The following is a 57,371-nucleotide window of genomic DNA, read 5'->3' on the forward strand; positions in this document are numbered from 1 at the left end:
AGGTGTATAAGAGACWSGCGCAGTAGGGCGCTGAACTCATCCGCGCCTGCCTTGTCGCCGGACACGATTGCGTGGGTAAAGCTGCCATAAAATGCCGGGCCGTTGGCAACGGAATAGTCGTTTTGCCGTGCGGCCAGTTTGCGCACCTCATCAAAGGCATCCCGCACGGGTTGGGCTGTAAAGCCAAGCGTTTGCATGCGGATCGACCCAAGCGCGGTATGGCAAGCGATTTCAAGCGCGCGCACATCGACGTCTTTAGGGGCTTCCGCGCAGAGAGTGATCGCTGCAAGGATGTGCGCCTCGGCGTCTTCCATGGCACCCTGGAACAGGGCCCATTGACTGACGGCAAGATAGTTTTGAATAGCCGGAATATGCTGCTGGGCCAACCGCAGGTGGTCGGTCAGAAGTGCTGGGTTCCGGTGTACCGCGTCTGCGTGATGCTCTTGCAGATGCGCGGCCAGCTGACTGTGATAGTCGATGCGCGTGCTGCGCAGCATGCCTTGATAGGCGGCCTGATGCAAAAGCGCGTGTGCAAAGCTCCAACTTGCCTGGTCATCCTTTTGCAGTACGCCCTGCGCGCGGGCCTTTTCCAGATGCGGTTCAAGCGGGCCCGCGTCCCCTGCAATGGCATCAAGCATCTCCGCGTCAAACTTACGTCCGATGACAGCTGCGCATTGCAGTACAGGTTTTGAGGGGCCTGTCGCGTCGATCTGGTCGGCAAGCAAATCCATCAATGAGCCGGGAATGGTCGACGATTGGTCCGCTGCCGTTGGTTTGCGCTTTGACAATTGTTCAAGAAACAGAGGAACACCGGCTGCTTTGGCAATCAACTCGGCCCGCTCGTCTGCGTCGGCCTCGTCTATTGATAACGCGTCCAGCATGACCCGCGCCTCTGCATTGTTCAACGCGTCCAGCGGGATCATCGTGATCGGCAAGGCCCCAAGGTATTTGCCGATTTTTGTGTCCTCGCGGCTGGTCATGAGGATCTGGTAGGCTTTTGAGGCATCGCTTTGCAGGATATGGACCAGCACGCCAAAACTCGCGTTATCAAGCCAGTGCAGGTCTTCGAAGATCATCAACCCTTGCGGCAGCACAGATTGAATAGCCTGCCACAGGCTGTCCTCGATCAGTGATTTCAGCGCGACATTGGACTTTTCCGTCAGCAGACGTTGCCCTTCGGGCAGGCCAAGTGCGAGAGCAAGGGCTTGTATCGTTTCACTTGAAAGAGACCCAAAGCACCGCTCCAGATCGCTGTATTCAGGCAAGGCCGTCCCGGTTTTCTGCATGAGCCATTGGGTGAACGGTTGATAACTGGCGCGGATATGCACGCCGTCAGCCGCGAATTGCGCCTGATCTTTTTCGCCGCGTCCGATATGCCGCACAAGTGCGGATTTTCCGATACCCGCCTGACCGATCAGCAGACAGGGATCATCGCTGGCAGCGATTCGGTCCTGTTCGGCCTGACGTCCGACAAAGATACCGGATTGGTTTTGATTGGCAGCGGGTGTTGCGGGCAATGGCCGAAAGAGTGTTTGCGCCTCGGCAAAACCTTTGAGCATCTCACCAGAGAATTCTTCCAAAGCTATGCCGCCACGCAACAGATTGCGCGTGCTTTCCGCGATCATCACGGTGCCGGGTGTGGCTTTCTCCTGAATGCGCTGGGCAAGGGTTGTGACCATCCCGGTTGCCCGCGGCAGGTTGTCTCTGCCGGTTTCGGCGCGCACGGCAACCTCACCTGTGGCCACGCCGATGCGCAGCTTGATTTTGCTGTCTGGGTTGGCGCTGGCGTCGATTTTTGCAATTGCGTCAAGGGCGGCCGTAACCGCCTTGGAGGCAGATAGCTCATCCGCGCGGGAAAGCCCGAAAAGGGCGACAACACCGTCGCCCAGATATTCGGTCACTTCGCCGTCATGGTCACGAATGACGGCATCACATTGCGCATAAAAGTCCTCCAGCCAAAACTGGAGATCTTCTGCATCTGCGGTACTGGCCATGTCGCTAAAACCCACGACGTCCAGAAAAACAGCCGTAATCTGCTTGCGCTCGCCCCGGCCTTTTGTGGCGGTGGCGCCTGCTGGCTCACTCATTTACTTCCCCTAACACTTCCCGAAAGCCACTATATGCGTGTTTTCTCAGCTTCCAAGCGTGCAATGCGACCGCTATCGAAAGGGTTGGAGAGTGTCCAGCTTGTCCAGATGCGGAAAGCGCCGGGTAATTCGTGCCCTTCCGAGGCCGCCGGGTTGTTCAATCGAAGTGGCTGCGCGACCATTTTGCCAGCTGGTAAATCGGCCAACGTGGCGTCTTCGACGTCGATTTGTGCATGAATACCAGCGCCATGTGCAGCCGTCAGACCGAAATCAAGGTTGGAGAATTGCCATCTGCCAAACTTGTTTTTGGTCACGACAACTTGATTGGCCAGTCGGTCCACCGCGCCTAGCGTCGCATAGTCTGTCATGGGTCGCGCCATATCACGCTGTGCATAGGTGCCGGACCAGATCGGCGAACCGGAGGGTGATTTCACCGAATAATGCCGGTTGCCCATGCTCAGTTGGCCCATCCGTTTGTTGTAGCCATAGCCCCAAATGCCGGCGAGTTGCGGCAGTTTGCTGTTGAGATAAAGGTTCGGCAGATAGGCGTAGGCCCCGTCATGGCCTTCGACCTGCACATAGTTAATGGCGACAATCGCTTCGTAATAATTCCGGAACCCGAACAGCTTTGGCATGATGGTCGGGCGCACGCCCATCTGTTGGTTAGCCAGAATAGAGACCGGGTGTTTGCCATCCTTTGTGATCGCCTGTGGGTGCAGGGTCATGCCTTCGGGTAGGCATTTTTCAAGCTCCTTCGCGTCAACCGCGTGGAAGCTAAAGAAGCCGTCCAGCTCACCCACGCCAAAGAACGGCGTCAGCGGCCAGTTGGCATTCTGCGCGTAAGGGCTTTGCAGTTTGGCGGCATCCGTTGGGCCTGCGTCGGGGGCGATGTCACCTTCGCCGACGATTTCGATATCGGCCCCGGTCAAACCACGTGCCGCGGAAAGGCCCGAGATTGTTGCCGCCTCAACGCAGCCTGCGTTGATGCCGCAGCGTGTCCAGTCACCGGCGATATAGAGGTTTTCAAACCCTGTGCCATCAGCAGGCAGACGGTATTTGACCGATCCCGGAACTGACAGGACATAGCGCTCGGAGCCATAGAAATTTTCGCGGAAATACTGTGCTTTGAATTTCTCGGGTCCAGTTTTAGCGCCTTGGGCGTGTAGCAGGGACATATCGAATTTGCCTGCCTTCTTGGCTCCCGGCCACATCTTGACCAGATCATTGTTAGCCCAATCCTTAACCTGATCCACGAAGGGGACAGTGTCGACGCCTGCGTCATGCGCAGGGCTACAGAAATAGGCGATGGATTTGGGGCCGGGATCGGCCCAGTCTTCGCGCACGATCAGGTCAGACATATCTGCCCAAGTATCAAGTGGCTCGACAAAACCGGTGATCACGGTTTTCAGATCGGCAGGAATATCGCCGATGTTGTGCTTAGCCACCAGATCGTTCCAGCCCATTTCGGCGGCGGTCTTGTCCACCCAGAACTGTGCGGCATGGGTCGCTACGGTGCCGACCTTTTCCATCATCATCTTCCAGCGGTTGCTTGCGGCGACCAACTCACTGGCCATATAAGGCATTGAGCCGAGAGAGGCACCAAGGATGACTTCGTCGAAATCCTCACCTTTCTTCAATGCGTATTTACGCCCCTTGGGGGCCTCTTTTTCACATTCAAAATCAACGCCATCTTTTTCCAACTTCTTGCCGTCGATCAATTGGTCCCAATGCGGTTCTGACGGCCAGCAGGGCAGGTCTTTGACGGTGACGAAGGGGTGATACTCTTCGTGCTCTTTTTTCAGCGCGGCCTGTTCGACCATATCGATGCGGTCGATGTAGGTTTTGGTTTCGTCCAGCGCCAAATGGGTGGCTGCGTTGAAGAATTTGAACTTCACGCCACGGTGCTTGAGCATCTGATAGTAGGGCCCAAAGATGGTGTCGCCCATGCCCGCCATCATCTTGAAAAACAGCGACCCCTTGTAGGTGAATGCAAGGCGCAGCAGCCCGCGAATGGCCGTGCCCGCGCCGACGCTGCGGTGATCTGTGACGCCAGCAGGATAGCCGAAGACATAGTCATAGCAGCCACGGAACACGGCAGAGTAAACCGCTTCCTGGCTGGCACCATAGTGCAGCAACCATTCGCTGATCTCCCAATCGTCAATCGCGTCAAAGCCATCGCGGAACAATCCGTTGTCGATGGTGCCTTTGAAGAAAGCCATTGAGAGGCTGACAAGGTATTTCAACCGCCGTGCTTCGTCGGACAACATACCTTCGGGGAAGGCTTCTTCGTTGAACCAGTTCTGCGCGTGCCCGGTCAGCGCAGCAAGGGTTTGGGTTTGGCTGTCTGTATGGTCGAATGCGTTGTCAGACAGTGATTTTGCGTAGTCGCGAAGGTGGTGCAGCGGAGACGCCTTCTTCAGGTCGAGCTTTGCCGCTCGCATTGGGCCAGCGAATTTCGGCGGCAACGTGTGCGGAACGTCCTTGCCTAGCTCTTCGAGTATCTTCTCGATGAAGTTAGCGATGGTTTCGACCGCCATCTGGAAATAGGCAAATGGCGTGGGCAGCACTCCGCCCGTGCCGGGTTTATTGTCATTGGGCTCGAACTCCAGGAACCACGGATGAATTTCCTTCACCCCATCCTTTTCAACCTCTTCGGCGAGCAGAAAGCGGTTCAACCCGGTAAAGGCTTTGTCCAAAGTGCCCAGCGGTGCATCAGGACTACGCAGGCCCGTGGCGTTCAACTGGTCATAGCAGTCGCGCATCAGCCGGAAGCCGTTTTCATAGAAGCCCGCCCAGATGTGCAGACCATGTTCTTCGATCCGGCCGGCGTGCTTCATGTTGCGCCCGCTGGCCCCCTTGCCACCTAGGCGCCAGCCTAGTTGATAAAGAGTGATCTCATACTCGTCCTGCCAGTTTGGCTGCTGTGTGATGGCATAGGCCGCAGTAATTGCACCAACACCGCCGCCAATGACGGCAATTTTCTTCTTTCCAGACAATTCACTTCTCCCGATCGCTCTTGCAACAATTGAAATATTATACTCGACGAGACTCTGAGTATAAAAATTGTCAAAAATTGTTCACGAATGAGGCTGTGATAAGGAACTGAAAAGATTGTTGAAATTATATCGGAGAAAGTGGACAGGCCCAAGGGGCTGCAACACCGACTGACAACAATGGTATGTCGTTGCCAAGTGCCTGTAGGCCGATATCGCCGTGGTGCATTTGCCCGTTGGGCGCCGGCCAGAGCATATCTGCCAAGCCACGATATGCCGCTAAGTGATCGCCTGCATAGTCGCGCACGATAGGCCCGATGATGCCATCGGTTGCAAAGATATCTTTGGAGGACAGCTGCAATGACAGCAGCGGCGCTGTGCCGTCGTCCTGCATTGTGAAGCTAAAGCCAAGCTTGCCCAGCCTTGGTGAACCAACTTCCCGCATCTGGTTGATGGTGCTCAACAGTGGCGTGGCGGATACGCCAGCGACGTCCGCCAGTTTTGGCACGACCGCATGTGGATCAAGCGTGGTTTCGCAAAACAGTGTGATCTGACGGGTGCTGGCGTTGAACGACAGCATTTGGATGGTCGCATCGGTGCCAAGTTCCCTAAGGCAGGCATTGACCTTAGGCGAGGACACAAGCCCAGTCAGGTCTGCTGCCGTGCCAGGGAATTCCGCATAAAGCGTTGCAGATTCGTGTTCATCGCATTTGTCCAGGCCAAGCCATGCGCCAAAGCGCAGATCAGCATCCCCCTGTGCCGCGCCAATCACCTCGCGCAGGGCGGCAGGTGGTGGCGTGTGGCCCAGCGTCTTGATGAAATCGCAGACCTTGGCCACGCGCCCGTGTGGATCGCTTGCCGGATCGTCCACTTCTGTGCGCAGTGACAAACATGTGCCATGGGCGGAAAAGATCATTTCAACCGGGGAACCAGTGTCGGTCATGGTGCTGTTGCGCCACTGCGCCCAGCCCCCCGGCTGCATGACGCCAATATCATGGAGAGTTCTTTCCAGTGCCTCACCGATCCGGCCTTGCTTGCGCAAATACCAGCACCAGTCCAGGTCACTACGGGATGGGATGATTGTCTCAAATTTCGACATTGGTTCGCCTCGGGAGAAGGATTGGCGCATCAGCGCCACGAGCAACATTAGCTGCGCGCGATCCCGCGCAATGTGTGTTTGGACACAGATGCCGTAACTTTTCAGATTCTGTTAACCGCGGGCCGGGAACGCACCCTGCACAGCAATGATGTAGTTGATGCAGAGCGATGGCTGCATGTTCTCATGCGGAGCGCTGCCGCCGGTCAGACCAACGGTCTTGCTGTTAAGCGGTGTTGTTGGTTCGCTTTTTTGCACATGGGTGCCGCTGGCGGCATTCACATAGATATTGGCCTTGCCCAGCGCTGCGCGCTCCGGTTCTGTGCCGTCGGGCTCGGCCTCTGATACCAAAAGCTCGTGGCGGTGTTCAGGAAGCTGTTTCGCAGACAGGGCCACATTTTCCGCACCCAGTTTCTGCCCCAAACCGCGAGGTGACAAATCAGGCGCATGGCCAGCGTGCATCGGCACACGCCCCCTCAGATCAGGCAAGCAGAATGTCGTGCGCCCATCGCCGCCATATGTTGTGCCCAATATCGCATAAAGCGCCTCGTGATCGGCAATGGCCAAAGCCTGCCCATCACAAAAGGCCCAGCCCCGAGGGGCAAAGTTCCCGCCGAACATGATGATCTGACCGATCAACGATTCCATATCCAGTGTGCCTTTGGCTGATTGAGTGGTCATTCCACTACGCGCCATTCCGAAGACCAAGTCAGTGCCATAACGCACAGACTTCGGTTTTCGGCCGCTGGTTTGCGTTCTCCGCCACACCAGTTTGCGCTGTTCAGGGTGCTGGTGGCGACCCCATCCTATGCTGCCTAAAGAACGGTTTCATTGCTCATCCGGGGCTTCGTTCTCGGCACGGGCGCGCAGGTTTGCGCGGATGATCTTGCTCGTTGTCGTCATCGGCATATCTTTGATGAAACGCACAACGCGCGGGAATTCATAAGCGGCAAGTCGTGTCTTGACGTGCGCTGCGATGTCATTGGCAAGCCTGTCGCTTGGCGCATGTCCTGCGGCGAGTTGAATATAGGCAGCGACGATTGTGCCCCGGACAGGATCGGGTTTGCCCACGACACCGGCCAGTTGCACGGCTGGATGTGTTAGCAGGCAATCCTCGATCTCAGCCGGGCCAATGCGATAGCCACCAGAGCTGATGATGTCATCATCGCGTCCGATAAAGCGGATACGCCCGCTTGGCGTCTTGCAGCCTTTGTCGCCGGTCAGCAGCCAGTCATGACCATCGACCGTGACGAACTTTTCCTGTGTGGCCTCGGGGTTGTTCCAATAGCCCAGAAACATCACAGGGTCCGGTGCGCGCACAGCGATGCTGCCTTCCTCATCAACGGTACAGAACGCACGGTTGTCATCATCAATGACCTCGACCACATGCCCAGGGACGCCAAACCCCATCACGCCCGGCTCTGCCGGTGCGAGGGCCGCACAGGACGATACGATCATGTTGCATTCCGTTTGCCCGTAGAATTCGTTGATTGTCGTGCCGAAAACGTCATGGCCCCAGGCGATGAGTTCCTTGCCAAGCGTTTCGCCGCCACTGGCGACCGATCGCATCGGGACAGGGTTGGTGGGCGTATCAAGCCGCATCAGCTTTAACGCGGTGGGCGGCAGGAAGGCGTTGCGGATGCCGCATTTGCGGATCAGATCGAAGGCTGCCTTGGCCGTGAATTTAGTAAACCGACAGGCCACCACCGGAACACCATGATGCAGTGCAGGCATCAGCACATCGAGCAACCCGCCGATCCACGCCCAATCTGCGGGCGTCCATATCTTGTCACCGGGTTGAGGAAAGAAATCATGGCTCATCTCCACACCCGGCAGATGCCCCAACAGCACGCGGTGCGCATGCAACGCCCCTTTGGGAGCGCCGGTAGTGCCGGAAGTGTAGATCAGAACCGCCGGATCATCGGCATCGGTTTGTGCCGGATTGAAGGTGGTCGGTTGGGTTGCACAGAGGTTGCGATAGTCAACGGCACCATGCTGCGCACCGTCAATGCAGAGGACTTGGTTAAGTGCAGGGAGGGTCAGATTTAGCGCTGCCAGCACTTTCGCCCCATCTGCATTTGTGATGACCACCCGCGCACCGGCGTCTTTCAACCGATGATGCAGCGCATCAGGGCCGAAAAGTGTGAACAGTGGCAGCGCGATGCAGCCCATCTTAGTGATCGCGATATGGGCCACAGCCGTTTCAACACACTGCGGAAGCAGGACCGCGATCCTGTCACCCCTATCGCAAATTTGCGTCAGCGCATTGGCCAGCTGATTGGACATGTCACGCAAAGCGCCAAAGCTGTAGTCCACCGATTGGCCATCGGCCGCGACATCGATGATGGCAAGTTTCTGAGGTGTACTGTCCGCATGCTTGTCACAGATATCGACGCCGATATTGTACGCCTGCGGAACGTCCCATCCGAAACGGGATCGGGTTTCAGCAAATGTGGGATATTTGACGAGCATGACAGCAAAAGACTGGGCAAGGGCCGCCAGACTGTCAATGAACGCAACTAGTCAAAACGATTCGTTTCGGTATTTCGCCATCAGTTTTTCACATCCTCTTTGGTTTTTTGGTTTAATGACGTCAGGTAACTTCATGTTATTATTATTCTTTTGGAGTTTTCTTTGCGAACGGCAAAGACATTAAGCTGTTGAAATTAACTGCAAAATATTCACCCATATAGGCCGCTCCCGATTTTTTGTGGATCAAGTGAACTGAAAATTAACATCTAGTTCCGTCCATGTTCACAATTGCATTGCCATGTTCTCCGTGTTGGAGCCGAAACCCGCGCAAGGCGCACATATTGACCCGATGACGAAACACCACTCACGAAACGCCTTCGTCGATATGAATCAGTTTCACTACACTCAGGCCCAGGCCGATGAAAGCGCAGGCAAACCAGACCTTGTTGAGGGCCTGCGCTTTCATCGCGCCACGCACAGCGCCCGCTTTCCAAATGTTGATGAACTCGTCGGCAGGCTGAGCAATACCGCGCTGGCCAAAGCATCCAGAGTCTACGCCTGACCCTCAGCACCGAGCGCTGATATTGTTTTACCATGATCTGATCAGTATTCTCCAAGGATGTGGCGCACTTTGCTGTGCATATTTGTTTGAACAGCGGTCGCGAAATGGATGCGCAACTCTTATTTGAGGTGGTGTCTGTGGTTTCCCGCCATACTTGTGCAACGAATCAAATTTTGAGCAGGACGAAGAACGGCAACAAGCGTCTCACAATCGCCAAATTTCTGCCATTTGGCAGGGCTACGAGAATTTTATGCGTATTTTACTTGCTGAAGACGAGCCAATGCTCGCAAATCAAATCAAATCAGTCCTGTCCACCGAAGGACTGGCTGTGGATTTGGCCGTAGATGGGGCCGAGGCTCAGTTTTTGGGCGAAACAGAACCCTATGACGTGATTGTCTTGGATCTGGGATTGCCGATCCGTGACGGAATCACGGTGCTTAAGAACCTGCGGGCCGGTGGGAATGATACGCCAATTCTTATTTTGACAGCGCGCAACGACTGGACCGACCGCGTTGATGGTCTGGATGCTGGTGCCGATGATTATGTCACCAAGCCGTTTCACATGGCTGAACTGTCAGCCCGTGTGCGCGCAATGATCCGGCGCAAGGCTGGCAAGGCCAATCCCGTCTTTTCGCGTAATGAGGTCAGCTTTGATAGCCGCACAAATCAGGTTATGGTCAATAATGTTCCTATCAACTTGACCGCTCAGGAAATTGCAGTGCTGTCTTATCTCTTTCACAATGCCGGACGCTTGGTGTCACGGACAGAGCTGTCGCAACACATCTATCAATACGAGGGCGACCGCGTTTCCAACACGATAGCGGTGTTTGTGAACCGGCTGCGCAAGAAGCTGGGCAGCGATCTGATCGAAACCGTCCGAGGCCGCGGCTACGTGATCAAAGCGGTGGCATGACCTCTCTGCGGACACGCGCTGTTACCGGCGGTATCCTGTTGGCAGTGGTGACGATTGTTCTGGCGCTTGCCGGTTTGGGGTCGTTCATGAACGCCCAGACCCAGACACGGTTCACCGATTTGCTGCGAAACCGTCACTCGCAGGCGATTGTTGCAGCGGCGAGCTATCTGGACAGACCTGATAAATTGGGCCGCACGCTTGGTGATCCAGCCTACCAGCGCCCATTTTCTGGCGAATACTGGCAAATCCAGTCACCCGAAGGTGCCGTCTATAGGTCGCCATCCCTGGTCAAGGCTGCTTTGCCAGCGCCTACAGGCTCAAGCACAGAGCGTCGTTCGATTGAATATGTCGGCCCAACGGGCAACCTGGTTGTCGGAATATCCCAATGGATCATATTGGACGATGGGTCGCGCTGGCATGTCCAGGTTGCGTCCTCGCTGGACCAACTGGAGGCCGAACTCGATGCTGTGCGTCAGTCCCTTCTCAGTGCCTTTGCCATCGTTGCCTTTGTTGGCGTGTTGGGTGCCCTCGCGCAGGTGGCCATGATCCTGCAGCCCCTAAATGCGCTGCGCAAAGATGTCTCGGCTCGGTGGGAGGGTGAGAATGGATTGGAAGTGGAAAGCTACCCCGTCGAGGTCGCCCCACTGGTCACAGACATCAACGGTCTGATGGACCGCAATCGCGATATCATTCGACGCTCGCGTAGGCAGGCGGCGGACCTTGCCCATGCGATCAAAACGCCATCGGCGATTATGCGTAATGAATTGGGTGCATTGGAAAACAAGGGCATGCCGGTGCAAGATGCGCTTGAGGCGCTTGACCGTTTGGATGCCCAACTCAAACGTTCGTTCGCCCGTATGCGTGCGGATGGTGGCGAAAATGCTGTGGGTGTGTTTACTGATCTGGACGCTGCATTGGGTCGCATGCAACGCGCCTTTTCCGCTCTTGCACGCAACGCCGAGAAAGAGTTTTCGGCGGACTATGAGCCAGATTTGCGCGTCCGCATGGATCAAAGTGACTTTGAGGAGGTCATGGGAAATCTGCTCGACAATGCGCTGAAATGGTCTGAAGGCCGGGTTCTTCTGACTGCCAAGCGTAGCGACGACAATTCCGTCATAATCATGGTTGCCGACGATGGGCCAGGTATCCCCCAAGAAGAGATTGCGCAGGTCACACGCAGTGGCCATCGGCTCGATGTGTCCAAACCCGGCACCGGCCTTGGCCTCGCTATCGCGTCAGACCTGATCAATGCCTATGGCGGCGATATCCTTCTGAGCCGTTCTGAGGTGTTGGGTGGCTTGTCGGCTGTAGTTCGTTTGCCCAGCAGTGGAAGCAGCTCACTGGACCATGGTTAGCTGCCACTCCGCCCGAACAAGCCGCTGAGCGCACGGCCTACCAAACCGCTGACCGAAGGGCGTTTGCTGGCATGAAAAGGTAGGGGGCGGCAGACTTCGATCGCAGCGACGCCAACCCGTGCCGTCAACGCTCCGTTCACAACGCCTTCGCCGAAGCGCCGGGATACTTTCGACAGCACACCGCCACCGGCTACGGACCCGATCAGATCATCTCCAACCGCCACTGCTCCGGTTGCTACCAGGTGAGTTAGTACGCTGCGCGTCAACCGCCAACTTCCCAAGGTGCCCGACCGACCGCCATAGATTTCGGCAATCCGTCGGATCATGCGCAGATTTGCCGTCAGCGCAGTGAAAAGATCAGCAAGGGCAAGCGGGACGATGGCGGTTACGGTTGCGACCTGTCGCGCTGCCGCTTCGACCTCGCGCTGGGCGCGGGCATCTAGCGGCGCGAGGACCGTCATTTCGGCAAGCCCCAGCAACCCGTCAGCATCCAGCACATCGGCCTGACGCGATTGCAGCTCTGCCCGGCCCCACGATGTGTCCTCGCGGTCGCCATAAAGACCGACTAGTGAAGTGACCACATCCCGCGCCGTGCCCAAGGTGTTGCTGGTTAGCGCTTCACTGGCTTTGCGCTGGATGGCATCCAGCCTGCGCAACCGCGCAAATGCCGCCAACTCGCGCAGGCCCATCACCAGTAAGACCAGTAGCAACAGCGCGATCAGCCCCGTCGCGATCCCGCCCAGAATGGGTGACCGCGCCAGAAGCCCGGAGATGTAGTCCCAAGCAGCCAACGAGACGACAAACCCGACAAGCGCCAGCAAAAGCGACCAGAACCAACGTGCCAGCCGCGATGGCTTGCGTGCGGCAATGGCTGCAACCTGCTGCATTGCGGCCCCTTGCGGTCCCTCTGACGCATCAATCAATGCTGGTGCGATCTCGGGGCGTGCTGGCTCTTGATCATCAAGGTTGATCAGCACCGGTCCGTTAGTCATAGCTTATCCCCCAACAGAAACTGTGCCGCCTTGTCCAGCCGGATGTGCGGCAGTCCATCACCGGGCCGCCGGGTCAGCGTTGCTGGGGCGAAATTCATCACGCTATAGTCCGCATCAAGCCAGCTATCGGACCCATTGCGCGCAGCACTCAGCAACTGTGCAGGATCATCGGGCAGTTTGCCGGGATAGAACGCCGCCTGCTTGCCGTTCTCAAGTAGTCGCCCGCGCACAACACTAAGCGGCCCATCGCGATGGTCGACGGTTTGTTCAACCGTCGTGCGGAGTGCTGCAATCGACATGGCACCGGTCTGCGCTCCGGCGAAGTCGGCCCGGTCCTTGGCCTCGCGCAGCAGGGCCTGCGTGATCGTGGTCAGTTGTGGGTGTTGGCTGTGATGCAGATGGTCGGCCTTTGTTGCGGCAAAGAGAATCTTTTCCACCCGCCGTCCCTGAAAAATGCGCGACAGGAAGGCGTTGCGACCCGGTCGGAACGCCCCAAGGATACGCGCCATCGCGCCGCGCAGATCGTCCAACGCGGCAGGGCCTGCGTGGATCGCCCCCAACACATCAACCAAGACGATCTGCCGGTCAATTTTGGCAAAGTGGTTGCGAAAGAAAGGTTGCACAATGTTGCGCTTGTAGCTTTCGAAGCGCCGTTCAAATTCCCGCCCCAAAGACCCGCGCGGATACCGTCCATCGGGCAAGGGCGCAAACGTCAGCACCGGCGATCCTGCCAAATCACCCGGCAACAGGAACCTCCCCGGCGAACAGTCGGAAAAACCCGCCTCGCGTGCCTCTTGCAGATGCGCAGTGAAACGCTCTGCCAGCACCTGCGCTGCGGGTTCGTCCAGTTTGACCGTAGGATCGACGCCGGCGACAAGGGCCACATAATCTTCGCCACCCGGGCGCCCTTTGGCGCGGGCAAGGGCGGCCTGCGACCATGCGGCAAAGCTCTGATCAAGTAAACCAAGGTCCAACAGCCATTCGCCGGGATAGTCCACAATATCGATATGCACCGTGCGCGGCCCCGACATGCCCGCAAGCAGGCCGCTAGGCTGCACCTTGAGCGACAGACGCAATTCGCTGATCCGTCGCGTGCCACCGGGCCATTCTGGTGTGGCCGATGTCAAGCTATCCAGATGCGCCTCATAGCGAAAACGCGGCACAGTGTCGTCGGGTTGCGGCTGTAGATAGGCGGTGCGGATGGCCCCATTCGCTGCTGCCTCAAGCTGGGGCATGCGGCCCCGGTCCATCAGATTGGCCACAAGCGAGGTGATAAACACAGTTTTGCCCGCCCGCGACAGGCCTGTCACCCCAAGCCGGATCACAGGATCGCTAAATGGTGCGCTCAATGTGTCGCTGACACCTTCAACGGTGCGCGTGATCTGATCGGCAATAGAGGCGATGACCAATGTGGGTCCTTTCAGTGCTTTGACCGAAGATAGGGGCGCGGCGGCGCGATGTGTAGGGATTGATTTTGGCGGTTCGTCCCCCTAATCGGGTCGGATGCCCCGTTTTGCCCTTCTTGTTGAATATCATGGCGCACCCTTTGCAGGGTGGCAGCGGCAGCGTGACCAGCCCTCGGTGCAGGGCGCGATTGAGGCGGCATTGGCCAAGCTGGAACCGGGTGAACACACAATTGCCGCCGCCGGGCGTACCGATGCAGGCGTGCATGCCAAAGGGCAGGTGGCCCATTGCGACCTGGCACGCGATTGGGATCCGTTTCGCCTGTCCGAGGCGCTGAATTTCCATCTGAAACCTGATCCGGTGGCCATTGTGGCTTGCGCACAGGTGGCGGACGATTGGCACGCACGCTTTGATGCGATTGAGCGGCAGTATCTGTTTCGGCTAATTGCAAGGCGTGCGCCTCTGACGTCAGAGGCGGGGCAGCTATGGCGGGTCAATCACACCCTTGATGCTGCCGCGATGCAGGCCGGGGCGGACCAGCTGATCGGTCAGCATGACTTTACCACCTTTCGGTCCTCGATTTGTCAGGCGCAAAGCCCGGTCAAAACGCTTGATGAATTGCAGGTCGAAGTCGTGCCACGCAGCGTGGGTACCGAATACCGCTTTTATGTCCGGGCGCGGTCATTCCTGCACAATCAGGTGCGCAGCTTTGTCGGCACGTTGGAACGTGTCGGCGCGGGGGCATGGACGCCAGATGATGTCGGTGCCGCGCTGGCCGCAAAGGACCGATCTGCCTGTGGGCCGGTCAGCCCGCCGCAGGGTCTGTACCTTGCTGCTGTTCGATATCCAACCAATCCCTTTGACCCAGCGTAAAACCATCCCTGACCGTGAAGTGAATGGCAAATGGCCTATCGGTTGGCTACACCTTGTGTGACGCATTATGTTGTTGCGTGCAGTAGAGTGAAGGGGTCAGTCGTTTATGTTGAAACAGCTTAGCGCAATCGCGATTTTCTGCGCATCTTCTGTTCAGGCACAAGACGTCAGGCTGGTTTCCGATTCCGCCCGCAGTGCCTTGAGGGAAGCCTCGCTTCTGCACGATCTGGATGAAGATGCCGCCCCGCAGGACTATATTGCTGCCGCCCGTGCCGATTATCGCAGATTGCTGACTGCGCTCTATGCCTCGGGCTATTACTCGGGCAGCATTTCGATCACTGTGGATGGTGTAGAGGCGGCCAATATCGCACCACTCGCTGCACCTGATGTCATTGGCGAGGTGGTGATCGCTGTCACACCGGGCCCGCGGTTCCGGTTTGGGCAGGTTGATATCGCGCCGCTGGCACCGCAAAGCGTTCTGCCGGTCGAACTTGCGCCCGGAGAAAGGGCGCGGTCTGGCACCATTGGTGACGGCGTGTCGGACAGTCTGCGCGATTGGCGCGATTTGGGCTATGCCAAGGCCGCGGTGACAGAGCAGTCGATCATCGCCCGGCACGAGGCCAATGCGTTGGATGTGTCCGTCACGCTGGCCCCCGGCCCGCGCCTGCGCTTTGGCCCCCTGAATGTATCGGGAACAAAGACCGTCAGCGATGCACGTGTGCGACAGATTGCAGGCCTGCCCGCAGGTGCCGTCTATTCCCCCGATGAGATCTCAGCGGCGGCGCGGCGTTTGCGCCGCACCGGCACATTTGACAGCGTGTCGTTTACCGAAAGCGATGAGATCGGCCCAGACGATACGCTAGCCATCAATGCGCAACTGTCTGATGCCAAGCCGCGCCGCTTTGGTTTTGGGCTAGAGCTATCTTCGATCGAAGGTCTGACCGTTTCGAGTTTCTGGCTGCATCGAAACTTCTTTGGCGGAGCAGAGCGTCTGCGGGTCGATGCGGAGGTTTCAGGCATTTCGGGTGAAACGGGTGGTATCGACTATTCGCTGGGCGGCACATTCACGCGTCCGGCCACTTTTGGACCGGATACAGAGTACTTTCTCACCGGTCGGGTATCGCGCGAGGATGAGCCGGAGTTCCTGCTTGATAAGATCGCGGTAGAAACCGGGTTTTCCCGCATCCTAAGCGATGACCTCACCGTGCGCGCTGGTGTTGGACTGCTGCGCGCGCGCGAAGAAACCGATGCAGAGACCCGGCAATATACGCTTTTCACGCTGCCCCTTGATGCAACGCTCGATCGGCGGGATGCGCCGGGAGATGCCAAAGAGGATTACTACATTGACCTGACTGCAACACCTTTTGTCAGCATCGATGGCGAGATCACCGGCGCGCGCCTTTATGGCGATATCCGCGGTTACTATTCCGTGGGCGAAGAAGACGGGCTGACATTTGCGGCCCGTGGCCAGATGGGTAGCGTTCTGGGGGCAAACCTGTCCGAGGCGCCTGCTGACTTTCTGTTTTATTCGGGTGGCGGCGGTACCGTGCGCGGCCAACCATATCAGTCCTTGGATGTTGAACGTCTGGATGGTGGCGAAATCGTCACCAGCGGTGGCGCGTCTTTTGTCGGTGCCCAGCTTGAGGCGCGTTTTCTGGTCCGCGAGAGTATCTCGCTGGTAGGCTTTTATGATGTGGGCCACGTGAGTGCCGGATCTACCCCCGGCGAGGATGGCGACTGGCATGCGGGCGCAGGCGTGGGTCTGCGCTACAACACCGGAATCGGCCCCATTCGTCTTGATTTGGGCACGCAGGCCAGTGGCGATGATGCGGGCGAGGATTTGCAGGTTTATATCGGGATTGGGCAGGCGTTTTGATGCGGTTTTTGATCATATGTACCCTGAACCTTGCACCTGTCTGGGCCGCGGCCCAAAGCCAGGAAGACGAAGATAAGGGCTATCTGACAACCTTGATCGAAGACAACCTGTCAAGCGTCAGCAGCCAAGTGAATATTCAGGGGTTTGAAGGCGCGCTGAGTTCCGCCGCCTCGATCCAGAGCCTGACAATTTCCGACGCCGAAGGGATCTGGCTAACGCTCGAAGACATTGTGCTGGAATGGAACCGCAGAGCGCTTTTGCGTGGTGCGATTGATGTGCAAGAGTTGAGCGCCGCGCGGATCATCGTGGCCCGCCCGCCAATTTCCGAAGACACAGGACCTGCCCCGGAAGCGGCACCTTTTTCGTTGCCAGAACTGCCCGTCAGCGTATCGCTTGATCAGCTTAACATCGCTGAAATTGCATTGGGCGAGGCGTTCCTGGGTGAAGAGATCAGCGTGTCACTCACCGGGTCGGCCCAACTAAGCGGGGGCGAAGGAGCTGCCAACATCATCGCCACGCGTTTGGGCCCCAAGGCAGGTGTGTTCGAACTCAATGGCGCCTACGCCAATGCGACCCGCGTGCTGGACTTGCTTTTGAACCTCGAGGAAGGCCCCGACGGGATTGCCGCGCGCATCATCGATTTGCCGGGTAGGCCGGCTGTGCGTTTGTCGGTTGAGGGCAATGCACCCGTTGATGACTACGCCGCGACCCTTGCGATTGCCACCGATGGGCAGGACCGGCTGACGGGAGAGTTCGCACTGGCGAATGCCAATGGTGCGCAGCGGATTTCTCTGAACGTTGGCGGTGATGTTTCGCCGCTGTTTGAGCCGGCGTATCAGGGATTTTTTGGTACCGATGCCAGCCTGTCGGCAGAGGTGATCCAAACCGCGGATGGCGGTATCGATATCCCGGCGCTCAATTTGGATGCAGGGCGCGTTGCCCTGACTGGAGCCCTGCGGATCGGCAACCAAGGCTGGCCGGAATTGATTGATCTGCGCGGAGGCATCACCCCTTTGGGTGGTGAGAAGGTGCTTTTGCCACTGTCCGGCCCAGAAACCCTTGTTGATGGCATGGACCTGACCGTTGCTTATGATGCCACCCGGTCAGAGGATTGGCAGGTTGATATCGGGATTGCAGGGTTTGCGCGTCCGGGGCTTGATATTGAAACGCTCAGCCTGACCGGCGGGGGTGTCTTGCGCCCCGGAGAAGGTGCAGATGTGGGTGCTTTCACTGCTACGTTGGAATATGGCGCGGAAGGCTTGTCGCTGGATGACGCCGGTGCGTCGCAGGCCTTTGGCGACGCGATTGGCGGTGTGTTTGAAGCATCGCGCGGTGAGGGCGAGCAGACCGAGATTGGCCGCTTTACCCTAAGCGGTGCAGGCCTTGAAGCCGAGGCGCGGGCAACAATCGCGGGCCCTGATGCTGGATTTCGGACAATTGCCACATTGGACGCTGATGTCGCTGGTCTGGCGCGCTTTTCCACCTTTGTTGGTCAGAACTTGGGCGGCGGCGCTGCCGTCAACGTACAACTGGACACCACGCCGTTGGATGGGTTGTTCAATGTCGTTGTGACCGGTGACACCGACAATCTGTCGATTGGTTTTCCCGAGGCGGACCGTGTTTTGGCCGGGACGGGCACCATTGCGGCCACAGCTGTGCGCGACACGGATGGCACCCGGTTGGAGGATCTGTCGGTCAGGACGGATGCCGCCAATCTGCGGGCCTCAGCCGAACTGACAAGCGATGGGGCAGAGGCGGAGTTATCTGCCCAACTCAATGATTTATCGCTGGTGGTGCAAGAGCTGACCGGCCCGGCAATCGTTGCGGGTGATGTGGCCCAGCGCGCGGATGGCACGATTGCATTTAACCTTGCAGGCAATGGCCCAGCGACCAGTTTTTCGACGAGCGGGACAGTCAATCCGGCTGAGGTGGGCCAGACGATCAACGCCAATCTGGCTGCCGATATCCGAGATCTGAGCCGCTATGCCGCATTGACCAACCGTCCTTTGTCCGGAGCGGTCAATCTGGAAGCCCGCGGTGTTTTGCTGAGCGATGGGTTGCGGTTTGATGCAGATATCAGCGGCGATACCCGCAACCTTGTGACTGGCACACCCAAGATCGATCCGCTGCTGGCGGGCCGTGGCAGCTTTCAGGCGGCGATAGCGCGGCCAGCAAATGATAGCTACCGTTTGTCGGACCTCCTTGTCCGCACGCCCCAGATGCGCCTACAGGGCCAAGCAGATGTGAACCTTGCAGGATCGAACAGTGCTGATCTGTCGTTTCGCATCAATGACGCGAGCTTGCTGGATGCGAGCCTGAGTGGGCCGATCACGCTAAACCTGAACGCCGAACCGGCGCCCGATGATGCGACTGCCGCGGTGCTGAACATCGCTGGGCCGGGGACGGAACTGAGCCTAGATGCGGTCGTTGCCGCGCCCGCGAATGGCTATGAGGTTGTCGGTGATCTGGCCGCTAAGGTTGACAGCCTTGCCACCTACGCGGGCATGATTGGACAACCGGTCAAGGGCAGTATCGATCTGACGGCCTCTGGCCGCATTCTGCCCGACCTGACCCGTTTTGACAGCCAAGTCACCCTGCGCAGCGAAGACCTTGGTATCGGTAACCCGACACTTGATGCGCTATTGGCTGGCACTGGCCGGATCAACGCCAATATTGGGCTTGAAGACGAAATGTTGTCCTTGCGCACCTTGGAAGTCTCCACGCGCGAGGTGTCGATTGTTGCGGCGCTGAACGGCAACGCTGGCATTGGGCAGGGCAGGTTCAACGCCAGTTTGCGCGATGTTGGCGTGCTGACCGACCAGATCAGCGGCCCTGTGCGCGCCACCGGTAGTGCGTCGCTGGATGACGCGGGGAATTGGGGGATTGATGCCAATGGCACTGGTCCCGGCGGTTTGGCCGCGCGGATTGTGGGTGATTATCGCCAGAACGGCACGCTGGATATTGATGTGAACGGCAGCGCACCCTTGGCGCTGGCCAATACTGCCATTGATCCGCGCAGGCTGAGCGGGAACGCCAACTTTGATCTCAGTGTGAATGGTCCGGCGGATGTGTCATCCCTCAGCGGGCAGATCACCTTTGCCAATGGACGTCTGGCCGCGCCAAATCTGGGCGAGGCTCTGACGGATATCGGCGGGCAGATTGCGCTGGGCGGAGGTACGGCACGTATCGATCTGACGACGCGGGTCGAAAGCGGCGGCAGAGTAACCGTGAGTGGCCCCATCGCGCTAAGCGGTACCAATCAGGCAGAGGTGACCGTCGCGCTGCGCGATGTCGTGCTGCAGGACCCGGAACTATATTCTTCGCGGGTGTCAGGCGACATTACCCTGAACGGACCCTTGCAGGGTGGGGCGCGGATCAGAGGGCGACTGGAGCTTGGGCAGACCGATATTCAGGTGCCATCATCATCGATCAGCACCTTGGGTGAACTGCCCGCGGTTACCCATGTTGGCGCGCCCGTCGATGTGCGCCGGACATTGGCCCGTGCAGGGTTGCTTGGTGACGGCCGCGAGAGCGGCGGCAACGGCGGCAGCAGCGGCCCGGCCTATCCGTTAGATATCGTGATCAACGCGCCGTCGCGTATCTTTATTCGGGGACGCGGATTGGACGCGGAATTGGGGGGCCGCCTGACGATTGGCGGTACCACGAATAATGTGATCCCCGTGGGGCGGTTTGCGCTGGTCCGGGGGCGTATTGATATCTTGCAGCAGCGGTTCCAACTGACCGAAGGCGTGGCCGCTTTGCAGGGTGATTTTGATCCGTTCATCAGGTTGGTTGCGACGACGGAAACCGAAACTGGCACCGTGATCAGTATTGTTGTTGAGGGGCCAGCGGGCGAGCCTGAGGTGAGTTTTCTGTCGGTTCCTGAATTGCCGCAGGACGAGGTGCTGTCGCAACTGATCTTTGGTCGCGACCTGCAAAGCATCAGCCCCTTGCAAGCGATCCAGCTTGCCTCGGCCATCAGCACATTGGCTGGGCGTGGCGGTGGGGCGCTGGACAATCTGCGCTCGAACATCGGCCTAGATGATTTTGACGTCACCACCGATGAAGAAGGCACTGCTGCCGTGCGTGCAGGCAAATACCTGAGTGAAAATATATATACGGATGTGACGGTCACCAGCGAAGGCGGCACAGAGGTCAACCTGAACCTTGATCTGACCGATGAAATCACAGCCAAGGGCAGTGTTGATCAGGACGGCGAAACCGGGATCGGGCTTTTTTTTGAGCGTGACTATTAAGGCGATCACTAATCCCCGCGCTGTAATGGCCGCACAGAACAATGCCGATTGGTATGCGATGATGTGGGATATTCGCGGGCTACGTTACCTGCGCGATGCGCATGGGTTTCGGGCGATTGACCCGCCACCGCCGTATCATAGTTGGGTCACAGCGATTCAAGGCGCGCCGATTGCACAGTTGATTGCGCCGCTGCTGGACCGCCCTGGTTTTGGCGTGAAAGATGCCAGCGGTCAGTTTGATTTGTCTGACCTCGCCTTGCGCAGGCTCATTTCCGCGTCATGGTTATGGCATCCCCCCGATGCGGGTGCTGAGACGCATGGATGGGAGCAGATCACAACCCCTGCCGCTCTTGCCCGGTGGGAGGTGGCGTGGAGGGATAGTTCCCCTGCGGATCAACGCCAATTTCCCGATGCCATTTTGGCGCGTGAAGACGTAAGCCTATGGGGGCGTAAGGCGCCCCAAGGCTATGACGCGGGTGTGATTGCCAATCTGTCAGAGGATTGCGTAGGCCTGTCCAACCTGTTTGGTACAAAGGCACGGCCGGCGGCCACGGCACTTTGTGCGGGTTTTGGCGGTGGGTTGCCGCTCGTGGGGTACGAGTGGTGTGATGACCTGACCACAGCACTTGCGTCGGGGTGGAAATCTACGGGCGATCTGGCGGTTTGGGTCAAGCCCGACGAAAGCTGCGCGCCTCATGGCACGGGCTGACGGCGCAAGCATTGTAGAGCTTTCGGTCCCCATCAAGTGAACCAAAAATGTGCTGGCCTCATCCGTTGACCGCCAGCACCTCTTCGGCTTCGTGGAAGGGGCAGGCAACCAGATGGTTGCCGCCGATATCCTCCAACGCGGGCTTTGTTTCGGCACAAGAGACCTGCGCTTTGGGACAACGCGTGCGAAACACGCAGCCGCTTGGTGGTGCAAGTGGCGAGGGTAATTCACCTTCCAGAATAGGGCGCGGTCGGGCCCGTTCCAGCACAGGATCAGGGATCGGCACCGAGGCGATCAGCGCCTGACTATAGGGATGCTCTGGCGCGGTGGTCAGTTTACGACTGTCCGCCGTTTCCATCACGCGCCCCAGATACAGCACCAGAGTGCGGTCGCTGATATGCTTTACCACGCTTAAATCATGGGCGATGAAGATCATCGAAAGCCCCATGTCGCGCTGCAATTCCATCAACAGATTGATGACCTGTGCCTGCACTGACACGTCTAGCGCCGAGACCGGTTCGTCGCAGATAATCAGCTTTGGTTTCAGGATCAGCGCACGGGCGATCCCGATCCGCTGGCATTGTCCGCCCGAGAATTCATGCGGGTAGCGGTTGATCAGGTTGGGCAGCAGGCCGACCCGTTCCATCAGCTCGCGCACGCGTTTCTTGACCTCGTCGCGCGGCGTGTTTGGTTCATGGGTGATCAGCGGCTCGGCGATAATCTCGCCCACGGTCATGCGCGGGTTCAGCGCTGCCAGCGGATCCTGAAAGATCATCTGCACGTCGCGGCGATGCACCCGGCGCTGCTTGGGGTCCATGTTCGCCAGATCATGCCCTTCGAACATGATATTCCCGTCGGATGATGGGATCGTCCCAACGATGGCACGGGCGAGTGTCGATTTCCCCGACCCTGATTCCCCAACGATGCCAAGGCATTCACCGGGTTTGAGATCGAATGACACTTCGGACACGGCATGCAGCTTGCGCGGCGGTGTCCAAGGCCATGATCCCGGTTTTCGCACGTCAAAGGTGACAGACAGATTACGGACAGAAAGAAGCGACTCCATTACGCGACCTCCTTCACGGGTAGATGGCAGGCGCGGCGCCGTCCCGGCGTCACCTCAAGCGATGGACGCTCGGCCCGGCAATTGTCCAGAACCTGCGCGCAGCGCGGCGAGAATGGACAGCCAGCAGGCAAGCGTGACATGTCCGGTGGTTCACCTGCGATCGTGGCCAATTCGGCGGTTTCCTTGTCCAAACGCGGCACGGCTTTCAGCAATCCGCTAGTGTATGGGTGCGATGGATCAGAGAAGATATCGTCGGTGGGACCTTCCTCCATGATCTGCCCGCCATACATGACCAGCGTGCGGTCACAGAAGCCCGCCACGATTCCAAGGTCGTGGGTGATCAGAATGATTGCAGTGCCAAAGTCCTGCCGGATATCGCCCAAGAGCTGCATGATCTGGGCTTGCACGGTCACGTCCAGCGCTGTCGTTGGTTCATCCGCGATCAGCAGGCGAGGCTGACACAGCAGCGACATCGCAATCATGATCCGTTGGCGCATGCCGCCGGAGAACTCATGCGGGAACATGGTGATACGCGCACGGGCATCAGGAATGCGGACCGCATCCAGCATGCGTACGGCCTCAGTCACCGCCGCTGATTTGCTAAGGCCTTGGTGCAGCATCAGCACCTCGGCCATCTGATCGCTCACCCGCAGGTAAGGGTTCAGCGATGTCATGGGATCCTGAAAGATCATCGCCATATCTTTGCTGCGGATTTTGTTCAGCTGACGGGTATTCATCGCCAGCAGATCTTGCCCGTCAAACCGGGCCTGCCCTGTGGCCTGCCCGTTCTTGGCTAAAAGCCCCATCGCAGCAAAGGCAGTCTGGCTTTTGCCCGACCCGCTTTCACCCACAATCGCGAGGGTTTCACCCTTGTCGATATTCAGGCTGAGCCCGTTTACGGCATGTACATCGCCATCGGCGGTGGTGAAAGTGACCCGCAGGTCTTCGATTTCCAGAAGGCTCATATTCAGCGGTCCTTAGGGTCGAGTGCATCGCGCAAACCGTCGCCGACAAAGAAGAAGGCGAAGATGGTGACGACAAAGAAAAACAACGGATAGGCGATCTGCCAGTAATAGCCGAACTGCATGGTGCGCGATCCTTCGTTGATCAAGGCACCCAGTGATGTGGCAGGTTCTTGTACACCGAGGCCCAGAAAGCTGATGAAACTTTCAAAGATGATCATGTTGGGGACCAGCAAGGTGGCATAGACGATCACGATTCCCAGCAGGTTGGGTACGATATGGCGTAGGATGATTTTGACGGGGTGCACGCCAGTGGCGACAGCGACCTCGACAAATTCCTTGTTCTTGATGGTCAGCGTCTGACCCCGCGCGATCCGGGCCATATCCAGCCATGAGATCAGCCCGATCCCCAAGAAAAGCATGAAGATAGAGCGCCCAAAGATGACCAGCATCAAGATCAGCACGAACATGAAGGGAATCGACATGAGCACATCCACGATGCGCATCATCAGCCCGTCAACGCGGCCGCCATAGTATCCAGCCGTAGCACCATAAAGCGTGCCGACAATCACCGCGACCAAAGCACCGACGACACCCACCATCAGTGAGATGCCAGTGCCCTGCACGGTTCGCGCAAACAGGTCGCGCCCGTTGCTGTCAGTACCAAAGTAGTGCCCGGTCTCAACAGATGGCACACCCTTGTAGGCGTTGCTGCCGATCAGGCTGAAATCGACAAAGTCGTTCTCGTACTGTGCGAAGACCCCACCAAAAAGGGCAAACCCTGCGACCATAATCAGCATGATCAGGGAAATAACCGCGGCCTTGTTGCGGAAAAACCGGGTGCGGGCATCGGCCCAAAGCGACCGGCCTTTGACTTCGGCCAGTTCCATCGCGTCGCCGACACCTTCGACGGCAGCTCTGTTGGGAAACATTTGTCAGCCCCCTTTAATAGCGGATCTTGGGGTCAATCCAGGCGTAAAGGATATCGACCACAAGGTTGAAAAGGATCGTCAGGGTGCCCACCAGAATGGTGATCCCCATGATGACGGAATAATCGCGGTTGAAGGCAGAGTTCACAAAGAACTGCCCAATGCCACCTGTAGAAAAGAACACATCGATGATCACCGACCCGGTGATCATGCCCACAAATGCTGGCCCCAGATAGGACAGCACCGGCAGGATGGTCGGTTTCATCGCGTGCCGCCAGATGACGCGGCGCATCGGTAGGCCTTTGGCTTGGGCGGTGCGGATGAAGTTGGTGTTGAGAACTTCCAGCATTGACGAGCGCGTGATCCGCGCAATCGACGCCATGTAAGATGTGGAAAGGGCAATCACCGGCATGATCAGGTAATTCCACTGCCCGCCTTCCCAGCCACCTCCGGGCAACCAGCCTAGCCAAAGCGTGAAGACCAGCAACAGGATTGGGGCCATCACGAAATTTGGCAGAACCTGCGCGCCGATGGAAATGCCAACAGCGAGGTAGTCGAGCCATGTGTTTTGCTTGATCGCCGCTGCAACACCGAGTGAAACACCAACGGTGACGGCCACGACAAATGACCAGAACCCGTAGGTGAGTGTCACAGGGAAGCCTTGTGCGATCACGTCATTGACGGTGCGATCCTTGTATTGGAACGACGGTCCGAAATCGAATTGGGTTACCACGCCGACGACGTAGTTCACGATCTGTTTCCAGAACGGCTGATCCAGTCCGTATTTGGCCTCAATATTGGCCAACACCTCGGGCGGCAAAGGGCGTTCAGAATTGAACGGGCCACCTGGTGCGGAATACATCAGTACGAACGATAGGACGACCAGTATCAAAAGGGTCGGAATGGCCACAGCAAGGCGGCGGGCAACAAAGCTCAGCATGGGTCAGGTATCCAGACAGAATGGGAAAACCGCGCCCCGTTGTGGGGGCGCGGTCTATCACGTGGTGTGATTACTCGGCGATCTTAAAGAGATCTTTGGAGTACCATTGCTGTTGGAAGTTCTCGAAGGGCCAACCTTCGAGGTTCTCTGCGTACATGTAGACAGAGGCGTAGTGGTAGATCGGAATGATCGGCGTGTCTTGCGCGATGAATTCCTCTACACGGTCATAGTTGGCCTGCGCGTTGTCGGACGTCTTGGCTTCTTCCAGCAGCGCATCAACTTCCGAGTTGACGTACTTGCTGTCGTTATAGCCGGACTCGGACTGCATCAGGTCAAGGAAGGTGGACGCTTCGTTATAGTCCGCACACCAACCCCCGCGGGCAACTTCGTAGTCGCCGTTTGAACGGGCCTCGAGGAATGTTTGCCATTCCTGATTGGCCAGCACTGTTTCAACACCCAGTGTCTGCTTCCACATCTGGCTGACAGCCACCGCCACGGATTTGTGACTTTCGGATGTGTTGTAGACCAAATCGATCTCAAGCGGGTTGTCGGCACCGTAACCGGCCTCTGCCATCAGCTCAGCGGCCATGGCGTTTCGATCTTCCTGCGTCATCGTCGCCATCGGGATATCTGGCGTTTCAAAACCAGCAGTCGCCCAGTGGGTGAACGTATAAGCGGCCTTCTGACCACCGGCGAGGACGTTTTCCACGATGATATCGCGGTCAATCGCAAGGCTCAGGGCTTTACGCACGTTAGGGTCTTGCACATCTTCGGACGCAGCATCGCGCAGGTTGAACATATAGTAGTAAGAACATGCTTCCGGCACGGACACGGCTTGATCAGGGAATTCCTCGGACAGACGCGGGAACTGGCCGGCTGGCACGTGGGTGCGATCCAACTCGCCCGCCAGATAGCGTGTCAGGGCTACGTTTTCATCGCTGATGACCAGCGATGTGACCTCTTCGAGGATCGTATTTTCGTTGTCCCAGTACATTTCGTTGCGCGCCCGGACGAGCTTTTCCTGCGGCACATGCTCGGTCAGCATATAAGCGCCGTTGGACACCATGTTGCCCGGCTTGGTCCAGTCAGAGCCGAACTCATCCACGGTCGCCTGATGCACTGGGAAAGTGGTAAAATGGGTCAGCATTAGCGGGAAGTAAGGCAGTGGCTGTGTCAGACGCACTTCCAATGTGGTGTCGTCGATTGCAGTCACACCCAGATCAGCAGGCATGACATCGCCCGAGATAACTTCAGACGCGTTTTCCAACGCCATGATTTCGATGAACCATGAATAAGGGGATGCAAGTTCGGGAGACGCGGCCCTCTTCCATGCATATTCAAAATCACCGGCAGTGACAGTGTCGCCGTTGGACCACTTTGCATCATTACGCAGGGTGAACGTGTAAACTAGATTGTCATCGCTGACTGTGTGGCTCAGCGCGACACCGGGGGCAAGGTTACCAGCAGGGTCTTGGTTATAAAGACCTTCAAACAGGTCACGCAGGATGTCGCCACCGGCGCTGTCTTCTGCAAGACCCGGATCAATCGACGGGCTTTCGTCGAGATCGCGGTAAACGAATGTCTGATCAGAGGCGAGCGGCTCGCCTGTTTCTGGATGTGTGGCATGGGCGTCAGCAAAAACGGCGCCTGTGCCTGCGATGAGCAAGGCCGCGGTGCTGGCCAGAAGTTTGGTTCTCAATGTCATTAAAGATCTCCCTGTTGTTGTGTCTCTGAAGGACACAATCAGTGGCTAATTTGCGCGATTGCTGCGCAGGTAGAGATATCTTTTGCTGTCAGAGGGGGAATGGCAAGCTGATTTCCGGCAGGATCCTATGACAAGCTACTTCGGCGGGTTTTGGCCCGCTGTCGTGCAAAATGGTGATCAAATCTGCGGTGCAGATGGAATTTTCTGACTGCGGCCGGGCGCAATGCCATCGGGCGCAGGGCGTTCTGCGGCTTGTTCAGCGCGTCTTTCTGTCGGTCTAGCGCAGTCTGAAAAAGGCTGAGTCGCCCGCGCCACGGTCCACAGTAAAACGCAACCGCTCGTTGCCTTGTGCTTCGACAAGCTGGCAGTTGTAGGGGATAGGATCACCGCCCCAACTCATCTCGCGGCAAAAAAACCCGTCTTCCCATGACCATGTACCCGCGATGTCCCAACCCACGGCAGAACCGTCGATTTGGCCATTTTCACGCACGTTTAATCGCACGCCATAGAAGAAGTTGCGCAGCTCTTTGCCTTGGATCAGTGAAACGAATGTCTGTTCGTCTTTCACAGGAGCATAGCCGTCAGCCGCCGCAGGGGCTGCCACACCAATAAGCGCCAGAGATAGAATCGCGTGTTTCATCATGCACCTCTTTTTTGAAAGGACATGGTTGTTACGCACGAAAACCGTAACTGGTTCACTCGAACCAGAATGGATCAGAGGTTATAGGCCGAGCACATCCAGCATATCGTATTCTCCGGGGGATTTGTCTTGCCCCCAAAGAGCGGCCTTGAGCGCGCCCCGCGCAAAGATCGCCCGATCCGTGGCCAGATGCCGCAGCACGATCCGTTCGCCTGCTGCGGCGAACATGACATCATGTTCGCCCACGATGTCGCCACCGCGAATGGCACTGAACCCGATGTCTCCTTTCTTGCGCGCACCTGTGATCCCATCGCGCCCGCTGTCACTGACATCCTTGAGCGATACACCGCGCCCTTCAGCGGCGGCCTCGCCCAGCATCAAGGCTGTGCCCGATGGCGCGTCGACCTTTTGGTTGTGGTGCGCCTCGATGATCTCAATATCAAAATCATCGTCCAGAGCCGCTGCGACCTTGCGCGTCAGTTGCACCAGCAGATTGACGCCCAATGACATATTGCCCGCGCGCACGATTACCGCATGTCGAGCGGCAACATTGATCGCTTTAAGGTCGTCATCCGACAACCCAGTGGTACCGATCACATGCACCGCACGCGCTTGTGCGGCCAGGCCCGCAAAACCAACGGTCGCAGCGGGTGAAGTGAAATCGATGACCGCCTGTGCCTTGGCAAACACCTCAACCGCGTCGTCAGTGACTGTTACACCGACCGGCGCGCCACCTGTTGCGATGCCCACGTCCTGCCCGACCCAAGCATGGCCCTCACGCTCTAACACCCCCACAAGGCGGCATTTGTCAGAGGCCAGAACCGTCTGCGTCAGCATCTGGCCCATTCTGCCCGATGCCCCAGTGATCACGATGCCGGGTAAGTCTGTCATGGTCTTGTCCTTCAATCCTTCGTCCCGTCTTAGCGGCGGATGGCCCGCTGTGCAAAGCCTAGCTTGGCAACCGGCCCAACAGCCCTTAAATGAGCGTTATGGCAAAGAGCATGAACAGAGATGGCAAAGCCCCAACCCAGCGGATGCTGCGGGTGGGCGAAATGATCCGGCGGACCTTATCAGAGGTGCTGCAACGCGGTGACGTGCATGATGATGATCTGGCGCGCATGTCCATTACCGTAGGTGAGGTGCGGATGACGCCTGACCTTGGTATTGCAACGGCCTTTGTCCTGCCTTTGGGCGGGCAACACAAAGAAGAGGCTTTGGACCTGCTGCGTCGCAATACACGCGAGATCCGGCATTTGGTTGTCAAAGGCGGGTCGATGAAATTCGCGCCTGAGCTGCGGTTTGAGATCGACGGCACCTTTGATCAGATGGATGCCACCCGCGCCCTGCTGGACGAGGATCATGTGCGGCAGGATCTGGACGACTGATGCGCTGGGCCTTGTTGGCATTGCTGTTCTGGGCAGCGCCCGCTGCGGCGGTGACCTGCGAGGATGTCGATTATCTGAACAGAAGCTATACCACCTGCACGGTGGATGTGACCACCGAGGCGCTGCGCTTGTTTCACAAAGACGCTGAGGGCAATGTAATCGGCAGCTTCAGTGCGTTGGAAGATTTGCCTGATGTCACGAAGCTGGCTTTTGCGATGAATGCAGGCATGTACCACGATGATCGCTCGCCTGTGGGTCACTACGTCGAAGACGGGGTGGAAACGATGCGGGTAATTACCAATGCGGGCCCGGGAAACTTTGGCCTGTTGCCCAATGGGGTCTTTTGTATCTCCGAGGGGCATGCGCAGGTCTATGAAACCTTGCAATATGTAGAGGCGGCGCCCGCTTGTCGCGACGCCACCCAGTCAGGTCCGATGCTGGTGATTGATGGCGAGTTGCATCCACGTTTCCTGGAAGACAGCACATCGCGATTTGTCCGCAATGGCGTTGGCACCACCGCCGATGGAAGCGACGCCGTGTTCGTTATCTCGAATGACCCGGTGTCATTTCACGCATTTGGCAGCTTCTTTCGCGACTATCTGGCGTTGCCCAATGCGCTTTATTTTGATGGCAAAGTATCACGGCTTTATGCTCGCGACATGAATCGCAGCGATTTTGGCTTTCAGCTTGGGCCGATGGTCGCTGTGACCGAATAGGGTTGGTGGGTCGAGACCCACCTTACGCATCCAGCGCGTCGATCACGGTTTGCAGGTTCGGGCTTTGGTGCAACCCAGCGACATCCTGCGGCAAGAACCACCCAGCATCCATCGCATCATCTGCGGCCACAGGCGTGCCGGATCGGTATCGGCACTGCACAGCAGCCAAAAGATAGTGAAACCGGATCTTCCCCTGTCCGTCCCGCGTGATCACATCGATGTTTGTCAGATAGCGTTCTGCCGTGCCGATCACTCCAGTTTCTTCGTGTAATTCGCGCTCTGCTGCGGAAAGCGCCGTTTCGCCCAATTCCACATGGCCGCCGGGAAACCCCCAGGTTCCAGCGTTTGGTGCTTTGGCGCGTTTGACCAGAAGCAAGCGCCCTTCGTGCCGGACCACCGCGATGGCACCCAATGTGGGGCGGGTCATAGGGAGGCGACCTTGGCCGCGACCGCATGGCCGAGCGTCACGTGATCTTGAGCCTCAAAATGCAGCCCATCCAGCGTGCTTACGCCAATGTGGTCTCCTGCATTCATCCATGCGATGCCCCAATGATCGGCAAGCGTACCAATCAGGGCGGGCAGTTCTTCGGATTTGGCCGCGGCGCCCATCAGGGTCTCGCGGTAGGTGCCTTGTTCCAGTACCGGCGGAGGCGCAATCAGCAGAATGTCGAAACCCTTGTGCCGCGTTTGATAGGGCTCTGACCGGGCAAGGGCCACAAGACCTGCCAAACCCCCGCAAATCTGCGTGGGCGTTGCTGCGTGATGAGTTTGCAGATCGTTGGTGCCCAGCATGATCACCAGCAAATCAATGGGTCCGTTGCCTTCAAGGGCAATCCGCAATCCGACAACCCCATCCATATGCGCTCCCATTACAGGGTCCGGGCGACAGGTTGTGCGTCCGGGCAGTCCTGCCTCGACCACCTGCCAATCTTTGCCCAACTTGGCCCCCATCACACAAGGCCAGCGTGTGTCAGGCCCATAGCGCCGGTTCTCGCCCCGTGCCTTTGCTGGGGGTGTGCCATAGGTGTTGCTGTCGCCGAACGCGAGGATGGTTTTAATCATGCCCACACGCTAGGAGGGCCGCTGCCAATGGTAAAGCGGGTTTGCCCCTTGGCCTTGGCCCGTATTGCGCACATATAGAGGGCAACTAGTGGATAAAGGAGACAGAGCATGCTGGAACTGGATGCAAACCCAAGCGCCCCTGCTGATCTGATCAAGGACGGCACAGACGCAAGTTTCGCAGCGGATGTGATCGAAGCGTCCCAGAGTGTGCCCGTCATCGTGGATTTCTGGGCGCAATGGTGTGGCCCTTGCAAAACGCTTGGCCCTGCGATTGAAGCTGCGGTGACCAATGCCAAAGGCCGGGTCAAATTGGTCAAGATCGATGTGGATGCCAATCAGGCCTATGCGGGCCAGTTGCAGGTGCAATCGATTCCGACTGTTTATGCATTCTATCAGGGCCGTCCTGTTGATGGTTTCCAAGGTGCGTTGCCGCCCTCTGAGATCAACGCCTTTGTCGAAAAAGTTGCAGCCTTGGCCGGTGAACCAGAAGAAGACGGGCTGAGTGCCGCGATAGAGGCCGCTGAGCAGATGTTAGAGGAAGGAGCCGCAGCAGATGCAGCAGAGACCTTTGCCGCCATCCTGCAAGAAGAACCCAATAATGCTGCCGCATACGCCGGGTTGGTCCGATCCTACATTGCCTTGGGCGATCTGGATCAGGCCGAGGCCGTGTTGAACGGCGCACCGGCCGAGATTTCCACCGATCCGCTGCTTGAAGCGGTGCATGCCCAAATCACCCTTGCCAAAGAGGCGGCAAATGCCGGTCCCGTGGCAGATTTGCAGGCAGCGGTCGATGCGGCCCCGGATGATCATCAGGCTCGCTTTGATCTGGCAACGGCCTTGCACGGCAATGGTGACGTGGAGAGTGCGGTCAACGAATTGCTTGAATTGTTCCGCCGCGACCGAGAGTGGAACGACGGTGCTGCCAAGGCCCAGCTGTTTACGATCTTTGACGCCAGCGATGCCAAAGACCCTATTGTTTTGAACGGAAGGCGGAAATTGTCGTCGATGATATTTGCCTGAGGACGGCTTTGGTCTACTTTTGTCAATATGATATCTTCGACTGACCTGCCGGACGTCGTTCCGGTGTTCCCGTTACCCGGTGCGCTGTTGTTGCCAAGGGCCCGTTTGCCGCTGCATTTGTTTGAGCCGCGCTATCTGGCGATGTTGGATGATGTGCTCAAAACCTCCAATCGTTTGATTGGCATGGTGCAGCCTTATGAGGGCCCCGACGGGGCAGGCAAACTGCATAGCATTGGTTGCGCCGGCAAGGTCACAGCGTTTTCCGAGACCGAAGACGGGCGCTATATGATTACCCTTTCTGGGGCGTCGCGCTTTCGGATTGCTGAAGAGGTCGAAGGGTTCACCCCCTATCGCCGCTGCAAGGTCAGTTGGGACGGTTTTGATCGCGATCTTGGCCCGGTTGAAAAGGATGGGCATTTTGACCGACCTGCTTTCATGGATGCGTTGGGCCGCTATTTGACGGAACATGGCCTTTCCACCGATTGGGAAAGCCTGGGCGAGGCAGAGGATGAGCTGTTGATCAACTCTCTTTCGATGCTGTGCCCGTTTGAACCCGAGGACAAACAAGCCCTGCTCGAAGCCCCGTCCTTGACTACCCGCCGTGAAACCCTCACCACCCTGATCGAGTTCGCCTTGCGGGGTGGATCAGGTGAAGAGGTAATGCAATGAGCGAGACTCTGTTTGATCCCAAGATGCTTGAGGCATTGGTGTGTCCGATGACTCAGGGCACTCTGGACTATGATGCAGGAAATCAGGAGCTGGTCAGCCGTGCAGGCAAGCTGGCGTTTCCGATCCGCAACGGCATCCCAGTGATGCTGGTCGATGAGGCGCGCAAGCTAGACTAGTGCGTTTCAGCAGTTTTTCGATGAAATCGATGGCCATTGATCGGCTGGGGTGTTCCCGCAGCGCGCACAAAATGCGTTGTGAAAGCGCGATCTCGTGCTAGGTTCGGGATTATTTTGTAGCACTTTTTGAGAACCTGAACCCTTTGACGCTGCCTGAAATTCAGGAATTTCAATGCGTTAGGCTGCCTATGTATCAGCAGGTCGCCCAAGAAGTGCCTTTGACGATGGGGGATAGAATTGGCCAACGGTGACGTGGACAAGGTATTTGGTGCAACGCTGACCGACATGGTGGCGGATATCGGCAAGAGTGTCGCGCAGGCCGCCGAACAGCTGAGCTTGGATCAGTTGAAAGCGCTTGAGAACTATCCTCAGGAACTGCGCGATCTGGGCATTCCGCCGGTTTTCTACCACATGCAGGATGTCGATGTAGAGCTTAAGGTCGTGATGGAGATGAGCTCTTCGATGGAGGAAGGAAAGCGCGGCGCAATTGCGGCCTTCTTTCTTGGGCCAAAGCTGACCCAGACTGATACGGTGGATACGACCAGTGCGTCGACGATGCGTATGCGCTTTGCGCCGGGTCCGGTTGCCGATGGACAAACAGATGGGGCATCCGATGGTTGAGAAGGAACAAAGCGGACCAATTGACGTTCGGGTGACAGAACTGCCCGAGGCATTCACGAGCCTTCTGCAATCGCTGGCGGACCGTCTGACGGCGATGGAAGCGCGCGAGGTGAAGTTGCTGGAGATGATTTCAGAGCTTCAAAGCCGGGTCGATGATCTGGAGGACGCTGGAACAGGCGACATGCTGCTTGGTGCCGGTGGGCCGGTGGTGAACCCGATGGCCACTGACCCCGATACCAAATCCGTGGATGCCGGAACATTTGCGCAGGCGCTTGGCGAACAGATCCTTGCGGGGTCGGATGAAAGCAGCGACTTCACCATCGACAATGTCACGGTCGAGGCCGTGGGCGGGCTTGGTCAGGATGGCACGCGCGCGCAAATCACCACCAATGCCAAGCAGCAGGCCGTCAGTCAGAACGCATCCAAGATCACATTCTCGGTCAGGCGACGCACACCAACACAGATTATCGAATAGGACCTAGAGATATCAGGAAAGGGATTTAAGCCATGAGTATTGGGCAAGAACTACTGAACGTACCATTTGGGGAAATGGTGCAGAAACTGGCGCTTTCGGTTGCCGAAGGGCAGACAGAGTTGGACCGCCATTCGACGGAAGTCGCCAAATACATGGCGGATCAGAAAATCAAGCTACCCGATCTGTCCAACCCCGAAGGTGCAACAAAGGAATTCAGTTTGGTCGCCATGGGGTTCCTGCCTGCATTCTATGCCGTCCAAGAAGCCGAGATCGAAGTGAAAATGGCAATCTCGATGAGCAAGCAGACCGAAAAGGCGGGCAGTGCTTCGGTCAAAGGTGGCTGGGGGCCTGTAGCCGCGCAGGTCAACGCCAGCTATTCGTCGCGCTATGCATATAGCCAAGAAGGCGCCAGCCGCCTGACCATCAAGCTCGCCCCTGCCGACCCACCCGTCATCTTGCAAAAATACATGGAAGCCGTGACAGCGGCGATGCTGGCCAAGAACCCGGTGCTGCCGGATGATTCATCGCAGGACGACAAGACGCGCAAGCAGCGCGATACCTGACGGCATCAGGCGCATCTAACATGAAGAGCGAACGAGGCGACGAAGACACGCTGCTCGCGGCGCTTACGCGATGTGAGACTGATGTATGGGACGCCCTTGTTATCGGGAACATGCGCGCAGATGATGCGGCTTTGGATGACGGTTTTCTGGGGGTCTACTCTGACGGGTTTGCCGGGAAAGCCGACCATGTTCAGCAGCTTGCCGACGGCCCAACAATCCAGTCATTTCAGCTTTTCGATTTGCGCGTCTTGGCCTTAGGCCCAGATCATGCGGTGTTGTCATATCGCGCAGCGTATCTGCGTGTGCATCACTCTGAACCTGAGGCAATGTACGTCAGTTCCATCTGGCGGCGCAAAGGGCAGGGCTGGATCAATGTCTTTAGTCAGGACACGCCCGCCCTGGGGTGATGGGGCTATCCCCGCATTAATCGCGGCAAGTCCCCTGACAGCCCTGCTGCTTCGCGGATAAATCCGCGCCGCAGTCCCGGTGCTGCATTGACCAGCCCCATGCCAATATCACGTGCGGCTCGCAGCAGCGGGTTGTCGTTTGAAAACAGCTTGTTGAACGTATCCGTGGCCAACGCCAACGTTGTTGTGTCGAACCGTCGCCATTGTTGATAGCGCGCGAGTGTCTGCAAACTGCCGATATCTTCGCCGCGCCCACGCGCCTGTTCCAGTACATCCGCCAAGGCCGCGACATCGCGCAGACCCGCGTTCAGCCCTTGCCCCGCAATCGGATGCACCCCATGTGCCGCGTCGCCAACCAAGGCAACCCGGTCCGCCACAAAGCTGTTGGCCAGGGTCAGCCCAAGCGAATAGCTGAATCTTGCGCCTGTCAGGCTGATTTCGCCCAGAAAACTGCCAAAGGCGGGGCGTAGGGCGTCAAGGAAATCGGCGGCACTCATCGAGATCAGCTCGGCGGCGCGTGCGTCTGCTTCGCTCCATACAATAGAACTGCGGTTTTTGGTCAGCGGCAGAATGGCTAGCGGGCCATCGGGCATAAAGAACTGATGCGCGATCCCGCCATGTGGCTTTTCATGTTCGACGGCACATACGACGGCCGTTTGCCCGTAGCCCCAGCCGGTGCGTTTGATTCCTGCGCGCGTGGCGGTGCCGCTTTTGCGCCCGTCTGATCCTACCAGCAGCGTTCCGTTCAACTTCTGTCCCGACGCCAATGTGACCGTGACGCCAGCCTGATCCACCTGTTGCGCCACGACGGTTTCGCTTGCCAAATGTGTAATCAGCGGGGCGTCTGCCATCGCATCCAGAAAGGCGCGCCGCAGGTGCCGGTCTTCGACCATATAGCCCATGGGTCCTTCTTCGATCTCGGTATGATCAAAGTGCATCATCCAAGGGGACGGTCCTTCGCCAGAACGGCCATCTGTGACCTTGATCTCCAACATCGGCTGCGCATGTTTAGCGATGCCATCCCAGATGCCGATCCCGCGCAATAATCGCATGGAGGCATGGGCGAGAGCGTAACTGCGCCCGTCAAAATCCACGCGTTTGCGGGTGTCGAGCGCCAGGCTATCGACAATCGTCACCGAAAAACCTGCCTGCGCTGCCGCCAGTGCCAAGGCTGGCCCGTTTAGCCCGCCGCCTACGATGATCAGATCCGTTTTCATGTGCTGCAATATGCGCGCCCAGCCGGGATTGTCCATGTGCCACATGGCCGCTACCGTCGCCCCGAACAGGAGAGTGACATGCAAGACTGGCGATGGATGACCGCAGCAGACCTTGGGCGCGGGATTGGGGCAGGTGATATTGATCCCGTAGCGCTGACAGAGGTCTATCTGGAAGCCATCGACTCCCATGAACATCGCGACCGGATCTATGCCCGCGTGACCCACGATCGCGCGCGGGCCGAGGCGAAAGCGGCATCAGAACGTGTGCAATCGGGCATGCGCCGAGGCTTGCTGGATGGCGTGCCGGTGTCGTGGAAGGATTTGTTCGACACAGTCGGGATTGGCACCGAAGCAGGCACCAAACTAATGGAAGGACGCGTGCCGGACGAAGACGCTGCCGTTCTCAAGGCTGCAACTGCCGCCGGATTGGTCTGTCTGGGCAAAACCCACATGTCAGAGATTGCGTTTTCCGGTTTGGGGTTAAACCCGATTACGGCCACACCTCCGTGTGTGAATGATCATGATGCAGTGCCGGGGGGGTCTTCATCAGGGGCGGGGGCCTCGGTTGCGTTTGGATTGGCGGCGGCAGGTATTGGTTCTGATACCGGCGGCTCTGTGCGTATACCCTCGGCTTGGAATGATCTGGTGGGCCTGAAAACGACGCATGGGCGGCTATCGCTGGACGGTGTTGTGCCGTTGTGCTTGACCTTTGATACGGTTGGTCCGCTGTGCCGTTCGGTTGAGGATGCTAATCTGCTCTTGGCTGTATTGGAGGGGGGCAAACCTGCTGATCTGACCGGCGGCAGCCTTGAAGGCGCGCGCTTGATGGTTCTCGACACGATCGCGCCAGACGATGTGCGTGATGCGCCCCGCGCTGCATTTGAAGGTGCCGTGGCACGTTTGCAGGCCGCCGGCGCGCAGGTCGAACATCGCTATTTTGCGCAACTCCTTGATGCGTTCAATGTGGCTGGCAATCTTTATGCCGCCGACAGTTATGGCTGGTGGCGTGATCTGGTCGAGGCGCAACCAGAAAAGATGTTCCCGCAAATATTGGAACGTGTGCGCGGTGGGCAGACAGTGAGCGGGCCAGATTATTGCGCTGGCTGGAATATGCTGCGTGACATCCGCAAACAGTACCACGCCGAGACAGCGCAGTTCGACGCGGTGATCATGCCGTCGGCCCCAATCATGCCGCCCAATGCAGAGCGTTTGCTGAACGATGATGACTACTACAAATCCGAGAATCTGCTGGCGCTTCGGAACACGCGGGTGGCGAACCTGATGGATGTGTGCTCGATCACATTGCCGACGGGGGTGCCGTCATGCGGGATTGTGCTGAATGGGCAGAATGGGACCGAGGAGGCGCTGTTGCGGGTGGCAGCTGCGGTGGAGCGGGTTTTAGGGTAGGACCAGAGAACACATATGGCCAGCAATATTATTCAGCAGTTCAAAAGCGCGTTCACTTGCAACGAATTTCCGCACGCGATGTTTTATGAGTTCGAGATCGGTCTCCGCTTCGCATTGGGGGGGAGGATGTACCGACCTCTCGTCCACTTAAGCGCTTCATCCAAGCATTTGAACGAGCAGATACTGTGTCGTCAGAACTGTTTGAGAAATCCAAGTCTATCTGGATGCTGTCAGCATCCTATGGTGGTGAACCACCCAAGAAGAAGCGCCTTAAGCCTTTCGAGCTTTGCGAGATTGAAGGCGCTTCATTCAAATACCTTGGAGCCATCCCGCAACAGGATGAAGACCACATTGAGGCGTTTGGTTCCGATGTTTTTCGCCATTGGGACGCAGTTGAGCTGGATTGCCATAGGAAAATTCGCGAGATTTTGTGGCTTGCCTTGGGGGCTGAACTTGGAATCAAGCCGCGGGTCAATGCGGGTATCTACATCGTAGACTTTGATAGAAGTATCGCGCTCCACCCATATGATGACCGTGGGATGGACGTTGTTGCGATGGACAAGAAGCATCTCAGTGATTTGTATCAGCTCCATGGGTCATGGCTCTTGGATCACGATATGTCTTCTTTGCGCGCTGTTTTCGAATCGGGCTAAACATCCCCTAACTGACCGAAAAGCCACAAAAACCACCTGACTCGCCCCTTCTTCTGGACACGACCGCTCCTGCCGCGCTAGTTTGGAAAAAAGTCGGGCGAAATGATCCGGCGTATTGAGGCAGATATGGTATTTCCTGAGCGGTTTTCGGACCTCCCAGCAGCAACGTGGCCGCGCTTGCGCGCGCTCTTGGACGTGCCGACACAGGCGTCCGAGACTATCAATATGACCATTGGCGAGCCGCGCCATGCGTTTCCAGCGTTCGTGGGTGACATCATCGCGGACAACCTTGCCGGATTTGGCAAGTACCCTGACAATTATGGCGTTCCACCGCTTTTGGATGCCATTGGCGGGTTTCTTAAGCGCCGTTACAATCTGGACATTCCTGCCGCACAAATCCTGGCGCTGAACGGCACCCGCGAGGGGCTTTACAACGCCGCGATGGCGCTTTGCCCGGAAGAGAAGAATGGCAAACCTGTCATTCTGACCCCAAATCCGTTTTATCAGGTCTATGCTGTGGCCGCCTTGTCGGTCGGTGCCGAGGCGATTTATGTGCCCGCGACCAAAGCCACAGGGCATCTGCCTGACTTCCATGCTTTGCCAACTGATACGCTGGATCGCACCGCCATCGCCTATATCTGTTCGCCCGCAAATCCGCAGGGTGCCGTAGCCGATGAAACCTATTGGCGCGCGTTGATCGCATTGGCAGAGAAGCATGATTTCATCATCTTTGCCGATGAATGCTATTCCGAGATTTTTCGCGACACACCGCCGCCCGGTGCGTTGCAGATCGCCCATGACATGGGTGCTGATCCAGAACGGGTCCTGATTTTCCATTCGCTGTCCAAACGGTCAAACCTGCCCGGTTTGCGGTCCGGGTTTTGCGCCGGTGGGCCCAAGGCCATCGCCCGCATCCGCCTGCTTCGTGCTTTTGCTGGTGCGCCGCTGCCAGAGCCCTTGCAGGCCGTCGCCGCCGCTGCGTGGAGCGACGAGACCCATGTGGAAGAGAACCGCGCGCTTTATCATCGCAAGTATGAGATCGCGGACGACATTCTGGGCCATATCAATGGCTACCAATCCCCGCAGGCGGGGTTCTTTTTGTGGCTTCCGACGGATGACGGCGAAACATCGGCTGTCAAACTTTGGCAAGAGACAGGCGTGCGGGTGCTGCCCGGTGCCTACCTGAGCCGCGACACAAACGGGGGCAACCCCGGCAAGAAATACATTCGGGTCGCCATGGTGGCCCCAACACAAGAAATGCAGCGCGGTCTCACCCTGATCCGCGACTGTTTGTATAGTTGAGGAACGGCAGCATGGCTTCTTATCAGACACGGCGGCGCGACCCGCTTTTGGATAGCACCACGCAGGCGGCGATTGAAAAACGCAGCAAAGAGCTGTTGGGCCTTGGTCTGGTCCTGTTGGGCCTGCTGATTGGCGCGATGGTGGCCAGTTATTCGCCCACTGATCCAAGCTGGATTTCCGCCACCGACGCCCCGGTGCAAAATTGGCTGGGTCATTTTGGTGCTTCGGTTGCCGCCCCGTTGATGATGATCATCGGTCTTGGCATTTGGGTCGTGCCGGTGGTGCTGATCACGTGGGGCGTGCGCTTTGTCATGCATCACGGGCAGGAACGTGCAGTTGGACGTTTGATTTTCGCTCCTGTGGCTATTGTCGTGGCGTCCGTTCATGCCGCCACATTGACCCCGGCCATAGATTGGCCCGCCAACTTTGGTGTGGGTGGTTTGTTTGGGGACACTGTTCTGGGTGTGATCCTGACCATTGTGCCTTTTGGCGCGATCTTTGGCGTGAAACTGCTGTCACTATTGACCGGTATCGCGCTGATTGCGCTGATGGCTTTCGTGCTGGGCTTTACCAAGCCAGAGCTAAAGACCGCTGGCCGCTTTACGTTTCTAGGCACTGTCATGCTGTATGCGATGATCCTGCGCGTTTTGGGCAAGAGCGCTGAATTCTCGGCCATGGCGGCTCAGGGCGTGTCCGCCAATGTGCAGGCCCGCCGCGCGCAAATGCATGAAACCCATGAGGCGCGGACCCAAGAACCTGCTTTGTCTGCCCCGTTTGCGATGCCAGAGCCTCTGACATCCGCGCGCACCCGTGCGGCGGCTGTTGTGCGCTCCAACCCTGCAATGCCCACCGCTGAACCACCACTCACTGCCCCCGCGATCCCTGCAGCGCCACCACTTGCCGCATCTGCCCGTACCACAGCAGAGCCGGACGCTCCGCAGGGTGGGTTCCTCTCAGGCCTGCTGAAACGCAATGACGCGATGCCCGAGCCAGAGCTGGTGACGCCGGAACCCGTCGATGTTGCCCTACCCGACGCGGGCAGCGGCGATCGCGTCAGCGCGCGGATTGCCGACGCCATCAAGAACCGCACGCCCGCACCGTCGCCTACCGGCGTGCGGATTGAACCAGCCTTGACCGCGGGTCGCGGCCCTGCACCGTTGGTGTTTGAACCGCTCGAAGAAGACACCTCGGACGAGGAAGAACTGCTGGAAATCCCGGTAGAAGCCCCCCGCATGGCAGCGCCGCATATGCCGATCCCAGAGGTCACCGTGCCAACGGCAGAGCCGCGTAGCGTGGTCCAGCACCCGCCCAAGCGTGCGCCGCAGCCATCCAAACAGGCCAAGGCCGAAGCGCAGCCTGCGCTGAAGTTTGAAGATAAATATGCCTCATACGAGCACCCGCCTTTGGGTTTGCTGATGAATCCGATAGAAATCCAACGCCATCATCTGAGCGATGAAGCCTTGGAAGAAAACGCCCGCATGCTGGAAAGCGTGCTGGATGATTACGGCGTGAAGGGCGAGATTGTCTCGGTCCGCCCCGGTCCCGTTGTCACGATGTATGAGTTGGAACCAGCGCCCGGTTTGAAGGCCAGCCGCGTGATCGGCCTGTCTGATGACATCGCCCGTTCCATGTCAGCACTGTCAGCACGAGTATCCACCGTTCCGGGCCGCTCTGTTATTGGTATCGAATTGCCAAATGAGAACCGCGAAAAAGTTGTCCTGCGCGAGATCCTGTCCCATCGCGACTTTGGCGACGGTAACCAGAAACTGCCTTTGGCTTTGGGCAAGGACATCGGGGGTGAGCCGATCATCGCGAACCTTGCCAAGATGCCTCACCTGTTGATCGCAGGTACTACCGGTTCGGGTAAATCCGTGGCGATCAACACGATGATCCTGTCACTGCTATATAAGCTGACACCGGAAGAGTGCCGGATGATCATGATTGATCCCAAGATGCTGGAGCTCTCTGTTTATGACGGCATTCCGCATCTGCTGTCCCCCGTCGTGACCGATCCAAAGAAGGCGGTCGTCGCCCTGAAATGGGTCGTGGGCGAGATGGAAGAACGCTATCGTAAAATGTCCAAGATGGGCGTGCGCAATATTGACGGTTTCAACGGCCGGGTGAAGGATGCGCTTGCCATGGGTGAGATGTTCAGCCGGACGGTGCAGACCGGGTTTGATGATGAAACGGGCGATCCGATCTTTGAGACCGAAGAGTTCCAGCCAGAGGTTCTTCCATACATCGTGGTGATTGTGGATGAGATGGCCGACCTGATGATGGTGGCCGGCAAAGAAATCGAAGCCTGCATTCAGCGTTTGGCACAGATGGCGCGTGCTTCGGGCATTCACCTGATCATGGCGACACAGCGTCCATCGGTGGATGTGATTACCGGCACGATCAAGGCGAACTTCCCGACGCGGATTTCGTTCCAGGTCACGTCGAAAATCGATAGCCGCACGATCCTTGGTGAAATGGGAGCCGAGCAACTTCTGGGCATGGGTGACATGCTTTACATGGCTGGCGGTTCCAAAATCACCCGTGTGCATGGTCCGTTCGTGAGCGATGAGGAAGTTGAAGAAATCGTCAACCACCTCAAAGGGTTCGGACCACCTGAATATATGTCTGGCGTTGTCGAAGGCCCGCCTGACGGGGCTGAAAGCAGCATTGATCTGGTGTTGGGCCTTGGTGACGGCTCGGACAGTGAAAACGCGCTTTATGACACCGCCGTGGCGATTGTGATCAAGGATCGCAAATGCTCAACATCCTACATCCAGCGCAAGTTGGCGATTGGCTATAACAAAGCCGCACGTCTGGTAGAGCAGATGGAGGACGAAGGCGTGGTCAGCGGCGCCAATCACGTCGGCAAGCGCGAGATTTTGGTGCCGGAGCAGCATTAACTGTCAGCAGTGTTTCGATAGCGGGTTGATACCCACACCAAAGCGGTATCGATTGGCGGCATGAAGCTGACCGGCCCGTTCTTGTTTATCCTTGCGACATTGATGATCGATGCCATTGGCGTGGGCATCGTGTTCCCGATCATGCCCGATCTTATGGACCGGGTCGGTGCGTCCAGCACCGCGGAAGGTGCGTTCTGGGGTGGCATCATGATGTCGGCTTATGCCGCCGCGATGTTTCTTTTTGGGCCCATCGTGGGCAGCTTATCAGATGCCTATGGGCGCAGGCCCATTCTGATCGCGGCCTTGGTCACCCTGACGATTGATTATGTGATCATGGCGCTGGCGCAGACCTATTGGGTATTGTTGGTGGGCCGTGTTGTGGCGGGGATGGCGGGGGCCACATATATCACGGCCACAGCGTATATTGCGGATATTGCAAAGCCTGACCAACGCGGTGCGGCCTTTGGCATGATTGGTGCGGCATTCGGAATTGGTTTTGTGCTAGGCCCGGCATTGGGTGGGCTGGCGTCTGGCTGGCATATCACGGCGCCGTTCTGGATAGCGGCAGCCCTGTCGGCGGCGAATGTGGCCTTTGGCATTTTCATCTTACCCGAATCCCTCAAACCAGAGAACCGCCGCGCCTTTGGCAGGGGCGAATTGAACCCCTTTGCCACGATCCTGCGGGCCTTGCGCGTGCCCGGCCTTGCCATCCCGCTAATCTGCATCTTTGTGTTCGAATTTGCGAATATGGTCTATCCAACGCTCTGGGCGTTCTGGGGGCGCGAGGTTTTTGCCTGGGATGGGTTTACCATCGGGCTTACGCTGTCGGCCTATGGTGTCTTGATTGCCGTGGTACAGGCCGGTGTCCTGCCGCAACTGACGCGGCGGTTTGGCGATTACAACACACTGTTGTTTGCCATTGGGACGGCCATCATCGCGATGATCGGCTTTGGCTTTGCAGGAGCGATCTGGGCGATTATTGTCTTTCTGCCCTTGGCCGCACTATCCGATATGGCGCCGCCGCTGATGACAGCTTTTGCTGCCAATCGCGTGGGCGAGGATCAGCAAGGGTTGGTGCAGGGTGTCATTGCATCGCTGTCATCAGTCGCCGCGGTTGCGGCCCCCCTGATGCTGACCGGCGTGTTCGAGCGTTTCGTGAATGACGACGGATTATACCTGCCGGGAATGCCATTTCTGATCGGGGCGCTGCTTGTTGCGGCGATCGCGCCTTTGGTTCTACGAATGCGCCCGCAGGATACACCTTGATGGGTCAGTTTACGCTGATGGATCAGACACGAACGTCATAACCTTGTGACAAGAGGGTGTGAGGGACTACCCTGACAATATTCTGGATGGGGAGTCTTACTATGCAACTTACATTTAACCGACGTCATTTTCTTGCCGGGTCTGCTGGCCTGATCGCAATGCACCCGTTTTCGGTCAATGCCGCCACCGGTCAGGCGCATTTGCGTTTGATGGAAACCACCGACCTGCATGTGCATGTGTTTCCATACGACTACTACGCTGATCGGCCGGTCGACACTGTCGGCCTGTCCCGCACTGCCAGTCTGATCGAAGGCGTACGCGCGGAATCGACCAATTCGCTGTTGCTGGACAATGGTGATTTTCTGCAAGGCAACCCGATGGGCGATTACATTGCCTATGAGCGGGGCATGAAAGAGGGGGACATGCACCCCGTCATCACCGCGATGAATGCGCTGGGCTTTGACGCTTCAACACTTGGCAATCACGAGTTCAACTACGGCATTTCGTTTCTGATGAAATCTGTGTCAGGTGCTGCATTCCCGGTTGTCTCGGCCAATGTGGTTAAGGAAATGGGCGCGTCGCCGACCGCGGACACGACGCTTTTGCCGCCGTATGTGATTCTGGACCGCGAGATTATCGATGGCGATGGCGCCGCCATACCGATCAAGATCGGGCTGATTGGTTTTGTCCCGCCGCAGATCATGAACTGGGACCGCAAGCATCTAGAGGGCAACGTGCAGGCGCGCGATATCGTGGCCAGCGCGCGTGCCTATGTTCCGCAGATGAAGGAACAGGGCGCTGATATCATCGTTGCCATGTGCCACTCTGGCATTGGTGAAGCAAATGATAGCGACGGTATGGAAAACGCGGCTATCCCATTGGCTGCCGTGGATGGGATTGATGCGATTCTGACTGGGCACAGCCATCTGGTGTTCCCATCGTCCAACTATGATGACTGGGCAGGCGTTGATACCGCCGCAGGCACCATCGGCGGCAAACCCGGCGTTATGGGTGGCTTCTGGGGCAGCCATATGGGCCTTGTCGACTTGTTGTTGGAAAATGATGGCGGGCAGTGGCGCGTGTTATCGCACACCGCCGAAGCACGTCCGATTTCGCGCCGCGAAGAGGACCGCAGCATCACGCCATTGGTTGAAGATTTTGAGCCGGTTCTGGCCTCAATCGCCGACGTGCATGAAGAAACGCTGACCTATGTGCGCACCGCGGTAGGCAAGACGGATGCGGCATTGCACAGCTATTTCGCGCTGGTGGCGGATGATCCGTCGGTTCAGATCGTTTCAAACGCGCAGGTCTGGTATATTGCCGAACAGATGGTTGGCACTGAATATGAAGGCCTGCCGATCCTGTCAGCCGCAGCGCCGTTCAAGGCGGGCGGACGCGGTGGCCCAGAGTATTATACCGACGTGCCGGTTGGTGATGTGGCGATCAAGAATGTCGCGGATCTTTATCTTTATCCGAACACCGTGCGTGCCGTGAAAATCACTGGTGCAACGGTCAAGGACTGGCTGGAACGCTCTGCCGGTATGTTCAATCAAGTGGATGCAGGGGCCAGCGACGCTGTTTTGCTGAACCCTGATTTCCCCAGCTACAACTTTGATGTGATCGACGGGGTGACCTATCAGATTGATCTGTCGCAACCGTCAAGGTTTGACCGGGAAGGGGCCGTGATCAACGCAGATGCTAACCGCATCATCAATCTGCAATTCAACGGCGCACCGATTGATCCCGATCAGGAATTCATCGTGGCCACGAATAACTATCGCGCGTCTGGAGGCGGCAGCTTCCCCGGTGCCGATGGATCAACTGTGATCTTTGAGGGCCCCGACACCAACCGCGATGTCATTGTGCGTTATATCGTGGAGCAAGGCACTGTCAGCCCGCGTGCTGATGGGAACTGGTCATTCGCGCCACTGGCCGACACCACCGTGATCTTTGAAACGGGACCGGCGGGTGCGACCTATGCCGACGGTGTTCCGGGCGTGAATATCGAGGAAGCCGGGCAAAGCGACACCGGGTTCTCTCAGTTCCGCATCGGTCTCTAAACCAAACAAAAACCCCCGTCTGATCTCTCAGACGGGGGTTCTTTGATCGTAACGTCGAAGGGTCGCTTTTGGGCGTTTGTGGTTTGAGCTGAATCACAATTCGCTGTCTCTCCCTGACGGTCGAACGCGATTTGTGATGTTCTATCTCAAGTCAAACCCAAAACGCTTTACAGCAGACCTTCGCGCTGGAGCTTCTTACGTGCCAGCTTGCGCTGACGACGGATAGCTTCTGCTTTCTCGCGCGCTTTACGCACGGACGGCTTTTCGAAATGCTGCTTGAGCTTCATTTCACGAAAAACGCCCTCACGCTGGAGCTTCTTTTTCAGAGCACGCAACGCCTGATCGACGTTGTTATCACGAACACTAACCTGCATGTGGTTTACACCACCTTTCTAAGTTGGATTTGCAAAAATTGCAGGAAGTGGGCAGATAGCAAGAACATACTAGTTTGTCCAGTACAGGATAACCCGATGGAGGCCGCTATGATGACCGCACCAATTGATCCCGCATTGGACCAGCTTTTGGATGCTGCACTGCCCCATGTGGCCTTTGATGGCTGGGCGCCTCACACATTTGACGCCGCCGTTGCCGAAGCCGGAATCGATCCGGCCCATGCCAAAACGCTTTGCCCGCGTGGGGCGATTGATCTGGCGATTGCCTATCACAAACGTGGAGATGCGGCGATGGTCGCCGCGTTGAAAGAGGCCGATCTGCATGACATGCGGTTTCGCGACAAGGTTGCTCATGCGATCCGCCTGCGCCTTCGTGCTGTGGATGATAAAGAAGCCGTGCGTCGTGGCACGGCTCTTTTTGCCTTGCCCCATATGGCGGCAGACGGGGCCAAGTTGGTCTGGGGTACGGCGGACGAGATCTGGAATGCGCTGGGCGATACCTCACGAGATGTGAACTGGTACACCAAACGGCTGACCCTGTCGGGGGTCTATAGTTCGGTTGTGCTGTTCTGGCTGGGTGATGACAGTCTGGATGGACAGACCACAGATGCGTTTATCGACCGGCGCATCGACAACGTGATGCAGTTCGAAAAGGTCAAGGCGCAGTTGCGGGATAATCCGCTGACCAAACCTTTTGCTGCCACGTTGGATCGTATGATGTCAGGGGTTAAAGCACCGTCGAAAACACCAGATGTCGATCTGCCGGGTATGTGGCGCGATCCGCAATAAGTTGGGTTTGTCAAAGCCCGTCTGATGCAGCATAGCTGGATTGCAGCGAAAAGGATCAGACCCATGAAGGCAATCGAAATTTCACAACCCGGCGGGCCAGAGGTTTTGCGGCTGACGGATCGCCCCATGCCCGAACCTGCGAATGATCAGGTGGTGATCAAGGTTGCCTATGCCGGGGTCAATCGCCCGGATGCACTTCAGCGTGCAGGGCTCTACAATCCGCCAAAAGGTGCGAGCGATTTGCCGGGACTTGAAGCCGCAGGCGAGGTTGTGGCCTGCGGTGCGGGCGTGTCTTCGTTCAAGGTTGGTGATCAGGTTTGCGCGCTTCTGCCCGGCGGTGGTTACGCCGAATATGTGGCGACCCCTGCTGCCCATTGCTTGCCGATCCCCGGCAGTTTGACCCTGCGCCAAGCGGCCTGCCTGCCCGAGACTTTCTTTACCGTCTGGTCCAACGTTTTCATGCGCGGCGAACTACGGGCCGGGCAGCGCTTTTTGGTGCATGGCGGCAGTTCCGGGATTGGGACAACGGCCATTCAATTGGCAAAATCCTTTGGCGCGCGGGTCTTTGCAACTGCGGGATCGGCCGAGAAATGTGCAGCTTGCGTGGATTTGGGTGCCGAAGCTGCGTTCAACTACCGTGAGAACGATTTTGTTGAAAAAATGCAAGTTCTGGGTGGGGCTGATCTGATCCTTGATATGGTTGGAGGTCCGTATATTCAAAGAAATTTGAAAGCATTGGCTGATGACGGAAAACTCGTGCAGATCGCATTTCTACAAGGGCCAAAGGCCGAGTTGAACCTGGTGCAGCTCATGACGCGCCGTTTGACGGTTACCGGATCAACACTGCGTCCGCAGTCTGACCTCGCCAAGGCGCAGATTGCAGACGCATTGCGCGCCCATGTCTGGCCACTGATCATGGCGGGCAAAGTGGCCCCCGTGATGGATCGGGAATTTGCACTTGAAGAAGCGGCAGCCGCCCATGCGCGCATGGAAAGCAGCGCGCATATAGGCAAGATTGTTTTGAAAGTCAGCTAGACAGCTGAACGCAGCGATCTTAACAATCGGTTGAGCGCACGATGGCGTGAAGGTGATGAAGGTGTGGAACCGCGCAAGTGGAATGGTTTGACTGGATCTTTGAGGTTGGCTTTGGCACGCAAATCTTGCTGGCCTTGCTTGCGAAATACCTGCTGTATGTCGCCTTTAAGAAGGCGTCAGAACTGACCGCTCACGCCGATGCGAACATGCTGACCTCGATTGTGATCGCTTCATTCAATCTTGTCGCTGTGTACTTTTTCGTTGATGACGTGAATGACTTTCTGCAAGCACAGTACGACGCATTGGGCATTCCGACCCTTGATCCTGCGATCTGGGACGGTCTGCCGCTCTTTGTTGTCTGCATCATTGGCATTATCACCAAGGATTTCGCGGATTATTGGAGTCATCGCGCCATGCACACCAAATGGGGCTGGCCCACCCATGCCGCCCACCATTCTGATACGCATGTAAACGCCTTTACGGGTCTACGCGTTCATTTCCTTGAATCGTTCCTGATGACGATGGCCTATGTCTTGCTGCTCACATGGATGCAGATCCCGGAAATCATTCCAATCGTCGCGTTGTTCTATGCAGTGCAGGGCATCTACATCCATCTGGATTTGGACTGGGATCATGGTCGGTTTAAGTATCTGTTCGCCTCTCCCAGATATCATCGTTGGCACCATGCAGACGTTCCAGAGGCCTATGGAAAGAACCTCGCCAGTGTTGTTCCGCTGTTTGATGTGATGTTCGGGACGTACTACAACCCTGGCGTCTGCAAAGAAGAGATGGGCGCGCTAAAAACAGGTGTGCCGGACAAGAACCCGCTGCTTATCTACATCTACCCATTCCGCGAATGGGCTGATCTTATCCGGGATGAGGTTACCAAACTTTCGGAGAAGCTGCGCAAATCACGCACAAAGTCATAAGGGTTCTCTGACGCCTATTCCGGCGCTTTGAGTTGCCGGCGTGATAGGTGGAAATCAGGTTCCACCCGTCCTGATGGGTCACGTCCCTTTACGTAGTCGCGTTGCCAGCCAAGCTTGACCGCATCCGGTTCGCCGCGGGCCAGTCGCGCTTGAAAATCCGCACGCTCGCTCCGCCAAAGATCGTAACTCGCTTTGAGGTCTTCGGCCTCTTCAAAGCTGCGCAGGCGTGGCTGGATACGATCAAGCGCCGCGTGCGGGACAAGCGAGAGAAAGCAGAACGCCTCGCCTGCCGCAAATTCCACCGTTCCGGGCCGAGTGAACCGCCAATTCATCGTAAAAGCAAAAGGAAGCCAGTCCGTCTCAATCAACCCTTCGAGCCCCGTGATGCCGTCCTTGACGGTGTTCGGCGCGCCGCGCGCGACAATTGCCCAACCTGGTGAGGTGCGGAACAGGTAACCGGGGTGGAAAGTCAGAATGCCATGCCCAAACACCGGCCCGACAATGTGGTCGATCCGCTGGTTCGGGTCAGCGCAGGTTACTGTTACATCTTCCGGCTTCATGCCACCATTCCAATGCGCGGCGATCGTGAACGGCAGGATGATCTCCCACCCGCTGGCATTGGCAATGGGTAGCGGAGTGCAGCGATAGGCGAACCGCTGCGTGGTGTCGTCCATCCAGTCACGCGAAGAACGACCCGGAATGATCTCGGGCGGGTCGTCATACTCGCGAAAGCAATCAAGATCCGGGTAGACAGGTAACATTTCCCGCTCTTCGTTGGTCATGAACGCACCCGCCTGTGATAAAATTTGGCCTGAGTGAGAAGGTAAGCATCAACGCTGACTGTGTTCAAGTTCGGTTTCGCACCTTGTAGGGAACCCGCTGGCTGGGTCTCAGACATTCGGAAAAAAATTGCGTCAAATGGTGGAATGGGCCAAGCTGCCGACCTGACCAAGGATCATTTGTGTGAAATCGGATACGCCAAACAAAGATTGAATATGATAAATCGTGCCAAGGCGATATTGCGCCAATGGCACCTGCGTTTCAGACGGCGCCTTCCTTGGCAGATTTGAACGTGGCCCTTTCGGCCGCGCAAATTTCTAGGGAGGATTAATATGAACTTACGGCCAGACCCCACGTTCCACGCGTCGCCGAAACTGGCGATGCAGGCCCCGGTCGAAAATTACGCATTCACCGTGATGCTCAGCCCCGATGGGGCGCAGTCGGATGGCATCGCTGTGGTCGATGTGAACCCATCATCCAAAAGCTACGGCCAGATTGTGCATCAGGTGATTGTGCCCAACAAAGGTGACGAATTTCACCACTTTGGCTGGAACGCCTGTTCGTCTTCGCTTTCGCCTTTGACCGGGCATGCGTTTCTGGAACGTCGCTATCTGATTGTGCCGGGTATCCGGTCGTCACGCATCTATGTGATTGACGTCAAAGAGCCGCTAAAAGCCAAAATTCACAAAACAATTGAACCCGAAGAGCTGTTCGCCAAGACCGGCTATTCCCGCCCGCATACGATCCACTGCGGCCCAGAGGGCATCTATGTGTCCTGCCTAGGCGGCGGTGGCGCAGATGGCACCGACGGACCGCCCGGTATCTTCATCATGGATTGCGAAACATTCGAGATCATTGGCCAGTACGAGATGGACCGTGGCAAGCAGGACAAACACTATGATTTCTGGTGGAACCTGCCGCAGGATTACATGGTCAGTTCCGAATGGGGCCTGCCCCCACAATTTGAAAATGGCGTTGTGGCCGAGGATTTGCTGTCCAACAAATACGGCCATTCGATCCATTTCTGGGATCTGCGTGCGCGCAAGAACATCCAGACGATGGATTTTGGCGAAAACCATCAGATGGCGCTGGAAATTCGCCCTGCCCACGACCCCACGAAATCCTATGGGTTCTGTGGCGTCGTCGTGGATACCACAAACTTGCAAGGCGCGATCTTTACCTGGTGGCGTGACGATGATGGCAAGTGGCAGTCGAAAAAGACGATTACCATCGACCCGCGCCCCGAAAAGCCGGAAAACCTGCCGCCGTTGTTGCAAGGGTTCGAGGCGGTGCCGCCATTGGTCACGGACATCGACCTGAGCCTTGATGACAAATACCTCTACGTTGCCTGCTGGGGGCTGGGTGAGATGCACCAGTACGATGTCTCTGATCCGATGAACCCTGTGCTGGCCGGTAAAGTCGAGGTGGGCGGCATTGCCCGTGGTGCGGACCATCCCAACGGCAAACCCTTTGCCTACGGCCCGCAGATGGTCGAGATCAGCCGCGACGGCAAACGCGTCTATTGGACCAACTCGCTTTATTCCACATGGGATGATCAGTTCTATCCTGATGATGAAGGTGGGCAGATGGTCATGGCCAACAATGACGAGAATGGCTTCCATCTGGACAAGGATTTCTACATCGATTTCCCCAAAGGCTATCGCAGTCACCAGATCCGGCTTGAGGGTGGTGACTGTTCGACAGACAGTTTCTGTTACCCGCCCGTCTAAGTGATTTCTGAACTGACGACAGTGGCGGCCCTTTGGTGGGCCGTCATTTTGTCCGGTCTTTACCACGGCCTGAACCCCGGTATGGGCTGGCCGTTGGCGGTTTCCGCTGCTCTGATGGAGCGAAAGCGTAGCGCCTTGCCAAAAGCGCTGGGCCTGCTGGCGTTGGGCCATTTCTTGGCGATGCTCGCGATCCTTGTGCCATTTTCCATCATGCTGTTCTTGGTGCAGTGGGAGGTGGAAATTCGCGTCGCCGCGGGCCTGTCAGTGATCGCGATGGGCGTTTATCTACTGATCAACCGCCGCCACCCCAAAGCACTGGCGCGGGTGCATCCGGCACGGCTGGCGTTCTGGTCGTTTCTGGCGGCCAATGCCCATGGCGCGGGGCTGATGCTGGTGCCACTGTTTTTGGGGATATGTGCGGTGGATGCGGACACTGGCCATAAGGCGGCAGAGGCTTTGATGCGCGGCAATATCCTGACAGCGTTCACAGTGGCTTTGGCGCATACCGCCGCGATGACACTGGCAGGTGGGTTGATCGCCATGGTGATCAACCTGTGGCTGGGCCTGCGGTTCTTGTCAAAGACCTGGTTCAATTTGGATCTGGTTTGGGCCGTGACGCTGATAATGGTGGGGGCGTTTGGGGTTTGGGCGGCGTTGAGTGGGCATTGAAGTGTTTCACGATCTGACCGATTGTTGCATTTCCAAACCCCAGACAGACTGCCGACACCAACGCGCGGTTCGGCGGAAATGGCAATCTATGCTTCGTTCGTGTCTACCTTATCGCACTTGCAGAATGGAGCTATCTGTTGCAACTCGCTGTTGTTCGTCCAATCGCTTCTCAATCGCGTCCAGCTTTGCCAGCACGTCATCACGATACGCATCCGTCGCGGCGTTCCCTTCCTCTGCATGCGCGTCCTGCATCGAATTCACGATCAGACCGACCAACAGGTTCACCACCGCGAATGTCGTGACCATGATGAACGGCACAAAGAACGCCCAAGCGTAGGGGTAGATTTCCATCACTGGGCGCACGATGCCCATGGACCAGCTTTCCAGTGTCATGATCTGGAACAGCGAATAACCGGACTGGCCTAATGTGCCGAACCATTCGGGGAAACTGTCGCCGAACAGTTTGGTGGCCATGACTGCGGCGATGTAAAATACGATACCCATCAGCAGGAACACCGACCCCATGCCGGGCAGGGCGGTTACAAAACCTTCGACCACCCGGCGCAATGATGGCACCACAGAAATCACACGCAGTACGCGCAAGATGCGCAAGGCGCGCAGCACCGACAGGCCGCCGTTGCCGGGTATCAGCGACACGCCGACAATAACAAAATCGAAGATGTTCCAGCCGTTGCGGAAGAACGACAGACGCTGGGCAAAGAGTTTTGCGGCCAGTTCTGCCACGAAGATCGCAAGGCAGATGCGATCCAGCATTTCAATCAATGGCCCCGCCATCGCCATCAGCGATTTTGACGTCTCCATCCCAAGAATAATGGCGTTGAAAATGATCACGCCAACGATGAAGTTGCGCACCCTGGCAGTTTCAAGCAGATCGGCGGTTTTTTGGCGAAGAGTCATGTATTTGGCCTTTGGATTCACGCGCCTTTGATATGGGTTGTTTGCAACAATTGGGCAAGGCCTGCGGCGGACGTCGCGTTGTGCTGGACGCATCCTGCCCGCGCTGCGCATGCTGCGCTGAAAAAGTGAGCTTTTGATGAAAATGAACCCCCGCCTGATATTCCGCTGGACCGCGTTTCTGCTGGCCGGAGGCTATTGCATCCGCATGTTGATCTTTGGCGGTTGGGAGCATTTTGGCGGACCGTTCCGGTTCCTCACGGTCTGGGCGTTGTTTTGTTCGTTCTTTGCCTTCAGCCGCATGATGGCGATTGAGGAGGGGCGCAGCGGCCGGCGTTGGGACGGCTTTGTCTGTATGACCGCCGTGATCAACACCATGGTTGTGATGCTCTATTGGCGGCTATACCTCGCGGACCCGAATTCAGTGACCAGTGATGGCCAACTGGGTGCCTGGCATCTGGAGCTGTACCTGCATGGGCTGGGGCCTGCTTTGCAGGTCATTGATACCATATTCATTCATCGCAGCTATCGGCGGATGGGTGCAGCTTTTGCATGGTTGTTCGGTACCGTCGGGGTGTATCTGTTGTCGGCAGAACTGATCTTTGAGCGGTTGAACACCAGCCCCTCAGGCACTGTGACAAGCGGTTTGCCCTATCCGTTCCTGAACAATCTGGAACTGGCGGACCGCCTCGTCGTCTACGGGTCCTACTTTGCCACCGGCGTGGTCTTTTTGCTGATCTACGCCAGCATCGCTTGGGCCTTCAGGCACCGATTTCCTGTGCCAATAGCGCCTTGAGCCCGGATTTGTAGTCGGGGTAGAGCAGCTCAACCCCCAACTCATTCTTGATCCGATCATTTCGCACTTTCTTGCTTTCGGCATAGAAACTGCGGGCCATTGGCGTCATCTCTGCTGTTTCGAAGTCCACCGCTTCGGGGATTGGCATACCTAGCAATTCAGCGGCGTAGGCGATGACGTCCTCTGGCGGCGCTGGCGCATCATCGCAGACGTTATAGGCGCGACCGGGATTTGGTTTGTTGATGGACGCCGCCAGAACACGGGCGATATCGGCGACATGGGTGCGGCTGAACAGTTGGTCTTTCTTGATGATCCGCCGGGCTGTGCCATTTCGTACTTTGGAAAACGGCCCGCGACCGGGACCATAGATGCCTGCCAGCCGGAAGACGTGCAGCGGTAGGTCGGAGATGGCGGACCATGCGGCCTCGGCCTTGACGCGCGCGATACCCCGTTTCGTTGCCGGCGTCAGGGCGGTGTTTTCATCGACCCAATCCCCCTGATGATCACCATAGACGCCCGTGGTAGACAGATAGCCCACCCATTCAAATTGCCCGGCCCGTTTTGCGATCTCATCATGCAGTGCGGCAAGCACGGGGTCACCATCGTCACCGGGCGCGGCAGAAATCAAAAGATGCGTCGCGGCATTCAATGCGGGGATCATATCGGCGCCCGGCCAGATGCGCGGCTCGATCCCTTCTTTCATCAGCCGGGGTGCTTTGTCCTCGGATCTTGTGGTGCCGATGATCCGCCAATCTTGCGGCAGCAGAACGCGAGACAGGGCGCGGGCGCTGTAACCGTGCCCAAAGGAAAGAAGCGTTTTTGTCATGCACTTGTCGTGCCTGAGCGCTGGCCAATGCGCAAGCCTGTGTTAAGGTTTTCGCATGGGGAAGAATCCGGACATTGATGAGGCCTATGCGATGACCTCGCCTGATGAGGTGAAAGCGCTCTATCGGACGTGGTCGCATAGCTATGATGTGGGCTTTGGCGAAGGGCAGGGCTATCAGCTCCCGCGTGAGGTGGCGACGGCATTTATTGGGGCAGGCGGTCAGGGGCCGGTGCTGGATGTAGGGGCCGGAACAGGCCTTGTCGGCACTTTCCTGCACCGGATGAAGGCCACCCCGATAGACGGGATCGATCTGTCCGAGGAGATGCTGGAACTAGCTCGTCTCAAGGGCGATTATCGCGGGCTGAGCGCTTGCGACGTCACACAGCCGCTGACAGGGCTTGATGGGCCGTATCAGGGTGTCGTCAGCGCGGGGACGTTCACCTTGGGCCATGTTGGTCCCGATGCACTGGGCCACCTGTTGAAGGTCGCGGCAACCGGGGCCTTGTTTGTGATCTCGGTGAATGCCGCGCATTATGCCTCGGCTGGTTTTGAAGCGGCTTTCGCAGAGCTTGGTGACCGGATCACGGACCGCTGCACCCGTGACGTGCGCATCTATGATGATCGCGCGGATGATGCGCACAGCGATGACATGGCGCGGCTGGTGATCTTTCGTAAGGCGTGATCTAGCCGTCATCCAGCATATGCTTTGGCAGGGTCAACTGGCGTAGTCAGAACCTTCCGCATCAAGAAGTGTCTTAAGCTCTGCCAGATGTCGGATGTCCTGATCGGGATATTCCTCCAATTCCAGCGCTGTCTTCTCTGCTACTTCGTCGGACAACACGCGCAATTCCATACCGGTTTGCAAGGCGCGAATGTAGGTCTCGCAGGCGCGTTCAAAATAGTACATCCGGTTGAAGGTCTCGGCTACGGTCGCGCCAATGACCAGCACACCGTGATTGCCCATGATCATCACGCGCTTTTTCGGATCGTTGAAGAGAGCCGCACAGCGTACACCTTCTTCCTCAAACGCGAGCCCGCCATAACTGTTATCAATGACATAGCGATTGAAGAACGTCGCGCAGTTTTGGTCGATCGGCGGCAGGCGGCTGTCCTTGAGCGAGGCTAGCACGGTGGCGTGGATCGAATGCACATGCATCGCGCAGCGCGCGTGCGGCACTAAACGGTGGATACCGCCGTGCAGCCCCCAGGCCGTCGGATCAGGCGCGTTCGGCCCGCTGAGCGTGTCGGGATCATTGGCATCCACCGTGATCATGTCGCTAGCTTTGATTCGGGCGAAATGCATCTGATTGGGGTTCATCAGGAACTTTGTGCCATCATCATTGATGGCAACGCTAAAGTGGTTCGCCACCGCTTCGTGCAGGTTCAGCCGCGCAGTCCAGCGGAAAGCTGCGGCCAAATCAACCCGCTCGGTCCAATGGGTCATGTTTTGTGTATGGCTGTTCATGGCGGCTCCTTGGATTTGTTTCCGGCACGGGGTATTGATGGCGCAACAACCCCATCAAAGGAAGTCCGAATATGGCATTCAAGCCCGCCAAGTGGCCCCGCAAACTGCGTTCGCAGGAATGGTTCGGTGGTACGTCCAAGGATGCGATCTATCACCGCTCCTGGATGAAGAACCAAGGCTTGCCTGCCGATCTGCTGGATGGCCGCCCAGTTGTGGGCATCTGCAACACTTGGTCCGAACTGACTCCTTGCAATGCCCACCTGCGTGATCTGGCCGAGAAGGTGAAATTCGGAATTTATGAAGCGGGTGGTTTTCCTGTGGAATTCCCCGTGTTTTCACCGGCTGAATCGAGCCTGAGACCTACAGCGATGATGTATCGCAACCTTTGTGCGATGGATGTAGAAGAGGCCATTCGCGGGATGTCGATGGACGGTGTTGTCTTGCTGGCTGGCTGTGACAAGACCACGCCTGCGCTTCTGATGGGCGCCGCCTCGGTTGATCTGCCTGCGATCGTTGTCTCTGGTGGTCCAATGCTGAACGGGCAGTTCCGGGGAGAGCGTGTGGGGTCAGGCACCCATCTGTGGAAATTCTCGGAAGCGGTTCGCGCGGGTGAAATGACACCAGAGGAATTCGTCGAAGCCGAGGCGTCGATGTCGCGCTCTGCTGGCTCCTGCAACACGATGGGCACCGCCAGTACGATGGCCTCCATGGCCGAGGCGCTGGGCATGGCTTTGTCTGGCAACGCCGCAATCCCTGCTGTTGATAGCCGCCGTCGTGTTATGGCCCATATCACTGGTCGCCGCATCGTGCAGATGGTCAAGGATGACCTGAAACCGTCAGACGTGATGACCAAGGACGCGTTTGAAAACGCGATCCGCACCAATGCCGCAATCGGCGGATCGACCAACGCCGTTGTGCATCTGCTCGCCATGGCGGGTCGATTGGCCAATGTTGAATTGACGCTGGACGACTGGGACCGGCTGGGTCGCGACGTGCCAACGATTCTGAACCTGATGCCATCGGGCAAATACCTGATGGAGGAATTCTTCTATGCTGGCGGTTTGCCCGTCGTGATCAAACGGCTGGGTGAGGCGGGTCTGCTGCACAAAGATGCGCTCACCGTCTCTGGCGGGTCGATGTGGGACGAGGTCAAGCACGTCAAAAACTGGAATGAGGACGTGATCCTGCCGGTTGAAAAGGCGCTGACCAAATCGGGCGGTATTGCTGTGCTGCGCGGTAATCTTGCCCCCGGTGGCGCGGTGCTGAAACCTTCGGCCGCAACGCCGGAATTGATGCAGCACCGGGGCCGTGCCGTGGTG

At 57.4% G+C, this 57,371-nt stretch carries 52 protein-coding genes (1 of these 52 running past the window's edge); 30 read left to right on the forward strand and 22 right to left on the reverse strand.

What is annotated here, in order from left to right; genetic code table 11:
- The 5 genes from DHN10_RS03650 to DHN10_RS03670 all read right to left on the reverse strand — a co-directional run.
- A partial coding sequence (locus DHN10_RS03650) for an ATP-binding protein (RefSeq protein ID WP_159086900.1) occupies positions 1 to 2,087 on the reverse strand: 2,087 nt, incomplete at its 3' end.
- A 29-nt stretch (positions 2,088 to 2,116) separates the two neighbouring features.
- Entirely contained in the window at positions 2,117 to 5,083 is a 2,967-nt protein-coding gene (locus DHN10_RS03655) for an NAD(P)-binding protein (protein WP_159086901.1), read from the reverse strand.
- Positions 5,084 to 5,207: 124 nt separating this feature from the next.
- Complete coding sequence (locus DHN10_RS03660) at positions 5,208 to 6,179, reverse strand: hypothetical protein (protein WP_159086902.1); 972 nt, start codon at positions 6,177 to 6,179, stop codon at positions 5,208 to 5,210.
- 111 nt (positions 6,180 to 6,290) lie between these two features.
- Complete coding sequence (locus DHN10_RS03665; RefSeq protein WP_234416988.1) at positions 6,291 to 6,857, reverse strand: phage tail protein; 567 nt, start codon at positions 6,855 to 6,857, stop codon at positions 6,291 to 6,293.
- A gap of 147 nt (positions 6,858 to 7,004) precedes the next feature.
- Positions 7,005 to 8,648, reverse strand: coding sequence for an AMP-binding protein (locus tag DHN10_RS03670; RefSeq protein ID WP_108813928.1), 1,644 nt, complete (start codon positions 8,646 to 8,648; stop codon positions 7,005 to 7,007).
- Positions 8,649 to 8,958: 310 nt separating this feature from the next.
- Here DHN10_RS03670 and DHN10_RS03675 point away from each other — a divergent pair, with 310 nt between their 5' ends.
- The 3 genes from DHN10_RS03675 (at position 8,959) to DHN10_RS03685 (ending at position 11,478) form a co-directional block, all read left to right on the forward strand.
- Complete coding sequence (locus tag DHN10_RS03675) at positions 8,959 to 9,210, forward strand: hypothetical protein (RefSeq protein WP_234416990.1); 252 nt, start codon at positions 8,959 to 8,961, stop codon at positions 9,208 to 9,210.
- Between the two features lie 250 nt (positions 9,211 to 9,460).
- Positions 9,461 to 10,123 (forward strand): response regulator transcription factor, encoded by a 663-nt coding sequence (locus DHN10_RS03680; protein ID WP_108814482.1) that lies wholly within the window; start codon positions 9,461 to 9,463, stop codon positions 10,121 to 10,123.
- Positions 10,120 to 11,478 (forward strand): ATP-binding protein, encoded by a 1,359-nt coding sequence (locus tag DHN10_RS03685; protein ID WP_108813930.1) that lies wholly within the window; start codon positions 10,120 to 10,122, stop codon positions 11,476 to 11,478. Before DHN10_RS03680 ends, DHN10_RS03685 begins: the two co-directional genes overlap by 4 nt.
- Here DHN10_RS03685 and DHN10_RS03690 read toward each other — a convergent pair.
- Together DHN10_RS03690 and DHN10_RS03695 are read right to left on the reverse strand one after the other, a co-directional pair.
- Positions 11,475 to 12,470 carry a YcjF family protein gene (locus DHN10_RS03690; protein ID WP_108813931.1) on the reverse strand — a complete coding sequence of 332 codons (996 nt, stop codon included), beginning with the start codon at positions 12,468 to 12,470 and terminating at the stop codon, positions 11,475 to 11,477. The genes DHN10_RS03685 and DHN10_RS03690 overlap by 4 nt on opposite strands.
- On the reverse strand, positions 12,467 to 13,879 hold the full coding sequence (locus DHN10_RS03695; protein ID WP_108813932.1) for a YcjX family protein: 1,413 nt from the start codon (positions 13,877 to 13,879) through the stop codon (positions 12,467 to 12,469). The genes DHN10_RS03690 and DHN10_RS03695 overlap by 4 nt, the downstream gene beginning before the upstream one ends.
- Positions 13,880 to 13,973: 94 nt before the next feature.
- Here DHN10_RS03695 and truA point away from each other — a divergent pair, with 94 nt between their 5' ends.
- From truA to DHN10_RS03715, 4 genes are all read left to right on the forward strand, one after another.
- A complete protein-coding gene (truA, locus tag DHN10_RS03700) occupies positions 13,974 to 14,747 on the forward strand; it encodes a tRNA pseudouridine(38-40) synthase TruA (RefSeq protein WP_108813933.1) in 774 nt (257 codons plus the stop codon).
- Positions 14,748 to 14,853: 106 nt separating this feature from the next.
- A complete protein-coding gene (locus tag DHN10_RS03705; RefSeq protein WP_108813934.1) occupies positions 14,854 to 16,623 on the forward strand; it encodes an autotransporter assembly complex protein TamA in 1,770 nt (589 codons plus the stop codon).
- Positions 16,623 to 20,879, forward strand: coding sequence for a translocation/assembly module TamB domain-containing protein (locus DHN10_RS03710; protein ID WP_199910628.1), 4,257 nt, complete (start codon positions 16,623 to 16,625; stop codon positions 20,877 to 20,879). Before DHN10_RS03705 ends, DHN10_RS03710 begins: the two co-directional genes overlap by 1 nt.
- Before the next feature lie 25 nt (positions 20,880 to 20,904).
- On the forward strand, positions 20,905 to 21,588 hold the full coding sequence (locus DHN10_RS03715) for a hypothetical protein (RefSeq protein WP_108813935.1): 684 nt from the start codon (positions 20,905 to 20,907) through the stop codon (positions 21,586 to 21,588).
- Positions 21,589 to 21,646: 58 nt separating this feature from the next.
- On the opposite strand, the gene DHN10_RS03720 is transcribed toward DHN10_RS03715, so the two are convergent.
- The 7 genes from DHN10_RS03720 to dapB form a co-directional block, all read right to left on the reverse strand.
- On the reverse strand, positions 21,647 to 22,654 hold the full coding sequence (locus tag DHN10_RS03720) for an oligopeptide/dipeptide ABC transporter ATP-binding protein (RefSeq protein ID WP_108813936.1): 1,008 nt from the start codon (positions 22,652 to 22,654) through the stop codon (positions 21,647 to 21,649).
- Positions 22,654 to 23,619, reverse strand: a complete 966-nt coding sequence (locus DHN10_RS03725) for an oligopeptide/dipeptide ABC transporter ATP-binding protein (protein WP_108813937.1) — start codon at positions 23,617 to 23,619, stop codon at positions 22,654 to 22,656. Before DHN10_RS03725 ends, DHN10_RS03720 begins: the two co-directional genes overlap by 1 nt.
- Positions 23,620 to 23,621: 2 nt before the next feature.
- Positions 23,622 to 24,548, reverse strand: coding sequence for an ABC transporter permease subunit (locus tag DHN10_RS03730; RefSeq protein WP_108813938.1), 927 nt, complete (start codon positions 24,546 to 24,548; stop codon positions 23,622 to 23,624).
- Between the two features lie 13 nt (positions 24,549 to 24,561).
- Positions 24,562 to 25,485 carry an oligopeptide ABC transporter permease OppB gene (gene oppB / locus DHN10_RS03735; RefSeq protein ID WP_108813939.1) on the reverse strand — a complete coding sequence of 308 codons (924 nt, stop codon included), beginning with the start codon at positions 25,483 to 25,485 and terminating at the stop codon, positions 24,562 to 24,564.
- Between the two features lie 70 nt (positions 25,486 to 25,555).
- Positions 25,556 to 27,190 (reverse strand): peptide ABC transporter substrate-binding protein, encoded by a 1,635-nt coding sequence (locus tag DHN10_RS03740; RefSeq protein WP_108813940.1) that lies wholly within the window; start codon positions 27,188 to 27,190, stop codon positions 25,556 to 25,558.
- Between the two features lie 277 nt (positions 27,191 to 27,467).
- On the reverse strand, positions 27,468 to 27,830 hold the full coding sequence (locus DHN10_RS03745; RefSeq protein ID WP_108814484.1) for a dihydrodipicolinate reductase: 363 nt from the start codon (positions 27,828 to 27,830) through the stop codon (positions 27,468 to 27,470).
- Positions 27,831 to 27,911: 81 nt separating this feature from the next.
- A complete protein-coding gene (gene dapB / locus DHN10_RS03750) occupies positions 27,912 to 28,721 on the reverse strand; it encodes a 4-hydroxy-tetrahydrodipicolinate reductase (RefSeq protein ID WP_108813941.1) in 810 nt (269 codons plus the stop codon).
- A 98-nt stretch (positions 28,722 to 28,819) separates the two neighbouring features.
- On the opposite strand from dapB, the gene rbfA reads away from it, so the two are divergent.
- Together rbfA and DHN10_RS03760 are read left to right on the forward strand one after the other, a co-directional pair.
- On the forward strand, positions 28,820 to 29,215 hold the full coding sequence (gene rbfA, locus DHN10_RS03755) for a 30S ribosome-binding factor RbfA (protein WP_108814485.1): 396 nt from the start codon (positions 28,820 to 28,822) through the stop codon (positions 29,213 to 29,215).
- Entirely contained in the window at positions 29,215 to 29,931 is a 717-nt protein-coding gene (locus DHN10_RS03760; RefSeq protein WP_108813942.1) for a phosphodiester glycosidase family protein, read from the forward strand. Before rbfA ends, DHN10_RS03760 begins: the two co-directional genes overlap by 1 nt.
- Positions 29,932 to 29,953: 22 nt before the next feature.
- Here the strand turns inward: DHN10_RS03760 and DHN10_RS03765 are convergent, their stop codons facing one another.
- Together DHN10_RS03765 and DHN10_RS03770 are read right to left on the reverse strand one after the other, a co-directional pair.
- A complete protein-coding gene (locus tag DHN10_RS03765) occupies positions 29,954 to 30,358 on the reverse strand; it encodes an NUDIX hydrolase (RefSeq protein ID WP_108813943.1) in 405 nt (134 codons plus the stop codon).
- Complete coding sequence (locus DHN10_RS03770; RefSeq protein ID WP_234416992.1) at positions 30,355 to 30,993, reverse strand: GDSL-type esterase/lipase family protein; 639 nt, start codon at positions 30,991 to 30,993, stop codon at positions 30,355 to 30,357. The genes DHN10_RS03765 and DHN10_RS03770 overlap by 4 nt, the downstream gene beginning before the upstream one ends.
- Before the next feature lie 108 nt (positions 30,994 to 31,101).
- On the opposite strand from DHN10_RS03770, the gene DHN10_RS03775 reads away from it, so the two are divergent.
- The 7 genes from DHN10_RS03775 to DHN10_RS03805 all read left to right on the forward strand — a co-directional run bounded on the left by DHN10_RS03775 (position 31,102) and on the right by DHN10_RS03805 (position 34,924).
- A complete protein-coding gene (locus tag DHN10_RS03775) occupies positions 31,102 to 32,013 on the forward strand; it encodes a thioredoxin family protein (protein WP_108813944.1) in 912 nt (303 codons plus the stop codon).
- Between the two features lie 27 nt (positions 32,014 to 32,040).
- Entirely contained in the window at positions 32,041 to 32,682 is a 642-nt protein-coding gene (locus tag DHN10_RS03780; RefSeq protein ID WP_108813945.1) for an LON peptidase substrate-binding domain-containing protein, read from the forward strand.
- Entirely contained in the window at positions 32,679 to 32,858 is a 180-nt protein-coding gene (locus DHN10_RS03785) for a Trm112 family protein (protein WP_108813946.1), read from the forward strand. Before DHN10_RS03780 ends, DHN10_RS03785 begins: the two co-directional genes overlap by 4 nt.
- A 237-nt stretch (positions 32,859 to 33,095) precedes the next feature.
- On the forward strand, positions 33,096 to 33,479 hold the full coding sequence (locus DHN10_RS03790) for a hypothetical protein (RefSeq protein WP_108813947.1): 384 nt from the start codon (positions 33,096 to 33,098) through the stop codon (positions 33,477 to 33,479).
- A complete protein-coding gene (locus tag DHN10_RS03795) occupies positions 33,448 to 33,954 on the forward strand; it encodes a hypothetical protein (protein ID WP_159086905.1) in 507 nt (168 codons plus the stop codon). Before DHN10_RS03790 ends, DHN10_RS03795 begins: the two co-directional genes overlap by 32 nt.
- Positions 33,955 to 33,986: 32 nt before the next feature.
- Positions 33,987 to 34,517, forward strand: coding sequence for a hypothetical protein (locus DHN10_RS03800; RefSeq protein ID WP_108813949.1), 531 nt, complete (start codon positions 33,987 to 33,989; stop codon positions 34,515 to 34,517).
- Positions 34,518 to 34,537: 20 nt separating this feature from the next.
- Positions 34,538 to 34,924 carry a nuclear transport factor 2 family protein gene (locus DHN10_RS03805; protein ID WP_108813950.1) on the forward strand — a complete coding sequence of 129 codons (387 nt, stop codon included), beginning with the start codon at positions 34,538 to 34,540 and terminating at the stop codon, positions 34,922 to 34,924.
- Between the two features lie 5 nt (positions 34,925 to 34,929).
- Here DHN10_RS03805 and DHN10_RS03810 read toward each other — a convergent pair whose 3' ends face one another.
- Complete coding sequence (locus tag DHN10_RS03810) at positions 34,930 to 36,177, reverse strand: UbiH/UbiF/VisC/COQ6 family ubiquinone biosynthesis hydroxylase (protein WP_108813951.1); 1,248 nt, start codon at positions 36,175 to 36,177, stop codon at positions 34,930 to 34,932.
- A 42-nt stretch (positions 36,178 to 36,219) separates the two neighbouring features.
- On the opposite strand from DHN10_RS03810, the gene DHN10_RS03815 reads away from it, so the two are divergent.
- From DHN10_RS03815 to DHN10_RS03840, 6 genes are all read left to right on the forward strand, one after another.
- Positions 36,220 to 37,548, forward strand: coding sequence for an amidase (locus DHN10_RS03815; protein WP_108814487.1), 1,329 nt, complete (start codon positions 36,220 to 36,222; stop codon positions 37,546 to 37,548).
- Positions 37,549 to 37,733: 185 nt separating this feature from the next.
- Entirely contained in the window at positions 37,734 to 38,201 is a 468-nt protein-coding gene (locus tag DHN10_RS20240; protein WP_159086906.1) for a DUF3885 domain-containing protein, read from the forward strand.
- A gap of 102 nt (positions 38,202 to 38,303) precedes the next feature.
- Positions 38,304 to 39,503 carry an aminotransferase class I/II-fold pyridoxal phosphate-dependent enzyme gene (locus DHN10_RS03825; protein WP_234416995.1) on the forward strand — a complete coding sequence of 400 codons (1,200 nt, stop codon included), beginning with the start codon at positions 38,304 to 38,306 and terminating at the stop codon, positions 39,501 to 39,503.
- Between the two features lie 11 nt (positions 39,504 to 39,514).
- A complete protein-coding gene (locus DHN10_RS03830; protein WP_108813953.1) occupies positions 39,515 to 42,400 on the forward strand; it encodes a DNA translocase FtsK in 2,886 nt (961 codons plus the stop codon).
- A gap of 60 nt (positions 42,401 to 42,460) precedes the next feature.
- Entirely contained in the window at positions 42,461 to 43,666 is a 1,206-nt protein-coding gene (locus tag DHN10_RS03835) for an MFS transporter (protein ID WP_108813954.1), read from the forward strand.
- 101 nt (positions 43,667 to 43,767) lie between these two features.
- Positions 43,768 to 45,726, forward strand: a complete 1,959-nt coding sequence (locus DHN10_RS03840) for a bifunctional 2',3'-cyclic-nucleotide 2'-phosphodiesterase/3'-nucleotidase (RefSeq protein WP_108813955.1) — start codon at positions 43,768 to 43,770, stop codon at positions 45,724 to 45,726.
- A 167-nt stretch (positions 45,727 to 45,893) separates the two neighbouring features.
- Here the strand turns inward: DHN10_RS03840 and rpsU are convergent, their stop codons facing one another.
- Complete coding sequence (rpsU, locus tag DHN10_RS03845) at positions 45,894 to 46,100, reverse strand: 30S ribosomal protein S21 (RefSeq protein WP_008231221.1); 207 nt, start codon at positions 46,098 to 46,100, stop codon at positions 45,894 to 45,896.
- A 108-nt stretch (positions 46,101 to 46,208) separates the two neighbouring features.
- On the opposite strand from rpsU, the gene DHN10_RS03850 reads away from it, so the two are divergent.
- The 3 genes from DHN10_RS03850 to DHN10_RS03860 all read left to right on the forward strand — a co-directional run bounded on the left by DHN10_RS03850 (position 46,209) and on the right by DHN10_RS03860 (position 48,871).
- Positions 46,209 to 46,907, forward strand: coding sequence for a COQ9 family protein (locus tag DHN10_RS03850; protein WP_108814489.1), 699 nt, complete (start codon positions 46,209 to 46,211; stop codon positions 46,905 to 46,907).
- 63 nt (positions 46,908 to 46,970) lie between these two features.
- Positions 46,971 to 47,942, forward strand: a complete 972-nt coding sequence (locus DHN10_RS03855) for an NAD(P)H-quinone oxidoreductase (RefSeq protein WP_108813956.1) — start codon at positions 46,971 to 46,973, stop codon at positions 47,940 to 47,942.
- Positions 47,943 to 48,019: 77 nt separating this feature from the next.
- Positions 48,020 to 48,871 carry a sterol desaturase family protein gene (locus DHN10_RS03860; protein ID WP_108813957.1) on the forward strand — a complete coding sequence of 284 codons (852 nt, stop codon included), beginning with the start codon at positions 48,020 to 48,022 and terminating at the stop codon, positions 48,869 to 48,871.
- Between the two features lie 14 nt (positions 48,872 to 48,885).
- Here the strand turns inward: DHN10_RS03860 and DHN10_RS03865 are convergent, their stop codons facing one another.
- Positions 48,886 to 49,653, reverse strand: coding sequence for a DUF6065 family protein (locus DHN10_RS03865; protein ID WP_199910629.1), 768 nt, complete (start codon positions 49,651 to 49,653; stop codon positions 48,886 to 48,888).
- Between the two features lie 330 nt (positions 49,654 to 49,983).
- On the opposite strand from DHN10_RS03865, the gene DHN10_RS03870 reads away from it, so the two are divergent.
- Both DHN10_RS03870 and DHN10_RS03875 read left to right on the forward strand, forming a co-directional pair.
- Positions 49,984 to 51,381, forward strand: coding sequence for a selenium-binding protein SBP56-related protein (locus DHN10_RS03870; protein WP_108813958.1), 1,398 nt, complete (start codon positions 49,984 to 49,986; stop codon positions 51,379 to 51,381).
- Positions 51,382 to 52,050: a hypothetical protein gene (locus DHN10_RS03875; protein WP_108813959.1), complete on the forward strand. Its 669-nt coding sequence runs from the start codon at positions 51,382 to 51,384 to the stop codon at positions 52,048 to 52,050. It abuts the gene before it with no gap.
- Between the two features lie 108 nt (positions 52,051 to 52,158).
- Here DHN10_RS03875 and DHN10_RS03880 read toward each other — a convergent pair whose 3' ends face one another.
- Positions 52,159 to 52,968, reverse strand: coding sequence for an ion transporter (locus DHN10_RS03880; RefSeq protein WP_108814491.1), 810 nt, complete (start codon positions 52,966 to 52,968; stop codon positions 52,159 to 52,161).
- A 136-nt stretch (positions 52,969 to 53,104) separates the two neighbouring features.
- Here DHN10_RS03880 and DHN10_RS03885 point away from each other — a divergent pair, with 136 nt between their 5' ends.
- Positions 53,105 to 53,761 carry an androgen-induced gene 1 family protein gene (locus tag DHN10_RS03885; protein WP_234416997.1) on the forward strand — a complete coding sequence of 219 codons (657 nt, stop codon included), beginning with the start codon at positions 53,105 to 53,107 and terminating at the stop codon, positions 53,759 to 53,761.
- Here DHN10_RS03885 and DHN10_RS03890 read toward each other — a convergent pair.
- Positions 53,727 to 54,587, reverse strand: coding sequence for an SDR family oxidoreductase (locus tag DHN10_RS03890; protein ID WP_108813960.1), 861 nt, complete (start codon positions 54,585 to 54,587; stop codon positions 53,727 to 53,729). The two genes, DHN10_RS03885 and DHN10_RS03890, sit on opposite strands and share 35 nt — an antisense overlap.
- A gap of 55 nt (positions 54,588 to 54,642) precedes the next feature.
- On the opposite strand from DHN10_RS03890, the gene DHN10_RS03895 reads away from it, so the two are divergent.
- Positions 54,643 to 55,269: a class I SAM-dependent DNA methyltransferase gene (locus DHN10_RS03895; RefSeq protein ID WP_108813961.1), complete on the forward strand. Its 627-nt coding sequence runs from the start codon at positions 54,643 to 54,645 to the stop codon at positions 55,267 to 55,269.
- Between the two features lie 33 nt (positions 55,270 to 55,302).
- Here the strand turns inward: DHN10_RS03895 and DHN10_RS03900 are convergent, their stop codons facing one another.
- Complete coding sequence (locus tag DHN10_RS03900) at positions 55,303 to 56,052, reverse strand: class II aldolase and adducin N-terminal domain-containing protein (protein ID WP_108813962.1); 750 nt, start codon at positions 56,050 to 56,052, stop codon at positions 55,303 to 55,305.
- Between the two features lie 71 nt (positions 56,053 to 56,123).
- On the opposite strand from DHN10_RS03900, the gene araD reads away from it, so the two are divergent.
- Positions 56,124 to 57,371, forward strand: partial view of an L-arabinonate dehydratase gene (araD, locus tag DHN10_RS03905; protein ID WP_108813963.1) — the 5' portion only. The gene runs 510 nt beyond the window's last position; the window shows 1,248 of its 1,758 coding nt (coding positions 1–1,248); the start codon lies at positions 56,124 to 56,126; its stop codon lies off the right edge, out of view.

The organism is Loktanella sp. Alg231-35, from assembly GCF_900143545.1.
Lineage (GTDB): Bacteria > Pseudomonadota > Alphaproteobacteria > Rhodobacterales > Rhodobacteraceae > Yoonia.

Excerpts from the sequence above, each read along its gene's own strand:
- DHN10_RS03660 (WP_159086902.1), bottom strand. The coding sequence starts at position 6,179 with ATGTCGAAATTTGAGACAATCATCCCATCCCGTAGTGACCTGGACTGG.
- DHN10_RS03665 (WP_234416988.1), bottom strand. The coding sequence starts at position 6,857 with ATGACCACTCAATCAGCCAAAGGCACACTGGATATGGAATCGTTGATC.
- DHN10_RS03670 (WP_108813928.1), bottom strand. The coding sequence starts at position 8,648 with ATGCTCGTCAAATATCCCACATTTGCTGAAACCCGATCCCGTTTCGGA.
- DHN10_RS03680 (WP_108814482.1), top strand. The coding sequence starts at position 9,461 with ATGCGTATTTTACTTGCTGAAGACGAGCCAATGCTCGCAAATCAAATC.
- DHN10_RS03685 (WP_108813930.1), top strand. The coding sequence starts at position 10,120 with ATGACCTCTCTGCGGACACGCGCTGTTACCGGCGGTATCCTGTTGGCA.
- DHN10_RS03690 (WP_108813931.1), bottom strand. The coding sequence starts at position 12,470 with ATGACTAACGGACCGGTGCTGATCAACCTTGATGATCAAGAGCCAGCA.
- truA (WP_108813933.1), top strand. The coding sequence starts at position 13,974 with ATGCCCCGTTTTGCCCTTCTTGTTGAATATCATGGCGCACCCTTTGCA.
- DHN10_RS03705 (WP_108813934.1), top strand. The coding sequence starts at position 14,854 with ATGTTGAAACAGCTTAGCGCAATCGCGATTTTCTGCGCATCTTCTGTT.
- DHN10_RS03710 (WP_199910628.1), top strand. The coding sequence starts at position 16,623 with ATGCGGTTTTTGATCATATGTACCCTGAACCTTGCACCTGTCTGGGCC.
- DHN10_RS03715 (WP_108813935.1), top strand. The coding sequence starts at position 20,905 with ATGGCCGCACAGAACAATGCCGATTGGTATGCGATGATGTGGGATATT.
- DHN10_RS03720 (WP_108813936.1), bottom strand. The coding sequence starts at position 22,654 with ATGGAGTCGCTTCTTTCTGTCCGTAATCTGTCTGTCACCTTTGACGTG.
- DHN10_RS03725 (WP_108813937.1), bottom strand. The coding sequence starts at position 23,619 with ATGAGCCTTCTGGAAATCGAAGACCTGCGGGTCACTTTCACCACCGCC.
- DHN10_RS03730 (WP_108813938.1), bottom strand. The coding sequence starts at position 24,548 with ATGTTTCCCAACAGAGCTGCCGTCGAAGGTGTCGGCGACGCGATGGAA.
- oppB (WP_108813939.1), bottom strand. The coding sequence starts at position 25,485 with ATGCTGAGCTTTGTTGCCCGCCGCCTTGCTGTGGCCATTCCGACCCTT.
- DHN10_RS03740 (WP_108813940.1), bottom strand. The coding sequence starts at position 27,190 with ATGACATTGAGAACCAAACTTCTGGCCAGCACCGCGGCCTTGCTCATC.
- DHN10_RS03745 (WP_108814484.1), bottom strand. The coding sequence starts at position 27,830 with ATGAAACACGCGATTCTATCTCTGGCGCTTATTGGTGTGGCAGCCCCT.
- dapB (WP_108813941.1), bottom strand. The coding sequence starts at position 28,721 with ATGACAGACTTACCCGGCATCGTGATCACTGGGGCATCGGGCAGAATG.
- rbfA (WP_108814485.1), top strand. The coding sequence starts at position 28,820 with ATGGCAAAGAGCATGAACAGAGATGGCAAAGCCCCAACCCAGCGGATG.
- DHN10_RS03760 (WP_108813942.1), top strand. The coding sequence starts at position 29,215 with ATGCGCTGGGCCTTGTTGGCATTGCTGTTCTGGGCAGCGCCCGCTGCG.
- DHN10_RS03765 (WP_108813943.1), bottom strand. The coding sequence starts at position 30,358 with ATGACCCGCCCCACATTGGGTGCCATCGCGGTGGTCCGGCACGAAGGG.
- DHN10_RS03770 (WP_234416992.1), bottom strand. The coding sequence starts at position 30,993 with ATGATTAAAACCATCCTCGCGTTCGGCGACAGCAACACCTATGGCACA.
- DHN10_RS03775 (WP_108813944.1), top strand. The coding sequence starts at position 31,102 with ATGCTGGAACTGGATGCAAACCCAAGCGCCCCTGCTGATCTGATCAAG.
- DHN10_RS03780 (WP_108813945.1), top strand. The coding sequence starts at position 32,041 with ATGATATCTTCGACTGACCTGCCGGACGTCGTTCCGGTGTTCCCGTTA.
- DHN10_RS03785 (WP_108813946.1), top strand. The coding sequence starts at position 32,679 with ATGAGCGAGACTCTGTTTGATCCCAAGATGCTTGAGGCATTGGTGTGT.
- DHN10_RS03795 (WP_159086905.1), top strand. The coding sequence starts at position 33,448 with ATGGACAAACAGATGGGGCATCCGATGGTTGAGAAGGAACAAAGCGGA.
- DHN10_RS03800 (WP_108813949.1), top strand. The coding sequence starts at position 33,987 with ATGAGTATTGGGCAAGAACTACTGAACGTACCATTTGGGGAAATGGTG.
- DHN10_RS03805 (WP_108813950.1), top strand. The coding sequence starts at position 34,538 with ATGAAGAGCGAACGAGGCGACGAAGACACGCTGCTCGCGGCGCTTACG.
- DHN10_RS03810 (WP_108813951.1), bottom strand. The coding sequence starts at position 36,177 with ATGGACAATCCCGGCTGGGCGCGCATATTGCAGCACATGAAAACGGAT.
- DHN10_RS03815 (WP_108814487.1), top strand. The coding sequence starts at position 36,220 with ATGCAAGACTGGCGATGGATGACCGCAGCAGACCTTGGGCGCGGGATT.
- DHN10_RS03825 (WP_234416995.1), top strand. The coding sequence starts at position 38,304 with ATGATCCGGCGTATTGAGGCAGATATGGTATTTCCTGAGCGGTTTTCG.
- DHN10_RS03830 (WP_108813953.1), top strand. The coding sequence starts at position 39,515 with ATGGCTTCTTATCAGACACGGCGGCGCGACCCGCTTTTGGATAGCACC.
- DHN10_RS03835 (WP_108813954.1), top strand. The coding sequence starts at position 42,461 with ATGAAGCTGACCGGCCCGTTCTTGTTTATCCTTGCGACATTGATGATC.
- DHN10_RS03840 (WP_108813955.1), top strand. The coding sequence starts at position 43,768 with ATGCAACTTACATTTAACCGACGTCATTTTCTTGCCGGGTCTGCTGGC.
- rpsU (WP_008231221.1), bottom strand. The coding sequence starts at position 46,100 with ATGCAGGTTAGTGTTCGTGATAACAACGTCGATCAGGCGTTGCGTGCT.
- DHN10_RS03850 (WP_108814489.1), top strand. The coding sequence starts at position 46,209 with ATGATGACCGCACCAATTGATCCCGCATTGGACCAGCTTTTGGATGCT.
- DHN10_RS03855 (WP_108813956.1), top strand. The coding sequence starts at position 46,971 with ATGAAGGCAATCGAAATTTCACAACCCGGCGGGCCAGAGGTTTTGCGG.
- DHN10_RS03865 (WP_199910629.1), bottom strand. The coding sequence starts at position 49,653 with ATGACCAACGAAGAGCGGGAAATGTTACCTGTCTACCCGGATCTTGAT.
- DHN10_RS03870 (WP_108813958.1), top strand. The coding sequence starts at position 49,984 with ATGAACTTACGGCCAGACCCCACGTTCCACGCGTCGCCGAAACTGGCG.
- DHN10_RS03880 (WP_108814491.1), bottom strand. The coding sequence starts at position 52,968 with ATGACTCTTCGCCAAAAAACCGCCGATCTGCTTGAAACTGCCAGGGTG.
- DHN10_RS03885 (WP_234416997.1), top strand. The coding sequence starts at position 53,105 with ATGAAAATGAACCCCCGCCTGATATTCCGCTGGACCGCGTTTCTGCTG.
- DHN10_RS03890 (WP_108813960.1), bottom strand. The coding sequence starts at position 54,587 with ATGACAAAAACGCTTCTTTCCTTTGGGCACGGTTACAGCGCCCGCGCC.
- DHN10_RS03895 (WP_108813961.1), top strand. The coding sequence starts at position 54,643 with ATGGGGAAGAATCCGGACATTGATGAGGCCTATGCGATGACCTCGCCT.
- DHN10_RS03900 (WP_108813962.1), bottom strand. The coding sequence starts at position 56,052 with ATGAACAGCCATACACAAAACATGACCCATTGGACCGAGCGGGTTGAT.